The organism is Streptomyces sp. NPDC050617, assembly GCF_040654795.1.
Classification (GTDB): Bacteria; Actinomycetota; Actinomycetes; order Streptomycetales; family Streptomycetaceae; genus Streptomyces.
This window is the reverse complement of the sequence record NZ_JBFAIS010000017.1, coordinates 110,364-166,523: the sequence shown is the minus strand read 5'-3', so window position 1 is coordinate 166,523 and position 56,160 is coordinate 110,364. Positions and strand designations below refer to the sequence as shown.

At 72.9% G+C, this 56,160-nt stretch carries 53 protein-coding genes and 2 tRNA genes (2 of these 55 running past the window's edge); 13 read left to right on the top strand and 42 right to left on the bottom strand.

Annotated features, from left to right (window positions below; all coding sequences use genetic code 11):
• The 4 genes in view from ruvX to AB0I49_RS23105 are tightly spaced (at most 8 nt apart) and all read right to left on the bottom strand, a layout consistent with a single transcriptional unit that may run on beyond the window.
• On the bottom strand, positions 1–194 hold the start of the coding sequence (gene ruvX / locus AB0I49_RS23120; RefSeq protein WP_363228917.1) for a Holliday junction resolvase RuvX. 271 nt of this gene lie to the left of the window's left edge; only the first 194 of its 465 coding nucleotides appear in the window; the start codon lies at positions 192–194; its stop codon lies off the left edge, out of view.
• A 4-nt stretch (positions 195–198) separates the two neighbouring features.
• Positions 199–2,868, bottom strand: a complete 2,670-nt coding sequence (gene alaS / locus AB0I49_RS23115) for an alanine--tRNA ligase (protein ID WP_363228916.1) — start codon at positions 2,866–2,868, stop codon at positions 199–201.
• Entirely contained in the window at positions 2,868–3,197 is a 330-nt protein-coding gene (locus tag AB0I49_RS23110; protein ID WP_363228915.1) for a DUF6167 family protein, read from the bottom strand. Before AB0I49_RS23110 ends, alaS begins: the two co-directional genes overlap by 1 nt.
• A gap of 8 nt (positions 3,198–3,205) precedes the next feature.
• On the bottom strand, positions 3,206–3,643 hold the full coding sequence (locus tag AB0I49_RS23105) for a DUF948 domain-containing protein (RefSeq protein ID WP_078643340.1): 438 nt from the start codon (positions 3,641–3,643) through the stop codon (positions 3,206–3,208).
• A 149-nt stretch (positions 3,644–3,792) separates the two neighbouring features.
• Between AB0I49_RS23105 and AB0I49_RS23100 the strand changes: the two genes are divergently transcribed.
• The gene (locus AB0I49_RS23100) at positions 3,793–6,003 is read left to right on the top strand and encodes an AAA family ATPase (RefSeq protein ID WP_363228914.1); all 2,211 of its coding nucleotides are present in this window, start codon (positions 3,793–3,795) and stop codon (positions 6,001–6,003) included.
• Between the two features lie 48 nt (positions 6,004–6,051).
• Here the strand turns inward: AB0I49_RS23100 and rpsD are convergent, their stop codons facing one another.
• A complete protein-coding gene (gene rpsD, locus AB0I49_RS23095; RefSeq protein ID WP_363129709.1) occupies positions 6,052–6,663 on the bottom strand; it encodes a 30S ribosomal protein S4 in 612 nt (203 codons plus the stop codon).
• Between the two features lie 55 nt (positions 6,664–6,718).
• Between rpsD and AB0I49_RS23090 the strand changes: the two genes are divergently transcribed.
• Complete coding sequence (locus AB0I49_RS23090; RefSeq protein WP_363228913.1) at positions 6,719–7,600, top strand: DUF2470 domain-containing protein; 882 nt, start codon at positions 6,719–6,721, stop codon at positions 7,598–7,600.
• Positions 7,601–7,718: 118 nt separating this feature from the next.
• Here AB0I49_RS23090 and AB0I49_RS23085 read toward each other — a convergent pair whose 3' ends face one another.
• Genes AB0I49_RS23085 through AB0I49_RS23070 form a run of 4 tightly spaced genes read right to left on the bottom strand, consistent with a single transcriptional unit; the run spans position 7,719 to position 11,847 of the window.
• Positions 7,719–9,098: a replication-associated recombination protein A gene (locus tag AB0I49_RS23085; protein ID WP_363228912.1), complete on the bottom strand. Its 1,380-nt coding sequence runs from the start codon at positions 9,096–9,098 to the stop codon at positions 7,719–7,721.
• Positions 9,099–9,153: 55 nt separating this feature from the next.
• On the bottom strand, positions 9,154–9,807 hold the full coding sequence (locus AB0I49_RS23080; protein ID WP_363228910.1) for a vitamin K epoxide reductase family protein: 654 nt from the start codon (positions 9,805–9,807) through the stop codon (positions 9,154–9,156).
• 59 nt (positions 9,808–9,866) lie between these two features.
• A complete protein-coding gene (gene hisS / locus AB0I49_RS23075; RefSeq protein WP_363228909.1) occupies positions 9,867–11,126 on the bottom strand; it encodes a histidine--tRNA ligase in 1,260 nt (419 codons plus the stop codon).
• Positions 11,127–11,136: 10 nt separating this feature from the next.
• Positions 11,137–11,847, bottom strand: coding sequence for an MBL fold metallo-hydrolase (locus tag AB0I49_RS23070; protein WP_363228908.1), 711 nt, complete (start codon positions 11,845–11,847; stop codon positions 11,137–11,139).
• 150 nt (positions 11,848–11,997) lie between these two features.
• Between AB0I49_RS23070 and AB0I49_RS23065 the strand changes: the two genes are divergently transcribed.
• Positions 11,998–12,825, top strand: a complete 828-nt coding sequence (locus AB0I49_RS23065) for a peptidylprolyl isomerase (RefSeq protein WP_363228907.1) — start codon at positions 11,998–12,000, stop codon at positions 12,823–12,825.
• Positions 12,826–13,066: 241 nt separating this feature from the next.
• The gene (locus AB0I49_RS23060; RefSeq protein WP_363228906.1) at positions 13,067–14,296 is read left to right on the top strand and encodes a DUF349 domain-containing protein; all 1,230 of its coding nucleotides are present in this window, start codon (positions 13,067–13,069) and stop codon (positions 14,294–14,296) included.
• A gap of 76 nt (positions 14,297–14,372) precedes the next feature.
• On the opposite strand, the gene AB0I49_RS23055 is transcribed toward AB0I49_RS23060, so the two are convergent.
• The 12 genes from AB0I49_RS23055 to AB0I49_RS23000 all read right to left on the bottom strand — a co-directional run bounded on the left by AB0I49_RS23055 (position 14,373) and on the right by AB0I49_RS23000 (position 27,209).
• Positions 14,373–16,949, bottom strand: coding sequence for a RelA/SpoT family protein (locus tag AB0I49_RS23055; protein ID WP_363228905.1), 2,577 nt, complete (start codon positions 16,947–16,949; stop codon positions 14,373–14,375).
• A 170-nt stretch (positions 16,950–17,119) separates the two neighbouring features.
• Entirely contained in the window at positions 17,120–17,668 is a 549-nt protein-coding gene (locus AB0I49_RS23050; RefSeq protein ID WP_363228904.1) for an adenine phosphoribosyltransferase, read from the bottom strand.
• Positions 17,665–18,816 carry a protein translocase subunit SecF gene (gene secF / locus AB0I49_RS23045; protein WP_363228903.1) on the bottom strand — a complete coding sequence of 384 codons (1,152 nt, stop codon included), beginning with the start codon at positions 18,814–18,816 and terminating at the stop codon, positions 17,665–17,667. The genes AB0I49_RS23050 and secF overlap by 4 nt, the downstream gene beginning before the upstream one ends.
• A gap of 1 nt (position 18,817) precedes the next feature.
• Positions 18,818–20,617 (bottom strand): protein translocase subunit SecD, encoded by a 1,800-nt coding sequence (gene secD / locus AB0I49_RS23040; protein ID WP_363228902.1) that lies wholly within the window; start codon positions 20,615–20,617, stop codon positions 18,818–18,820.
• 151 nt (positions 20,618–20,768) lie between these two features.
• On the bottom strand, positions 20,769–21,269 hold the full coding sequence (gene yajC / locus AB0I49_RS23035) for a preprotein translocase subunit YajC (RefSeq protein WP_363228901.1): 501 nt from the start codon (positions 21,267–21,269) through the stop codon (positions 20,769–20,771).
• A gap of 163 nt (positions 21,270–21,432) precedes the next feature.
• A complete protein-coding gene (gene ruvB, locus AB0I49_RS23030) occupies positions 21,433–22,548 on the bottom strand; it encodes a Holliday junction branch migration DNA helicase RuvB (protein WP_363228900.1) in 1,116 nt (371 codons plus the stop codon).
• A 41-nt stretch (positions 22,549–22,589) separates the two neighbouring features.
• The gene (gene ruvA, locus AB0I49_RS23025) at positions 22,590–23,213 is read right to left on the bottom strand and encodes a Holliday junction branch migration protein RuvA (RefSeq protein WP_363228899.1); all 624 of its coding nucleotides are present in this window, start codon (positions 23,211–23,213) and stop codon (positions 22,590–22,592) included.
• Complete coding sequence (gene ruvC / locus AB0I49_RS23020) at positions 23,210–23,761, bottom strand: crossover junction endodeoxyribonuclease RuvC (RefSeq protein WP_363228898.1); 552 nt, start codon at positions 23,759–23,761, stop codon at positions 23,210–23,212. The genes ruvA and ruvC overlap by 4 nt, the downstream gene beginning before the upstream one ends.
• A gap of 219 nt (positions 23,762–23,980) precedes the next feature.
• Positions 23,981–24,733: a YebC/PmpR family DNA-binding transcriptional regulator gene (locus AB0I49_RS23015; RefSeq protein ID WP_363228896.1), complete on the bottom strand. Its 753-nt coding sequence runs from the start codon at positions 24,731–24,733 to the stop codon at positions 23,981–23,983.
• A 62-nt stretch (positions 24,734–24,795) separates the two neighbouring features.
• A complete protein-coding gene (gene pdxT / locus AB0I49_RS23010) occupies positions 24,796–25,398 on the bottom strand; it encodes a pyridoxal 5'-phosphate synthase glutaminase subunit PdxT (protein ID WP_363228895.1) in 603 nt (200 codons plus the stop codon).
• Between the two features lie 190 nt (positions 25,399–25,588).
• A complete protein-coding gene (gene pdxS, locus AB0I49_RS23005) occupies positions 25,589–26,494 on the bottom strand; it encodes a pyridoxal 5'-phosphate synthase lyase subunit PdxS (protein WP_363228894.1) in 906 nt (301 codons plus the stop codon).
• A gap of 166 nt (positions 26,495–26,660) precedes the next feature.
• Positions 26,661–27,209, bottom strand: coding sequence for a hypothetical protein (locus tag AB0I49_RS23000; protein ID WP_363228893.1), 549 nt, complete (start codon positions 27,207–27,209; stop codon positions 26,661–26,663).
• Between the two features lie 205 nt (positions 27,210–27,414).
• Here AB0I49_RS23000 and AB0I49_RS22995 point away from each other — a divergent pair, with 205 nt between their 5' ends.
• Positions 27,415–28,086, top strand: a complete 672-nt coding sequence (locus AB0I49_RS22995) for a VC0807 family protein (RefSeq protein WP_363228892.1) — start codon at positions 27,415–27,417, stop codon at positions 28,084–28,086.
• 91 nt (positions 28,087–28,177) lie between these two features.
• On the opposite strand, the gene AB0I49_RS22990 is transcribed toward AB0I49_RS22995, so the two are convergent.
• The 3 genes from AB0I49_RS22990 to pgsA are packed head-to-tail and all read right to left on the bottom strand — an operon-like array spanning position 28,178 to position 30,953.
• On the bottom strand, positions 28,178–29,338 hold the full coding sequence (locus AB0I49_RS22990; protein WP_363228891.1) for a glycosyltransferase family 4 protein: 1,161 nt from the start codon (positions 29,336–29,338) through the stop codon (positions 28,178–28,180).
• Entirely contained in the window at positions 29,335–30,306 is a 972-nt protein-coding gene (locus tag AB0I49_RS22985) for a phosphatidylinositol mannoside acyltransferase (RefSeq protein ID WP_363228890.1), read from the bottom strand. Before AB0I49_RS22985 ends, AB0I49_RS22990 begins: the two co-directional genes overlap by 4 nt.
• On the bottom strand, positions 30,303–30,953 hold the full coding sequence (gene pgsA, locus AB0I49_RS22980; protein ID WP_363129790.1) for a phosphatidylinositol phosphate synthase: 651 nt from the start codon (positions 30,951–30,953) through the stop codon (positions 30,303–30,305). The genes AB0I49_RS22985 and pgsA overlap by 4 nt, the downstream gene beginning before the upstream one ends.
• Positions 30,954–31,320: 367 nt before the next feature.
• On the opposite strand from pgsA, the gene AB0I49_RS22975 reads away from it, so the two are divergent.
• The 4 genes from AB0I49_RS22975 (at position 31,321) to AB0I49_RS22960 (ending at position 37,431) form a co-directional block, all read left to right on the top strand.
• Positions 31,321–32,535: a histidine kinase gene (locus AB0I49_RS22975; RefSeq protein ID WP_363228889.1), complete on the top strand. Its 1,215-nt coding sequence runs from the start codon at positions 31,321–31,323 to the stop codon at positions 32,533–32,535.
• A gap of 41 nt (positions 32,536–32,576) precedes the next feature.
• Complete coding sequence (locus AB0I49_RS22970; RefSeq protein ID WP_363228938.1) at positions 32,577–33,200, top strand: response regulator transcription factor; 624 nt, start codon at positions 32,577–32,579, stop codon at positions 33,198–33,200.
• Positions 33,201–33,398: 198 nt separating this feature from the next.
• Positions 33,399–35,597 (top strand): elongation factor G-like protein EF-G2, encoded by a 2,199-nt coding sequence (locus AB0I49_RS22965; RefSeq protein ID WP_363228937.1) that lies wholly within the window; start codon positions 33,399–33,401, stop codon positions 35,595–35,597.
• 184 nt (positions 35,598–35,781) lie between these two features.
• Entirely contained in the window at positions 35,782–37,431 is a 1,650-nt protein-coding gene (locus AB0I49_RS22960) for a hypothetical protein (RefSeq protein ID WP_363228936.1), read from the top strand.
• A 28-nt stretch (positions 37,432–37,459) separates the two neighbouring features.
• Here the strand turns inward: AB0I49_RS22960 and AB0I49_RS22955 are convergent, their stop codons facing one another.
• From AB0I49_RS22955 to AB0I49_RS22915, 9 genes are all read right to left on the bottom strand, one after another.
• Complete coding sequence (locus AB0I49_RS22955) at positions 37,460–38,653, bottom strand: YncE family protein (RefSeq protein ID WP_363228888.1); 1,194 nt, start codon at positions 38,651–38,653, stop codon at positions 37,460–37,462.
• The gene (locus AB0I49_RS22950; RefSeq protein ID WP_363228887.1) at positions 38,650–39,450 is read right to left on the bottom strand and encodes a polysaccharide deacetylase family protein; all 801 of its coding nucleotides are present in this window, start codon (positions 39,448–39,450) and stop codon (positions 38,650–38,652) included. Before AB0I49_RS22950 ends, AB0I49_RS22955 begins: the two co-directional genes overlap by 4 nt.
• Positions 39,451–39,654: 204 nt before the next feature.
• On the bottom strand, positions 39,655–40,713 hold the full coding sequence (locus tag AB0I49_RS22945) for an FAD-dependent oxidoreductase (protein ID WP_363228886.1): 1,059 nt from the start codon (positions 40,711–40,713) through the stop codon (positions 39,655–39,657).
• A gap of 31 nt (positions 40,714–40,744) precedes the next feature.
• The gene (locus AB0I49_RS22940; RefSeq protein ID WP_363228885.1) at positions 40,745–42,964 is read right to left on the bottom strand and encodes a LodA/GoxA family CTQ-dependent oxidase; all 2,220 of its coding nucleotides are present in this window, start codon (positions 42,962–42,964) and stop codon (positions 40,745–40,747) included.
• Positions 42,965–43,168: 204 nt separating this feature from the next.
• A complete protein-coding gene (locus AB0I49_RS22935; protein ID WP_363228884.1) occupies positions 43,169–44,206 on the bottom strand; it encodes a ferritin-like protein in 1,038 nt (345 codons plus the stop codon).
• 467 nt (positions 44,207–44,673) lie between these two features.
• On the bottom strand, positions 44,674–45,234 hold the full coding sequence (locus AB0I49_RS22930; RefSeq protein WP_363228883.1) for an HIT domain-containing protein: 561 nt from the start codon (positions 45,232–45,234) through the stop codon (positions 44,674–44,676).
• Positions 45,235–45,313: 79 nt separating this feature from the next.
• Positions 45,314–47,299, bottom strand: coding sequence for a threonine--tRNA ligase (gene thrS, locus AB0I49_RS22925; RefSeq protein WP_363228882.1), 1,986 nt, complete (start codon positions 47,297–47,299; stop codon positions 45,314–45,316).
• A gap of 124 nt (positions 47,300–47,423) precedes the next feature.
• Positions 47,424–48,608, bottom strand: a complete 1,185-nt coding sequence (locus AB0I49_RS22920) for a hypothetical protein (RefSeq protein ID WP_363228881.1) — start codon at positions 48,606–48,608, stop codon at positions 47,424–47,426.
• Positions 48,608–49,174, bottom strand: a complete 567-nt coding sequence (locus AB0I49_RS22915) for a DUF4365 domain-containing protein (RefSeq protein WP_363228880.1) — start codon at positions 49,172–49,174, stop codon at positions 48,608–48,610. The genes AB0I49_RS22920 and AB0I49_RS22915 overlap by 1 nt, the downstream gene beginning before the upstream one ends.
• Positions 49,175–49,324: 150 nt before the next feature.
• Here AB0I49_RS22915 and AB0I49_RS22910 point away from each other — a divergent pair, with 150 nt between their 5' ends.
• Positions 49,325–50,068 carry an exonuclease domain-containing protein gene (locus AB0I49_RS22910; protein ID WP_363228879.1) on the top strand — a complete coding sequence of 248 codons (744 nt, stop codon included), beginning with the start codon at positions 49,325–49,327 and terminating at the stop codon, positions 50,066–50,068.
• Positions 50,069–50,076: 8 nt separating this feature from the next.
• On the opposite strand, the gene AB0I49_RS22905 is transcribed toward AB0I49_RS22910, so the two are convergent.
• The 4 genes from AB0I49_RS22905 to AB0I49_RS22890 form a co-directional block, all read right to left on the bottom strand.
• Positions 50,077–50,253, bottom strand: a complete 177-nt coding sequence (locus AB0I49_RS22905) for a hypothetical protein (protein ID WP_363228878.1) — start codon at positions 50,251–50,253, stop codon at positions 50,077–50,079.
• Between the two features lie 183 nt (positions 50,254–50,436).
• Positions 50,437–50,508, bottom strand: a tRNA-Val gene (locus AB0I49_RS22900).
• A gap of 63 nt (positions 50,509–50,571) precedes the next feature.
• Positions 50,572–51,066 carry an SRPBCC family protein gene (locus AB0I49_RS22895; RefSeq protein WP_363228877.1) on the bottom strand — a complete coding sequence of 165 codons (495 nt, stop codon included), beginning with the start codon at positions 51,064–51,066 and terminating at the stop codon, positions 50,572–50,574.
• 67 nt (positions 51,067–51,133) lie between these two features.
• A tRNA-Val gene (locus tag AB0I49_RS22890) sits at positions 51,134–51,205 on the bottom strand.
• 293 nt (positions 51,206–51,498) lie between these two features.
• On the opposite strand from AB0I49_RS22890, the gene AB0I49_RS22885 reads away from it, so the two are divergent.
• On the top strand, positions 51,499–51,912 hold the full coding sequence (locus AB0I49_RS22885; protein ID WP_003959770.1) for an SsgA family sporulation/cell division regulator: 414 nt from the start codon (positions 51,499–51,501) through the stop codon (positions 51,910–51,912).
• A 198-nt stretch (positions 51,913–52,110) separates the two neighbouring features.
• Positions 52,111–52,668, top strand: a complete 558-nt coding sequence (locus AB0I49_RS22880) for a CGNR zinc finger domain-containing protein (protein ID WP_363228876.1) — start codon at positions 52,111–52,113, stop codon at positions 52,666–52,668.
• Between the two features lie 30 nt (positions 52,669–52,698).
• On the opposite strand, the gene AB0I49_RS22875 is transcribed toward AB0I49_RS22880, so the two are convergent.
• Both AB0I49_RS22875 and AB0I49_RS22870 read right to left on the bottom strand, forming a co-directional pair.
• Positions 52,699–52,839 carry a hypothetical protein gene (locus tag AB0I49_RS22875; RefSeq protein ID WP_363228875.1) on the bottom strand — a complete coding sequence of 47 codons (141 nt, stop codon included), beginning with the start codon at positions 52,837–52,839 and terminating at the stop codon, positions 52,699–52,701.
• Positions 52,840–52,907: 68 nt separating this feature from the next.
• Entirely contained in the window at positions 52,908–53,360 is a 453-nt protein-coding gene (locus AB0I49_RS22870; RefSeq protein ID WP_363228874.1) for a hypothetical protein, read from the bottom strand.
• Between the two features lie 163 nt (positions 53,361–53,523).
• Between AB0I49_RS22870 and AB0I49_RS22865 the strand changes: the two genes are divergently transcribed.
• Positions 53,524–54,060 carry a DsbA family protein gene (locus AB0I49_RS22865; RefSeq protein ID WP_363228873.1) on the top strand — a complete coding sequence of 179 codons (537 nt, stop codon included), beginning with the start codon at positions 53,524–53,526 and terminating at the stop codon, positions 54,058–54,060.
• 21 nt (positions 54,061–54,081) lie between these two features.
• On the opposite strand, the gene AB0I49_RS22860 is transcribed toward AB0I49_RS22865, so the two are convergent.
• The 3 genes in view from AB0I49_RS22860 to AB0I49_RS22850 are tightly spaced (at most 41 nt apart) and all read right to left on the bottom strand, a layout consistent with a single transcriptional unit that may run on beyond the window.
• Positions 54,082–54,912: a GNAT family N-acetyltransferase gene (locus AB0I49_RS22860; protein WP_363228872.1), complete on the bottom strand. Its 831-nt coding sequence runs from the start codon at positions 54,910–54,912 to the stop codon at positions 54,082–54,084.
• Positions 54,913–54,953: 41 nt separating this feature from the next.
• Positions 54,954–55,820: an aminodeoxychorismate lyase gene (locus tag AB0I49_RS22855; protein ID WP_363228935.1), complete on the bottom strand. Its 867-nt coding sequence runs from the start codon at positions 55,818–55,820 to the stop codon at positions 54,954–54,956.
• On the bottom strand, positions 55,820–56,160 hold the end of the coding sequence (locus AB0I49_RS22850) for a chorismate-binding protein (protein ID WP_363228871.1). 712 nt of this gene lie beyond the right edge of the window; 341 of the gene's 1,053 nt are visible here — the last part of the coding sequence; the start codon falls outside the window, past its right edge; it ends in the stop codon at positions 55,820–55,822. The genes AB0I49_RS22855 and AB0I49_RS22850 overlap by 1 nt, the downstream gene beginning before the upstream one ends.

Sequence of the window (56,160 nt, the reverse complement as noted above, 5' to 3'; positions counted from 1 at the left end):
GAGCGGGGCAGGCCGGCGATGACCTCGATCGGCTCGTATTCGCCCACGATGGCCGCGAGCCGCCGGTACGCGGCCGGGAGGTCGCGCCCCGGCACGGTCTCCACGGGCGTGGCCAGGACCCCGTCGGGGTCGCACGAGGCGACCCCGATCCGGGCGTCCCCGACGTCGACGGCGATGCGTCTGCCGCGTCGCACGGCGCTAGGCCGCTTCGGCGACGAGGCGTTCGACGGCGGCGATGGCCTCGTCGACCGCTTCGGGGTTCTGGCCGCCGCCCTGGGCGACGTCCGGCTTGCCGCCGCCGCCCCCGCCGAGCGTCTTGGCGGCCGTACGGACCAGGTCGCCGGCCTTGAGGCCGCGGTCGCGGGCGGCGTCGTTGGTGGCGATGACGGTCAGCGGCCGGCCGTTCGCGACGGTGAACAGGGCCACGACGGCCGCCCGGCCGCCCTGGATGCGGCCGCGCACGTCGAGGACGAGCTTGCGCAGGTCGTCCGCGGAGGTGCCGTCGGGCACGCGGCCGGCGGCCAGCGCCACCCCGCGTACGTCCTTGGCGCCCTCGGCCAGCCCGGCGGCGGCCTGGAGGACCTTCTCGGCGCGGTACCGCTCGATCTCCTTCTCGGCGTCCTTGAGCTTGGCGAGCATGCCGGAGATCTTCTCCGGCAGCTCCTCCGGCCGCCCCTTGACCAGGTCGGTCAGCTGGGCGACGACGGTGTGCTCCTTGGCCAGGAAGTTGTAGGCGTCCGCGCCGACCAGCGCCTCGACGCGGCGCACGCCGGAGCCGATGGAGGACTCGCCGAGCAGCTTGACCAGGCCGAGCTGGGCGGTGTTGTGGACGTGGGTGCCGCCGCACAGCTCCTTGGAGAAGTCGCCGATGGTCACCACCCGCACCCGCTCGCCGTACTTCTCGCCGAACTCGGCGATGGCGCCCTGCTTCTTGGCGTCGTCGATGCTCATGACCTCGGCCTGGACGTCGAGTTCGCGGGAGAGCACGTCGTTGATGCGCTGCTCGACGTCGGTGAGGACCGTGCCGGGCACGGCGTTGGGCGAGCCGAAGTCGAAGCGGAAGCGGCCGGGCGAGTTCTCGGAGCCGGCCTGGGCGGCGGTCGGGCCGAGCGCGTCGCGCAGCGCCTGGTGGGTCAGGTGGGTGGCGCTGTGGGCGCGTGCGATGGCGCGGCGGCGCTTGACGTCGATGGCGGCGTGCGCGGCGGTGCCGACCACGACCTCGCCGACCTGGACGACGCCCTTGTGGACGTGGACGCCGGGCACCGGCTTCTGGACGTCGCGGACCTCGATCACGGCGCCGGTCTCCAGCCGGATGCGGCCGGTGTCGGCGAGCTGGCCGCCGCCCTCGGCGTAGAACGGGGAGCGGTCGAGGATGACCTCGACCTCGTCGCCCTCGGCGGCGGCGGGCGAGGGCACGCCGTCGACGAGCAGGCCGACGACGGTCGACTCGTTCTCGGTGAGGGTGTAGCCGGTGAAGTCGGTCGCGCCCGAGTTGTCGGCGATCTCGCGGTACGCGGAGAGGTCGGCGTGGCCGGTCTTCTTGGCCTTGGCGTCGGCCTTGGCCCGCTCCCGCTGCTCCTTCATCAGGCGGCGGAAGCCGTCCTCGTCCACGGACAGGCCCTGTTCGGCGGCCATCTCCAGGGTGAGGTCGATGGGGAAGCCCCACGTGTCGTGGAGCAGGAACGCTTTTTCGCCGGCCAGCACCCGGCCGCCGGCAGCCTTGGTCTCGGTGACGGCGGTGTCGAGGATGTTGGTGCCGCCCTTGAGCGCCTTGAGGAAGGCGGCCTCTTCGGCGAGGGCCACGGTCTCGATGCGCTTACGGTCCGTCAGGAGCTCGGGGTACTGCTGACCCATCGTCTTGAGGACGGTGTCCACCAGCTCCGCGACGACCGGCTCGGTGGCGCCGAGGAGGCGCATGTTGCGGATGGCGCGGCGCATGATGCGGCGCAGCACATAGCCGCGGCCCTCGTTGCCGGGGGTGACGCCGTCGCCGATGAGCATGACGGACGTACGGAGGTGGTCGGCGACCACGCGCAGCGAGACGTCCGAGGCCGCGTCGGCGCCGTAGGCCACGCCGGTCAGGTCGGTGGCCTTGTCCATGACGACGCGCAGGGTGTCGGTCTCGTACATGTTCCGGACGCCCTGGAGGATCATCGCGAGGCGTTCGAGGCCGAGGCCGGTGTCGATGTTCTGGCTGGGGAGGTCCCCGAGGATCGGGAAGTCCTCCTTGCCGTCGCCCGCACCGCGCTCGTACTGCATGAAGACCAGGTTCCAGATCTCCACGTAGCGCTCGTCGTTGACGGCCGGGCCGCCCTCGACGCCGAACTCGGGGCCGCGGTCGTAGTTGATCTCGGAGCAGGGGCCGCAGGGTCCGGGGACGCCCATGGACCAGTAGTTCTCCGACTTGCCGAGGCGCTGGATGCGCTCGGCGGGGACGCCCACGACCTCGCGCCAGATCCGCTCGGCCTCGTCGTCGTCGAGGTAGACGGTGATCCAGAGCTTCTCGGGGTCCAGGCCGTAGCCGCCGTCCGCCACGGAGCTGGTCAGCAGCTCCCAGGCGAACGTGATGGCGCCTTCCTTGAAGTAGTCCCCGAAGGAGAAGTTGCCGCACATCTGGAAGAAGGTGCCGTGCCGGGTGGTCTTGCCGACCTCTTCGATGTCCGGGGTGCGGACGCACTTCTGGACGCTGGTGGCGCGCTGCCAGGGGGCCTTGACCTCGCCGAGGAAGTACGGCTTGAAGGGGACCATGCCCGCGGGGACCAGGAGCAGCGTCGGGTCGTCCGCGATCAGCGACGCCGACGGCACGACATGGTGCCCACGCTCCTCGAAGAAGCGCAGCCAGCGGCGGCGGATTTCAGCCGACTCCATCAGTGGTCCTCATTCCGGTTGTACGGGTACTTCGTCTGCTGCGGGTCGAGGGCGGCGAACTCGCGCTGCGCGGGCAGCGCCTGCCGCTCGGGGCCGCCCGCCGGCGCGGTCAGGCCGAGCGCGTCCTTGAGGGCCGCTTCCCGGTCCGCCATGCCGTCGCGCACGTCGAGGGCGAAGAGCTTGACCTTCCGGCCCGCGATGACGGCGCGGTCGGCGGCCTGCATGGCCAGGCTCTCCGGGGTGAGCTGGTTCAGCTTGCGGTTGACCTTGGTGGTGGCCCAGACGCCGGCGGCGACACCGGTCGTGAACCAGAAGGTGCGGCGGAACATTCCTCGGGTCAGCCCTTCCCACGGGTGCGGCGGCTGCCGCGCCGGGCGGACGGCAGGCTCTTTCCGATGACGACGGTGCGCTCGGGCGCGGGCGCCGCGGCCGGCTTGCGGCCGATGGCGCGGCGGACGCCGTAGCCGAACGCGGCGACCTTGACCAGGGGTCCGCCGAAGGCGGAGGAGACGGTCGAGGAGAGCGCGGAGGCGTTCGCGGTGACTTCCTGGACGTCCGCCGCGATCGAGTCGACGCGGGCGAGCTGGCTGTTGGCGGACCGTACGGTCGCGGACGCCTCGGAGAGCAGCGGCACGGCCTGCTCGGAGACGTCCGAGACGAGCTTGGTGGTCGCCTTCAGGGTCTGCGCGAGCCTCACCAGCACCAGGGCGATGAAGGACACGAGGATCGCCCAGAAGACGGCCACGAGGATCCCGGCCACCTCTCCACCGGACACGTTGCACCGCTCCCTGCTGGTCGTAAACGTCGGGTACCGACCTTATCGCGCCGGGGCGAAGGGCCCGTACCGCATTGCCGCCCGGCGTCAACGGCCGCCGCGGAACGGGTGTTTACGGTCCGCTTACTTATGAGTACGCTACGTGTCTCATGCGACGCTCTCCGCGCCCCGGGCTCTTCTCCGGCTCCAGTTCCGCGCCCCCCGGCAGGCCGGGCAATCTGCCCGCGGAGCTCAATCGTTTCATCGGGCGGGACGGTGAGCTGGCCGCGCTGGCGCGGCAGTTGGACGACGCCGACGCGCGGCTGGTGACCGTGACCGGCGTCGGCGGCGTCGGCAAGACGCGCTTCGCGACGCACGCCGCGGCGCGAGTGCAGGATCGCTTCTGCGACGGTGTGTGGCTGGTCGAGCTGTCCGCCGTGCACGACCCGGCGCTGGTGGACCACACGGTCGCGGAGGCCCTGGGAATCCCCGACGCCACGGACCGCGCGCCGCGCGCCGCACTCGCCGGCCATCTCGCCGACCGTCAGCTGCTGCTGGTGCTCGACGGCTGCGAGCAGTTCGTCGAGGAGTGCGCGGCGCTCGCCCGCGAACTGCTGCGGCGCGCGCCGGGGCTGCGGGTGCTGGCGGCGGGCCGGCGGCCGCTGGACGTCGCGGGCGAGCGGCGCTTCCCGCTGGGGCCGATGCCGGAGCCCGCCGCGGTCGCGCTGTTCGAGGACCGGGCGGCGGCCGTCGTCCCCGGCTTCGCGACCCGGCCGGGCACCGCGGCCCGCGCCACCGTCGCCGAGCTGTGCCGCCGGCTCGACGGCATTCCGCTCGCGCTGGAGCTGGCGGCCGGCCGGCTCGGCGCGCTCTCCGTGGAGCAGGTGCTGCACCGCCTGGACGACCGCTTCGAGCTGCTGACCGGCGGGGCCCGCGGCGAGCTGCCGCGCCACCAGGCGCTGCGTACGGCCATCGGCTGGAGCCATGAGCTGTGCACGCCCCGCGAGCGGCTGCTGTGGGCGCGGCTCACGGTCTTCGCGGCCCATTTCGACCTGGAGGCGGCCGAATACATCTGCTCGGGGCCGGATCTGCCGGAGCACGAGGTGCTCGACGTGCTGACCGGGCTGGTGGCGCAGTCCGTGCTCAGCCGGGAGGAGCACCCGACGGGGGTCCGCTACCGGCTGCTGGACACCGTGCGGATGTACGGCGCGGGGTGGCTGGATTCGCTCGGCGACGCGGAGCGGATGCGCCGCCGGCACCGCGACTGGTTCATGGGGCTGGCGACGTGGTGCGAGCTGGAGTGGTTCAGCCCGCGGCAGGCGGAGGTCGCCGCGCGGATCGACGTGGAGCTGCCGAATCTGCGGGCGGCCCTGGAGTGCGGCCTGACGCAGGAGGACGCCCATCTCGGCCAGTATCTGGCGGGCACGCTGTGGTTCTTCTGGGTCGGCTGCGGCCGGCTGACGGAGGGGCGGCTCTGGCTGGACCGCGCGCTGGAGCTGGACACCGGCCATGACGAGGCGCGGCTGAAGGCGCTGTGGGTGGCGGGCTATGTCGCGCTGCTCCAGGGCGACACGGTCGCGGCCCTCGGGGCGCTCCAGGAGTGCGGCGACGAGGCGGAGCGTACGGGCAGCGAGTCGGCCGGCGCGTACGCGCTGCACCGCATGGGGTGTCTCGCGCTGGTCTCCGACGACATGGCGCGCGCCGAGGAGCTGCTGCGGGCGGCGCTGGCGCGCTACCGCGAGATCGGCGAGCTGAACAGCAATGTGCTGATGGGCCAGGTGGAGCTGGCAATGGCGGTCGCCTTCCAGGGCGATGTCGCGGGCGCGGTGGACCTGTGCCAGGAGGTCCGGGAGATCTGCGAGGACCACGGCGAGCGGTGGACCCTGGCGTACGCGCTGTACGTGCTGGGGTTCGCCGCCTGGACCCGCGGCGAGCCGGCGCGGGCGCGGGCGTTCCTGGAGGAGTGCCTGGTCATCGACCACGCCTTCCACGACCTGGTGGGCACGGTGCTGGCGGTCGAGCTGCTGGCGCTGCTCACCGCGGAGGGCGGCGACCCTGCGGAGGCCGCGGTGCTGCAGGGGGCGGCGGGGCGGATCTGGCGGTCGGTGGGGCTGCCGCTGTTCGGCTCGCGGTTCTTCAACGCGCCGCACGCGCTGTGCGAGGAGGCGGTGCGGGGGCGGATCGGCGCGGAGCGGTACGCGCGGCTGGTGCGCGAGGGGGCGGCGATGGAGGAGGGCGCGGCGGTGGCGCGGGCGCTGCGCGGCTGCCGGGCGCGGCCGGCGGCGGTGCCGGGCGCGCGGAGCGCGGTGGAGGCGAGGCCCGCGCCCACGCAGCAGCCCGCCGCCTCCCCCTCCGCGAGCGGCGGGGAGACGGCGGGCTGAGGAGCCGGTGTCGGGACACCGGCTCCGGGAGTGCTGCGGACCGCTGGATCAGCGGGCGTAGTACTCGACGACGAGCTGCTCGTCGCAGATCACCGGGATCTCCTTGCGGTTGGGGTCCCGGTCCAGGCGGAAGGCCAGCGCCGGCAGGTTGACCTGCAGGTAGCGCGGGGTCTCGCCGTCGGTGTCGTAGCCGCCTTCGCGCGCGACCTGGAAGGGGTGCTTCTCGCGGCTGCGCTCGCGGACCATCACGACGTCGTCGGGACGGACGCGGAAGGAGGGCTTGTCGACCTTGCGGCCGTTGACCTCGATGTGGCCGTGGACCACCATCTGGCGGGCCTGGTAGATCGTGCGGGCGATTCCCGACCGCAGGACGAGCGCGTCCAGACGGCGCTCAAGCTCGACGATCAGGGCCTCGCCCGTCTTGCCTTCGACCTTCCGAGCGCGGTCGTAGGCACGGGCCATCTGACGCTCGCTGATGTCGTACTGCGCGCGCAGACGCTGCTTCTCGAGCAGACGGACCTTGTAGTCGCTGTTCTGCTTGCGACCGCGGCCGTGCTCGCCGGGCGGGTAGGGACGGGCCTCGAAGTACTTGACGGCCTTGGGCGTCAGCGCGATGCCGAGCGCGCGCGACTTCTTGACCTTGGGACGCGACTGGTTCACGTGGAACGGACCTCCATGTAAGTTAGGTTAGGCTTACCTTAGCGGAGGAGATCGCATGTTTCGACCTGGGAGCCCCCTGCCCAGCACCGACAGCACCGAGTCGAGTCAGCCGCGCCCCGTGGAAGACGCCCAGCGGCCCGATGCCGCCGAGCGCGTACGAACCCTCGCCGAATCCAACGCTACGGCCTCTCTCTCGATTCCGGGAATCGAGGAGGGCCCGGAGCCCACTCTCGGGTCCCCCGCGGCGCGAACCGTCACCCCCGAGGGTGACGTGCTACTGCTGCTTCCTGGCGACTCTCCGGCGGCCCGAGCCGCCGCGCACGCCCAGGACGACGACCTCGCCGCCGTGATGGAGATCACCGACGTGGCCCCCGTCTCCGTGCCGCACCGCATCCGCGGGCGCGCCTGGATCGCGGGCTGGCTCACGCCCGTACGCGGCGAGCAGCGGGCCGGGTACGCGATGCTCCTCGCCGAGCGCCACCCGGTCGGCGAGCTGCTCGGCATCGGCGAGGCGCTCCAGCCGGACCCCGTGCCGGGGCAGTACGGCCGGCCGGCCTGGATGCTGCTGCGCCTGGAGGTCGGCGAGGCGTGCGTGGACGACCTGTGGGGCGCGCAGAACGTCGAGCCCGAGGAGTTCGCCGCGGCCGTCGCCGACCCGCTGGTGGCCCACGAGGCGGACCTGCTCCAGCATCTGCACTCCGCCCACGGCGACCAGGTGCGCGCGCTGTGCGGACTGCTCGGCGAGCGCGCCGCCGGACTCTGCGGCACGCGCGACCGCGCCGTGCCGGTGGCCCTGGACCGCTTCGGGCTCCGGGTGCGCTTCACCGACCCGGCGGACCGCTCCTTCGACGCGCGGTTCGACTTCCCGGAACCGGTCCGGGACATCGCCGAACTGCGGCGCGCCATGCACACGCTCTTCGACGCCGCGGCCGGGTAAACCGGGTAAAAGGCGACACGGCCGAAGCGGAAGCAGGGGCCATGGCCGCGCACGACGCGACCCGGCCCGGCGGACGGCCCGCGGGCGGCCGCAGCCGCCCCAGCTGCCCCAGCCGCCCTTAGGACGCTCCGTCCCCGGCCGACGGCGGCTGCTCCCCGCGCAGCCGCGCGCGGACCCGCTCCACCACATCCGCGTACCGGGCCTCGGCGCCGTAGCGCGTCGGCTCGTAATAGCGCTTGCCGTGCACCGCGTCCGGCGCGTACTGCTGGGCGGCGATCCCGCCCGGAAGGTCGTGCGGGTAGAGATAGCCCTGCCCGTGGCCGAGCTTCTGAGCCCCCTTGTAGTGCCCGTCGCGCAGATGCGGCGGCACGGGGCCGGCCAGCCCGGCCCGTACGTCCGTGAGCGCCGCGTCGATCGCCAGATAGGCCGCGTTGGACTTGGGCGCGAGGGCGAGCGCGACGGTCGCCTGGCCGAGGATGATCCGGGCCTCGGGGAAGCCGATCAGGGCGACGGCCTGCGCGGCGGCGACGGTGGTCTGCAAGGCGCCGGGGTCCGCGAGGCCCACGTCCTCGCTGGCCGAGATCATCAGCCGCCGTGCGATGAACCGCGGGTCCTCCCCCGCCTCGATCATGCGCGCCAGATAGTGCAGCGCCGCGTCCACGTCCGAGCCGCGGATGGACTTGATCAGCGCGCTGGCGACGTCGTAGTGCTGGTCGCCGTCGCGGTCGTACTTCACCGCCGCCTGGTTGACGGCGTCCGACAGGGTCTCCAGCGTGATCTCGCCCTCGCCGTTGGCGATGGCCGAGCCCGCGCCCGCCTCCAGCGCGGTCAGCGCCCGGCGCGCGTCGCCGCCCGCGATGCGCAGCAGGTGCGCCTCGGAGTCGGCGGGCAGCGCGACGGCGCCGCCCAGCCCCCGCTCGTCCGCGAGCGCCCGGTGCAGCAGGCCGCGCAGGTCGTCGTCGGTCAGCGGCTCCAGGGTCAGCAGCAGCGACCGGGAGAGCAGCGGGGAGATGATCGAGAAGTAGGGGTTCTCGGTGGTGGCCGCGACGAGGGTCACCCAGCGGTTCTCGACGGCGGGCAGCAGCGAGTCCTGCTGGGCCTTGCTGAAGCGGTGGATCTCGTCGAGGAAGAGCACGGTCTCCTTGCCGTACCCCCCGGAGGCGCGGCGCGCGCCGTCGATGACGGCCCGCACCTCCTTGACGCCCGCGGTGATCGCGGACAGCTCCACGAACCGCTTGTTGGTGGCCTGGCTGACGACGTAGGCGAGCGTCGTCTTGCCGATGCCGGGCGGGCCCCAGAGGATCACCGAGGACGGCCCGGCCGGGCCGCCGCTCCCCTCGCCGACCAGGCGGCGCAGCGGCGAGCCCGGCTTCAGGAGATGCTGCTGGCCCACGACTTCGTCGAGGGTGCGCGGGCGCATCCGGACGGCCAGCGGACTGCTGGAGGGCTCCCTCTCCTGGCGGTCCTCGGCGGCGGCGGTGAACAGGTCTGGTTCCACACCGAAACCCTATGCCACCCCGCTGACAACGCCGTCATACGGCGTTGACCTGCGATCAGGCGCTGCCGCCGGTCCAGAACGACCACCAGCGGGTGAGGATCAGCATGCCGATCACGCCGACCCAGAGCACCGGGACGACCCAGTGGAACTCCAGCAGGCCGCGGCGCAGCCCGGCCGGGAGCGGGATGAAGCCGTGCCGGATGTTGTTCAGGGTGACGTACCAGAACATGAAGATCGTGGCGACCCAGGCCAGGCAGCACCACAGGCAGAGCGAGCCGATGACGTACAGCGACTGGTACTGGAGCCAGGTCACGAAGCCGACGCCGAAGAGGCAGCCGGCCTCGAAACCGAGCCAGTACCAGCGGCGGTAGCGGGCGCCGGCCAGCAGCCCCAGCCCGATCGAGATCACGATGCCGTACGCGACCAGGCCCAGCATCGGGTTGGAGAACCCGAACGCCTTGGCCTGCGCGCTCTCCATGATGTTGCCGCAGGAGACGATGGGGTTGAGGCTGCAGCCGGGGGTGAACGTCCGGCCGTCGACCTTGGCTTCGAGGATCTTGGTCTTGTCCAGCGTAATGACCCAGGCGGCCAGCAGCCCCATGGCGCCGGTGATCACGAGCGTGAGGGCGAACGCGCGGCTGCCGCCCACGGCGCCCGTGCCCGCCTCCTCCTCGTCCGCTTCCGTGCGGTCAAGTGCCTCAGTCGTCATAGCGCCGTTCGTCCCGTCAGTCGGTCGTGGGCCGCCCATTCTGCCCCAGCCTCGGGCAATCAGCCCCGCTTGGCCAGCAGTTCACTCACAACGGTTTCGAACGCGACCGGCGCCTGTTCGCCGCTCTCCAGGTCCTTGACCTGTACGACGCCCTCGGCGAGGTCCCGTTCGCCCGCCACCACGGCGTACCGGGCGCCGGAACGGTTCGCCGACTTCATGGCGTTCTTCAGGCCCTTGCCGCCGTAGGCGAAGTCCGCGGCGACCCCGGCCCGGCGCAACTCGGTGACCACCCCGAAGAGCGCCCGCCGGGCCTCCTCGCCGAGCGGCACCGCGAAGACCTCGGTGGCCGCGGGCAGTTCGAGCTCGACGCCCTCCGCCTGCAGCGCCAGGACCGTGCGGTCCACGCCGAGCGCCCAGCCGACCGACGGCAGCTCCGGCCCGCCGATCATCTCGGAGAGGCCGTCGTAGCGGCCGCCGCCGCCGACCGCGGACTGCGAGCCGAGGCCGTCGTGGACGAATTCGAACGTGGTGCGGGTGTAGTAGTCCAGCCCGCGCACCAGCTTCTCGTCGTCCTCGAAGGCCACGCCCGCCGCCGTCAGCAGCTCGCGCACCTGCTCGTGGTACTCCTTGCACGCCTCGCACAGGTGGTCGCGGAGCATCGGCGCGCCCACGAGCTGCTGCTGCACCGCGTCGCGCTTGTCGTCGAGGACCCGCAGCGGGTTGATGTCGATGCGGCGGCGGGTCTCGTCGTCGAGGTCGAGGCCGCGCAGGAAGTCCTGGAGGGCCGCGCGGTAGGCCGGGCGGCACTCCTTGTCGCCCAGCGAGTTGAGCAGGATGCGGAAGTTCCGCAGCCCGAGCGAGCGGTACGCGTCATCGGCCAGGATGATCAGCTCGGCGTCGAGCGCCGGGTCCTCGGCGCCCAGCGCCTCCGCGCCGACCTGCGAGAAGTGGCGGTAGCGCCCCTTCTGCGGCCGCTCGTAGCGGTAGTACGAGCCGGAGTACCAGAGCTTCACGGGCAGGCCGCCGCGGTGCAGGTTGGCCTCCAGCGCCGCGCGCAGCACGGACGCGGTGCCCTCGGGGCGCAGCGCCAGTTCGCTGCCGCCCTTCGTGGTGAGGGTGTACATCTCCTTGGTCACGATGTCGGTGGACTCGCCGACGCCGCGCGAGAAGAGCTCGACGCTCTCGAAGCCGGGCGTTTCGATATAGCCGTAGCCGGAGCGCTTGAGCGGCGCGGAGATCGCCTCGCGGACCGCGAGGAACGCCGCGGAGTCCGGCGGGATCAGGTCGTACGTGCCCTTGGGGGCCTTGAAGGTGCTCACGGGAGAAGCTTCACATTCCTCGTCGTGGAGCCGGGGTGTCGGCTCCGAGGCCGGCGGCCACGTCCCGCAGGAACGGGTTGGCGGCGCGCTCGCGGCCGATGGTCGTCTGGGGGCCGTGGCCGGACAGCACCACGGTCGAGTCGTCGAGCGGCAGGCACACACGGGCCAGCGACTCAAGCATCTCGGCGTGGTCGCCGCCGGGCAGGTCGGTGCGTCCGATGGAGCCGGCGAACAGGAAGTCGCCCGCGAAGAACACCGACGGCACGTCGGCGGTCTCGGGCGTCCTGAAGGTCACCGACCCCTTGGTATGGCCCGGCGCGTGCACGACGGAGAACTCCAGCCCGGCGAGGCGCAGCGTCGCGCCGTCCGTCAGCTCCTCGACGTCGTCCGGCTCCCCCATGGTCAGCTCGCCCATGAGCGGCTGCCCGATGGAGCGGCCGAGCGCCTTCTCCGGGTCGCTCAGCATGTAGCGGTCCGCGGGGTGGATCCAGGCCGGGACGTCATGGGCGCCGCAGACGGGGACGACCGAGGCGACGTGGTCGATGTGCCCGTGCGTGAGGACGACGGCCACGGGCTTGAGCCGATGCTTGGCGAGCGTCTCCTCGACCCCGGGGGCCGCCTGGTGGCCCGGATCGATGATCACGCACTCCTCGCCGGCGGCGGGGGCGACCAGATAGCAATTGGTCCCCCAGGCCCCGGCGGGGAACCCGGCAATGAGCACGTTCGTCCTTAAATCGTCCGGAGGCAGATCACGAGGGAAGATCTCGGCTGCCCAAAGCCTACCGGCGGCACTCCTGCCGCCGCGAACCCATATACCGTACGGCCAGGCTCAGGTCATGGCTGGTACGCGACGGCAGGAGGAGATGGCCCGGTGGTCAACAACGAGCAGCGGCGGCGGCAGCTCGCCCGGGAGAAGTTCGAGCGGCAGCAGCAGCGACGCGAGGCGGCCCGGCGCAAGGCGCGCCGCCGCAATGTGGTGATCGCCTCGGGCCTCGCCGTGGTGCTGGCGGCGGGCGTCGCCGCGTACGCCTCGACGTCACTGACGGACGACTCCAGTTCCGATAAATCCGACAACGCCGAAAAGGCCGCCGCCACCGGCTCCCCCAGCGCCGCCGCCGACCCCTGCACGGCGAAGCCCGCGCCGGGTTCGCCCGCCACGGCGACGTGGAAGAAGGAGCCGGACATGTCCATCGACGCGTCCGCCTCGTACACGATGAAGCTCGACACGACCTGCGGCTCCATCGGGCTGAAGCTCGACGCGAAGGACGCCCCGCACACGGTCAACTCCTTCAAGTTCCTCGCGGACAAGGGGTTCTTCGACCACACCAAGTGCCACCGGCTGACCACGAGCGGTATCTACGTGCTCCAGTGCGGCGACCCGAAGGGCACCGGCAGCGGCGGCCCCGGCTACACGCTGCCGGACGAGAACCTCAAGTCCCCCTCGCTCAAGGGCAACGTCTATCCGGCCGGGACGGTGGCGATGGCCAACACCGGCAAGGCGCACACCGGCGGCAGCCAGTTCTTCCTCGTCTACCAGAACAGCCAGTTGCCGCCCCAGTACACCCCGTTCGGGACGATCGACGCCGACGGCATGAAGGTCCTCAAGAAGATCGCCGCCGCGGGCGAGAGTTCCGGCCAGGGAGACGGCGCCCCGAACGCCTCGGTGGTGATCGACAAGGCGACGGTGACCAGCTCCTGACCCCCGCCCGACTGCCCGTACCGCGAAATTTCGGTCGCGCGAGCTACGGACAGCCGGGCCGCCGGTCGCCTATGTTGGCCTTGTGCAGGGTGCCTGCTCCGACGGCCGTCACCCTGCGAGGCGCATACGAGAGCCGGCAACTTCAAGCCGTCGGACCGGTCAGGGCGCTGCCCGGCCGGAAGAAACTGTGGACGATGCCCGCGGGCCGCACGCCCGCCCGGCATCATGTGGAGGAGGCGCTGTGAGCAGCGACCCATGGGGCCGCGTCGACGAGACGGGGACCGTGTACGTGCGTACCGCCGACGGCGAGCAGGTCGTCGGGTCATGGCAGGCGGGAACCCCCGAGGAGGCTCTCGCTTACTTCGAGCGCAAGTACGAGGGCCTGGTCGTCGAGATCGGCCTCCTCGAACGCCGGGTGCGGACCACGGACCTGTCGGCGAAGGACGCGACGACCGCCATCGACCATCTGCGCACGCAGCTCGACGAGCACCACGTCGTCGGCGACCTGGACGCGCTGCGCCAGCGGCTCGACAAGCTCGTCGCCGACGTCGACGCGCGGCGCGAGGAGCGCAAGGCCGCCAAGGCCCGCCAGTCCGACGAGGCGCGCGGCGCCAAGGAGGCGCTGGTCGCCGAGGCCGAGGAGCTGGCCGAGAGCGAGCAGTGGCGGTCGGCGGGCGAGCGGCTGCGGGCCCTGGTCGACACCTGGAAGGGGCTGCCGCGCCTCGACCGCAAGACGGACGACGAGCTGTGGCACCGTTTCTCGCACGCCCGCTCGGCGTTCTCGAAGCGACGCAAGGCGCACTTCGCCTCGCTGGACGCGCAGCGCGAGGAGGCCCGCAAGGCGAAGGAGAAGCTGGTCTCGGAGGCCGAGTCGCTCTCCCACTCCACCGACTGGGGCCCGACGGCCGCCCGGTACCGCGAGCTGATGGCGGACTGGAAGGCGGCGGGGCGCGCCCAGCGGGAGGCCGAGGACGACCTGTGGAACCGCTTCCGCGGGGCGCAGGACATCTTCTTCCACGCCCGCAGCGAGGTGTTCGCGGAGCGCGACGCCGAGCAGCAGGGCAACCTCACGCGCAAGGAGGAGCTGGTCACCGAGGCCGAGAAGCTCCTGCCGGTCTCGGACCTGAAGTCCGCCCGCGCCGCCTTCCGCTCGATCAACGAGCGCTGGGAGGCCATCGGCCATGTGCCGCGGGACGCCCGGCCCAAGATCGAGGGCCGGATGCACGCGGTGGAGCGCGCCATCCAGGAGGCCGAGTCCACGGAGTGGCGTCGTACGAACCCCGAGGCGCGGGCCCGCGCGGCGGGGCTCACCGGCCAGTTGCAGGCGGCCGTGGACAAGCTCCAGGACCAGATCGACAAGGCGCGCGCGGCGGGCAACACCGCCAAGGCCGACAAGCTCGCGAAGGAGCTCGACGGCCGTCAGGCGCTGCTGGACCAGGCCCTCAAGGGCCTTGAGGAGTTCGGCGGCTGACGTCCGGCACCGGCTCGTGGAGCGGCCCGGCGGGATCTCCCGCCGGGCCTTCGCCGTTCTCGACGCCTCTACCCGCTCAGGGCCTGCGCGCCGAGGTCACGCGGTAGACGTCGTAGACGCCCTCCACCGTACGGACCGCCTTGAGCACATGGCCGAGGTGCTTGGGGTCGCCCATTTCGAAGGTGAAGCGCGAGGTGGCGACCCGGTCGCGGGAGGTCTGGACGGCGGCGGAGAGGATGTTGACGTGCTGGTCGGAGAGGACCCGCGTGACGTCCGAGAGGAGCCGGGACCGGTCGAGGGCCTCGACCTGGATGGCGACGAGGAAGACCGATGACTGGGTGGGCGCCCACTCGACCTCGATGATCCGCTCCGGCTGCTGCGAGAGCGAGTCCACGTTGACGCAGTCCGCGCGGTGCACCGAGATGCCGTTGCCGCGGGTGACGAAGCCGATGATGGGGTCGCCGGGCACGGGCGTACAGCAGCGCGCGAGCTTGACCCACACGTCGTCGACGCCCTTGACGACGACGCCGGGGTCGGCGCTGGAGCGCCGCTTGGAGCGGCCGCGGATCGGGGTGGACTCGACGATGTCCTCGTTGGCCGCCTCCTCGCCGCCGAGCGCCTGGACGAGCTTCTGCACGACGCCCTGCGCGGCGACGTGCCCCTCGCCGATGGCCGCGTAGAGGGAGGAGATGTCGGGGTAGCGCATCTCGTGGGCGAGGGTGACGAGCGAGTCGCCGGTCAGGATGCGCTGGATCGGCAGGTTCTGCTTGCGCATCGCCCGCGCTATCGCGTCCTTGCCCTGCTCGATCGCCTCCTCCCGGCGCTCCTTGGAGAACCAGGCGCGGATCTTGTTGCGGGCCCGCGGGGACTTGACGAAGCCGAGCCAGTCGCGGGACGGCGCGGCGCCGGCCGCCTTGGAGGTGAAGACCTCCACCAGATCGCCGTTGTCCAGGGTCGATTCGAGCGGTACGAGCCGTCCGTTGACGCGGGCGCCTATCGTGCGGTGGCCGACCTCGGTATGGACCGCGTACGCGAAGTCGACGGGGGTGGCGCCGGCCGGGAGCGCTATGACGTCGCCCTTGGGCGTGAAGACGAAGACCTCGTTGCGGGAGAGGTCGAAGCGCAGCGATTCGAGGAACTCGCCGGGGTCCTCGGTCTCCTTCTGCCAGTCGAGCAGCTGGCGCAGCCACGCCATGTCGTTGACGGTGTCCTGGCCCTTGCCCGCGTTCTTGGGCACGTCGGTGCGGACCTTGGAGGCGCCGGCGACTGCCTCCTGCTTGTACTTCCAGTGCGCGGCGATGCCGTACTCGGCGCGGCGGTGCATGTCGAACGTGCGGATCTGGAGTTCGACCGGCTTGCCGCTGGGCCCGATGACCGTCGTGTGCAGCGACTGGTACATGTTGAACTTGGGCATCGCGATGTAGTCCTTGAACCGCCCCGGCACCGGATTCCACCGGGCGTGCACGGTGCCGAGCGCCGCGTAGCAGTCGCGGACGGTGTCGACGAGGACGCGGATGCCCACCAGGTCGTAGATCTCGGCGAAGTCGCGGCCGCGCACGATCATCTTCTGGTAGACGCTGTAGTAGTGCTTGGGCCGTCCGGTGACGGTGGCCTTGATCCGGGCGGCGCGCAGGTCGGTCTGGACCTCGTCGGTGACGATCGCCAGATACTCGTCGCGCTTGGGGGCCCGCTCGGCGACGAGCCGCACGATCTCGTCGTACATCTTGGGGTAGAGGATCGCGAAGGCGAGGTCCTCCAGCTCCCATTTGATGGTGTTCATGCCCAGCCGGTGCGCCAGCGGGGCGTAGATCTCCAGGGTCTCGCGGGCCTTCTTCTCCTGCTTCTCCCGCTTGAGGTAGCGCATCGTGCGCATGTTGTGCAGCCGGTCGGCGAGCTTGATGACCAGGACGCGCGGGTCCTTGGCCATGGCGACGACCATCTTGCGCACGGTCTCGGCCTGGGCGGCCTCGCCGAACTTGACCTTGTCGAGCTTGGTGACGCCGTCGACGAGCAGGGCGACCTGATCGCCGAAGTCGCGGCGCAAGGTGTCGAGCCCGTACTCGGTGTCCTCGACGGTGTCGTGCAGCAGGCCCGCCATCAGGGTGGCCGGATCCATGCCCAGCTCGGCGAGGATCGTGGTGACGGCGAGCGGGTGGGTGATGTAGGGGTCGCCGCTCTTGCGCTTCTGGCCGCGATGCCAGCGCTCGGCGACCTGGTACGCCTTCTCGATCTGGCGCAGCGTCGAGGCGTCGGCCTTGGGGTCGTTGCCGCGGACGATGCGCAGCAGCGGTTCGAGGACCGGGTTGTACGGGCTGGAGCGCTGGACGCCCAGCCGGGCGAGGCGGGCCCGGACCCGGTTGGAGGAGCCGGAGCGGGCGGTGGGGCCGGGGGCCGGGCGGGCGGAGGTCGCGCCGGGGGCGGGGCGGTCCGCCGGGGCCGTGGGCACGGCTTCGGCCGCCGTCTTCGGGGCGGTCGTCGGCAGGGGCTGCGGTGCGGGCGCGGGCCCGGCCTTCGCCTCGGGCTCGCCCGCGGGCTCCGCCGTGGCCTGGGCCGTGGCGTCGTCGCGGTTCCGGGGCGTGTTCGCGGCCGCCGCGGCCTCGGGCTTGGGCTGCTGCGGCTGCGCGGCGGTGAGCGGCTGGGCCTCGTCTGGCAAGAGCACTCTCCTCATGCGGGTCCGGCCCCCCGGTCAGGTCCGGACTGCCATGGTAACGATCCCGGCCACCGCGCTCTCCCGCAGGCGGCCGGCCTGTGGATAACGGAAGGCGGGCACCGGGATCTTCCCGGTGCCCGCCTCCGTTTCGCGCGGTGGGGCCGCGTCGCTGATCAGACCGTGATCAGGGTCTCCAGCGGGGCGCCCGCCAGAGCCTCCTCCAGCCGCCCGCGGCCGGCCAGGAAACCCAGTTCCAGCAGTACGGCCACCCCCGCGACCTCCGCGCCCGTTCGGCGGATGAGCTGGACGGACGCCTCGGCGGTGCCGCCGGTGGCCAGGACGTCGTCGATGACCAGGACCCGCTCCCCCGGCTTCAGCGCGTCGGCGTGTATCTCGATCTCGGCGCTGCCGTACTCCAGGTCGTACGTCTGGGCGAGCGTCGCTCCGGGGAGCTTGCCGGCCTTGCGTACGGGCACGAAGCCGAGCCCCGCGCGGACGGCGACCGGGGCCGCCAGGATGAAGCCGCGCGCCTCCAGGCCGACGACCTTGTCCGCGCCGTAGCGCTCGCAGAGCTCGACGAGCGCGTCGGTGAGCGCGCCGAACGCCTTGGCGTCGGCGAGCAGCGGGGTGATGTCCTTGAACACCACGCCAGGCTTCGGGTAGTCCAGTACGTCCGCGATGCGGCTGAGCAGCAGGGAGCGCAGTCCCTCGGCGCCGTTCACCGGCGCTTGCCCGACGGACGGCCGCGACCGCGGTTGCGGGCGGCGGGCTGGCGGCGCGGGCCGACGACGCCGGCCGCGGCCGTGTCGTCGCCCTCACCGTCGTCGGGATCGTCCTCGGCGTCGTCGGCCGCGTCATCGGCGTCCCGCTCGTCCGTCCCCGCGCCCGATTCGGCCTTGGCGGCGGCCGAGGCGCGCTTCGCGCGCACCCGCTTGGCCAGGGCCTTCATCTGCGGGTCGCGTTCCTTGAGGTCGGCGACGAGCGGGGTGGCGATGAAGATCGAGGAGTACGCGCCGGCGGCGAGGCCGACGAACAGGGCGAGCGAGATGTCGTTGAGCATGCCCGCGCCGAGGAAGCCGCCGCCGATGAAGAGCAGGGCGGCGACCGGCAGCAGCGCCACGACCGTGGTGTTGATGGAGCGCACCAGGGTGCCGTTGAGGCTGCGGTTGGCGATCTCGCTGTAGGTGTGGCGGCTCTGCTTGGTGATGCCCCGGGCGCTCTCCTTGAGCCCGTCGAAGACGACGACGGTGTCGTAGAGGGAGTAACCGAGAATCGTCAGCAGACCGATCACGGTGCCCGGCGTGACCTCGAACCCGACGAGCGCATAGACGCCGACGGTGATGGAGAGGTCGTGGACCAGCGCGATCAGGGCGGCGATGGCCATCCGCCACTCGAAGGCGATGGCGAGGTAGATCACCACCAGGACCATGAAGATCCCCAGGCCCATCCACGCCTTGTTGGCGATCTGGTCGCCCCAGCTCGGGCCGATGATGTCCGTGTTGATCTTGTCGGTCGGGACGTCCAGCTTCTTGGCGAGCGCCTCCTGCGTCTGGCGGGAGTCGCTCGTGCTGAGCTCGCTGACCTGGATGCGCAGGGACTTGTTGCCGAGCTTCTGGACGATCGCGGTGTGGCCGGACGCCTCCTTGGCGGTCTCCTCGGCCTGTTCGGCCGAGACGGAGGTCGTCGGGGTGGTGAAGACGGCTCCGCCGGAGAAGTCGATGCCCATGTTCAGGCCGCGCACCGCCAGGCCCACGATGGCCGTGATGGTGATGAGGATCGAGATGCCGTACCAGATCTTCCGCTTGGCCACGAAGTCATAGCCGACCTCGCCGCGGTAGAGCCGGGCGCCGATGCTGCCGAGTTTCGACATCTCACGCCTCCTTGGGGTCGACGGGGGCGGAGGAGCGACGGCGGGCGGCCCGCAGCGGCGGTTTCACTCCGAGGCGCTTGGGGTCCAGCCCCGACCACGGATGCCCGCCGGCGAAGAACTTGCGCCGGGCCAGGAGTGTCATCAGCGGCTTCGTGAAGAGGAAGACCACCACGACGTCGAGGAGCGTGGTCAGGCCGAGCGTGAACGCGAAGCCCTGCACCTTGCCGACGGTCACGATGAAGAGCACCGCGGCGGCGAGGAAGGACACGAAGTCGGAGACCAGGATGGTGCGCCGGGCGCGCGGCCAGCCGCGCTCGACCGCCGGGCGCAGGGACCGGCCGTCGCGGATCTCGTCCCGGATGCGTTCGAAGTACACGATGAAGGAGTCGGCGGTGATGCCGATCGCCACGATGGCGCCGCAGACGGCCGGCAGGTTCAGCGCGAAGCCGATGGCCGGGCCGAGCAGAGTCATGATCGTGTAGGTGAGGACCGCGGAGACCGCGAGGCTGGCCAGGGCGACGAGCGCGAGACCGCGGTAGTAGGCCACCAGGTAGATGATCACCAGCACGAGGCCGATGGCGCCCGCGAGCAGACCGGCGTGCAACTGCTCGCCGCCGAGCGCCGCGGTCACGGTGGTCTCGGTGACGACGTCGAAGGAGAGCGGCAGCGCGCCGAAGGACAGCACGTTGGCGAGGTCCTGGGCGCTCTGCTGGGTGAAGCTGCCGGAGATCTCGGCCTCGCCGCCCGCGATGGACTGGCTGACCGACGGGTCGGAGACGACCTCGCCGTCGAGGACGATCGCGAACTGGTTCTGCGGCGGCTGCTGGCCCGCCAGCTTGCCGGTGACGGCCGCGAACTTCTTGGAGCCGCCGGAGGTGAACTTCAGCTGGACGATCCAGCCCTGGCCGCGCTGGCTGTCGAAGACGGCGGAGGCGCCGTTGACGTCGGTGCCCTCGACGGCGACCGGGCCCAGGATCTCCTTGGCGGTGCCGTCCTTCTTGCACGCGACGACGGTGTCCTTGGGGGCGGCGCCCGCGGCCTTCTCGCGCGCCTTGGCCATGCCCTCCTTGGTGGTGCAGTCCAGTTCGGCGAGCTGCTTCTGGAGGGCGGCGGCGTCCGGGGAGCCGGACGGCGTCTCGGACGGCTTCGGGTCCTTGCCGTCCTTGCCCTTGCCCGTGGCCTTGGGGTCGGGGGTCGAGTCGGCCTTCAGGGCGTCGGTGACGGCCCGGCCCTGCGGCTTGGACGTCGGGGTGCCGGTGGGCGTGGCGCTGCCGGACGGGTTCGCCTTGTCGCCGCCCTTGTCCTTGTCACCCTTTCCGTCCTTGTCACCCTTGTCGCCCTTGCCCTTCGCGCTGGGGGAAGGGCTGGTGGACGGCTGGGGGGACTTGTCGACGGGCGTGGTGCTCAGCACCGGGCGGAAGCCGAGCTGGGCGGTGGTGCCGACCTGCTGGCGGGCCTGTTTCGCGTTCGTCCCCTTGGGGATGTTCACGATGATGTGATTGGCGCCCTGCGTCTGGACCTCGGCCTCGGTGACGCCCAGACCATTGACACGCCGGTTGATGATGCCCACGGCGGTGTTCATATTGGTCGTGTTGATGGCGTTGGGCTTGCCCGGCTGGTTCTTGGCCTCCAGCGTGAAGCTCGTACCACCGGCGAGGTCGATGCCCAACCGCGGCGTGGTGTTCCCGGAGGCGAACATCCCGCCCACGAGCGCCACCATGGCGATCAGGATCAGGGCGAGAATCCGCCCCGGCCTGCCCTGGCCGCCCGGGGACCTACGGCCCTTCTTCGGTGCTGCCACCTTGTCGTATCTCCCTGTCCAACCGCCCGGCGTCGGGTGTGCGCCGGGCGGCCACGAAGTGTTGTGGGGACGTGCCCCCGCCGGAGCCTAGACCGTCAGGGAACCGCGGCGCACCGCTCAATGGGCGCTCCGCGGTTCGTCGTACGGGGCCTTACTTCGCGTCGGTGTCGCCGTCGCGCTTGCCGTCCTTCTTGGCGTCCTCGGCCTTGGCGTCACTCGTCTGCTCGGGCTTCGCGTCCGCGGCCGAGGCGCCGGCCTCGTCCGTCGTGCCCTTGCCGAGGTCGATCTTCTTCTCCTCGGCCGGCTCGATGTCCTCGGTCAGCGAGGAGGCGTCGTCCGGTACGACCGGGGCCTCGGCGGCGTCGGGCTCGATCCCGTGCACGATGCGGTTGTACTCCGCGTCCTCGAGGACGGCGCCGATGGCGTTCTTCGCGTAGATCGCGTGCACGCCGGGGGCGACCTCAAGGCTGACCGCGTCGTCGTGGACCTCCTTGACGGTGGCGTACATGCCCCCGATCGTGCGCACGCCGGAGCCTGGCTGCATCTGGTTCCGCATCGTGGCGGCCTGGCGCTGCTTGTTCTTCGCCGACCGGGTCATCAGGAACATGGCCCCGATGAGCACGATGAACGGGAGGAGAGTCACGAGATTCACGGGACGGGTTTCCTTCACACGACCGCCGGGGAGCGGCCTGGACTACGGGGGGTGGTATGCCGCACCGAGACGGACGGCATCGGCGGAGTCTAAGCGAGTCCGCACCTATGGAACAACGCCCAGCATGGCACCGGGGTTCCTGAGCCGACCAGTCCCCGCGCCGTCAGCCGTCGAAGAGGCCGCCCTGTCCCGGCTGCCCGGCGCCGCCCGCGCCCTGCCGCGGCGGCAGCAGCCCGAGGTGCGCCCAGGCGGCGGGGGTCGCGACCCGGCCGCGGGGCGTACGGGCCAGCAGCCCCTCCCTGACCAGGAACGGTTCGGCGACCTCCTCGACCGTCTCGCGCTCCTCCCCCACCGCCACGGCGAGGGTCGAGAGCCCGACCGGTCCGCCGGAGAACAGCTTGAGGAGGGCGGTGAGCACGGCGCGGTCGAGCCGGTCCAGGCCGCGGGCGTCCACCTCGTACACATCGAGGGCCTGCGAGGCGATCCCGGCGGTGATCAGTCCGTCCGCCTTGACCTGCGCGTAGTCCCGGACGCGGCGCAGCAGCCGGTTGGCGATGCGGGGCGTGCCGCGGGAGCGGCCGGCGATCTCGGCGGCCCCGTCCCGCTCGATCTCGACGTCGAGGAGGCGGGCCGAGCGGTGTATGACGCGCTCCAGCTCGGCGGGCGCGTAGAACTCCATGTGGCCGGTGAAGCCGAAGCGGTCGCGGAGCGGCGGCGGCAGGAGCCCGGCGCGGGTGGTGGCGCCGACCAGGGTGAAGGGCGGCAGTTCGAGGGGGATGGCGGTGGCGCCGGGGCCCTTGCCGACGATGACGTCGACCCGGAAGTCCTCCATGGCCATGTACAGCATCTCCTCGGCGGGCCGCGACATGCGGTGGATCTCGTCGAGGAAGAGGACCTCCCCCTCGGCGAGGGAGGAGAGGATCGCGGCGAGGTCGCCGGCGTGCTGGATGGCGGGGCCGGAGGTGATCCGGATGGGGGCGCCCATCTCGGCGGCGATGATCATCGAGAGGGTGGTCTTGCCGAGGCCGGGGGCGCCGGAGAGCAGGACGTGGTCGGCGGTGGCGCCGCGCTGCCGGGCCGCGCGCAGCACCAGGTCGAGCTGTTCGCGGACGCGCTCCTGTCCGACGAACTCGTCGAGGTCCTTGGGGCGCAGGGCGGCCTCGACGGCCTGGTCGTCGCCGTCGGCTCCGGCGGCGGCGTCCACCAGCCGCCCGCCGGGCCCCGCGGAGGGCTCCAGGTCGGCGTCGGCTGCTGCCGCTGCGGGCTCGTCCCAGTTCATGGTCGGTCTCTCGGGTAGGCGGTGGCGTGCGGGTACGGCCGTCAGCGGGCCCGGTTGAGGGTCTGCAGCGCGGCGCGCAGCAGCTGCGGTACGGCCGGCCGGCCGCCCTCGGCCATGGCCGCCTCCGCCTGCGGGGCGACGGCCACGACCGCCTCGTCGGCCTCCCGCGTGGCGTAGCCGAGGCCGATCAGGGCGGCGGTCAGCTGCTCGCGCCAGCCGGGGCCGGCGGCGCTGCCGACGCCCGCGCCCGCGCCGGGCCCGACCGGGTCGCCGAGGCGGTCCTTCAGTTCGAGCAGCAGCCGCTGGGCGCCCTTCTTCCCGATGCCGGGCACGGCGGTCAGGGCCTTCTCGTCGCCGCCGGCGACGGCGCGCCGCAGGGCGTCGGGGGCGTGCACGGCGAGCATGGCCTGGGCGAGGCGCGGGCCGACGCCGCTGGCGGTCTGGAGGAGCTCGAAGACCTGGCGCTCGTCGTCGTCGGCGAAGCCGTAGAGGGTCAGCGAGTCCTCGCGGACGACGAGGGAGGTGGCGAGCTTGGCGGGCTGGCCGACGCGCAGCGCGGCGAGCGTGCCGGGGGTGCACTGGAGCGCCATGCCGACGCCGCCGACCTCGACGACTGCGGTGTCCGGGGCGAGGGCCGCGACCCGGCCGGAGACGAAGGCGATCATCGGGTGCCTTTCGGGAGACGTGCGGGGGCGAGGGTGCGGCGGTGGGTGGCGACGGCTTGCTGGAGGCGGTTGGTCGCCGGGGCGCGCCAGATGTGGCAGATGGCGAGGGCCAGGGCGTCGGCGGCGTCCGCCGGCTTCGGCGGCGCGTCCAGCCGCAGCAGCCGGGTGACCATGGCGCCGACCTGGGCCTTGTCGGCCCGCCCGGAGCCGGTGACGGCGGCCTTGACCTCGCTCGGGGTGTGCAGCGCGACGGGCAGTCCGCGGCGGGCGGCGCAGAGCATGGCGACGGCGCTGGCCTGGGCGGTGCCCATGACCGTGCTGACGTTGTGCTGGCTGAAGACGCGCTCCACGGCGACGCATTCGGGCCGGTGCTCCTCCAGCCACTCCTCTATGCCGCGCTCGATGAGGACGAGCCGCTCGGCGACGGGGGCGTCGGCGGCCGTCCGGACGACTCCGACCCCGGCCATCCGCAGGGGGCGGCCCGCCACGCCGTCCACCACGCCGATACCGCACCGGGTCAGCCCCGGGTCCACGCCGAGTACGCGCACCGTGCCCCCCTTCCTTGACCGACCGGCCGACTGTTCACGCAGGTTACCGGCTGCCACTGACAACGGCCGGGCACGGGCACGCCCGCGGCCCCGACCGGAGGTGACGCCGCGTCGGATCCGGCCGCCCTCCCGGCCGGAGGCCGGGGCGCCGACATGACGAACGGGCCGACGGATACTTCCCGTCGACCCGCCCGTACCCGCCGGTACTCGGTCAGCGGCTCAGGCGTCCACCTTGGCCATGACGTCGTCGGAGACGTCGAAGTTGGCGAAGACGTTCTGCACGTCGTCGCTGTCCTCCAGCGCGTCGATCAGCTTGAAGATCTTGCGCGCGCCCTCCTCCTCCAGCTCCACCTGCATGGTGGGGACGAAGTTGGCGTCGGCCGAGTCGTAGTCGATGCCGGCCTCCTGGAGGGCGGTGCGGACCGCGACCAGGTCGGTGGCCTCGCTGAGCACCTCGAAGGAGTCGCCGAGGTCGTTGACCTCCTCGGCGCCCGCGTCCAGGACCGCGCCGAGCACGTCGTCCTCGGTCAGCTCGGCCTTGGGGACGATGACGACGCCCTTGCGGTTGAAGAGGTACGACACCGAGCCGGGGTCGGCCATCGAGCCGCCGTTGCGGGTCATCGCCACGCGGACGTCCGAGGCGGCGCGGTTGCGGTTGTCGGTGAGGCACTCGATGAGCACCGCGACGCCGTTGGGGCCGTACCCCTCGTACATGATCGTCTCGTAGTCGGCGCCGCCGGCCTCGAGACCGGCGCCGCGCTTGACCGCGGAGTCGATGTTCTTGTTCGGCACCGAGCTCTTCTTCGCCTTCTGGATGGCGTCGAAAAGGGTCGGGTTACCGTCGACATCGGCGCCGCCCGTCCGGGCCGCGACCTCGATGTTCTTGATCAGCTTCGCGAAGAGTTTGCCGCGCTTGGCATCGATCACGGCCTTCTTGTGCTTCGTCGTAGCCCATTTAGAGTGGCCGGACATCCGCGTGTCTCCTTCGCGTAACCAATTCTTGAATGAACGCCTGAGATCCTACCGGGGTGAGCTCACAGCGTGGCGCGCACCATGTCGACGAAGAGCGCGTGCACCCGGTGATCGCCAGTGAGTTCGGGGTGGAAGGACGTGGCCAGCACGGGCCCCTGCCGGACGGCGACCGTGTGGCCGTCGTGGACGGCCAGCACCTCGACGCCGGCGCCCGTGGACTCGACCCAGGGCGCGCGGATGAAGACGCCCTCGACCGGCCCGCCGGCCACCCCGGCGACCTCGACGGCCGCCTCGAACGACTCGTTCTGCCGGCCGAACGCGTTGCGGCGCACGATCATGTCGATCCCGCCGAGCGTCTCCTGGTCCTCCCGGCCGTCGAGCAGCTTCTCGGCGACCATGATCATGCCGGCGCAGGACCCGTATACGGGCATCCCGGCCCGTATCCGCGCGCGCAGCGGTTCGAGCATCCCGAAGGCGACGGCGAGCTTGGAGATGGTGGTGGACTCGCCGCCGGGGATCACGAGGCCGTCGGCCTCGGCCAGTTCCTGCGGGCGGCGGACCGGGCGGGCGGCGGCGCCGGCCTCGGCGAGGGCGGCGAGGTGCTCGCGGACGTCGCCCTGGAGGGCGAGCACCCCGATCACGGGGGCGGGCGCGGGGTGGGGCACGGGATGGGACCTCTCAGCGTGTCGCTCGGCGTGTTGACGCCCGGTGGACGGCCCGGACCGTACGGGGCGCGGGGCCCGGACCGTTGGTACGGTCGCGGGTCGCGGGGCACAGGTCACGAGGGCCGCGGGCCCGGACCGTACGGCCGCGGGGCGGCCCTGGTCGCGCGGGCCGCCCACCGGTCGGCGCGGACTACCAGCCGCGGTTGGCGTACCGCTCGGACTCGGGGAGGGTGTCGCAGTTGATGCCGACCATGGCCTCGCCGAGGTTGCGGGACGCGTCCGCGATGATCTTCGGGTCGTCGTAGAAGGTGGTGGCCTTCACGATCGCCGCGGCGCGCTTGGCCGGGTCGCCCGACTTGAAGATCCCGGAGCCCACGAAGACCCCCTCGGCGCCGAGCTGGCGCATCAGCGCCGCGTCGGCCGGGGTGGCGACGCCGCCCGCGGAGAACAGCACGACCGGCAGCTTGCCCAGCTCGGCGACCTCCTTGACCAGCTCATACGGGGCGCGCAGCTCCTTGGCCGCGGCGAACAGCTCATGCGAGTCGAGGGCGCGCAGCCGGCCGATCTCGCCCTTGATCTGCCGCATGTGGCGGACGGCCTCGACCACGTTGCCGGTGCCGGCCTCGCCCTTGGAGCGGATCATGGCCGCGCCCTCGGCGATCCGCCGCAGCGCCTCGCCGAGGTTGGTGGCGCCGCAGACGAAGGGGGTGGTGAACGCCCACTTGTCGCTGTGGTTGACCTCGTCGGCCGGGGTGAGCACCTCGGACTCGTCGATGTAGTCGACGCCGAGCGACTGGAGGACCTGCGCCTCGACGAGGTGGCCGATGCGGGACTTGGCCATGACGGGGATGGAGACGGCCGAGATGATGCCGTCGATCATGTCCGGGTCGGACATCCGGGCCACGCCGCCGTCCTTGCGGATGTCGGCCGGGACCCGCTCCAGGGCCATGACCGCGACGGCGCCCGCGTCCTCGGCGATCTTGGCTTCCTCGGGCGTGACCACATCCATGATCACGCCGCCCTTCAGCTGCTCGGCCATGCCGCGCTTGACGCGCGCAGTACCGGTCTCGGGGCTTCCCACAGGGGTGGTGGACACGTGATGACCTCGCTATCAAGGGCTGAGACGCTGCGGGAACCACCGAACCTCATGCGTACGACCTGCGGAAAGAGCCAATCCGAGGCCGGTGGCTCGTACGGGCGCCGCACGCCGGCGGCGACCGCGCGTGCTCAGCGGCCGTACGGGCATCCGTTCCCCGCCGGCGTCAGTGGCCCGTGTGCGTGTGCTCGGCCAGCGCGGGCGGCGGCTCGTCGTCCATCTCGAAGGCCAGCGGGAACGGCGCGTGCCCGGCCAGCCGGAACCACCGCACCACCCGGTGCTCGCGCACCGCCCGCGCCGCCCGCACCGAGTCGTTGTGGAAGCGCCGCGCCATCGGCGCCCGGCGTACGGCCTCCATCAGCTCCCGCACCGATTCCTCGCCCCCCGGCGCCTCCCGCACCGCCTCGACCTGCGCGGGTTCGGCGAACACCGCGCGCAGCGCCTGGCTGAGCTCGCTCTCGGCGACCTCCCGGTGCTCCTCCTCGGCCTGCCGGGCGGCGTGCGCCGCCTGGTAGAGCACGATGGACGCCGCCGGGTCCAGGACCCCCGAGGTGCCGAGCTCCTGCGCCACCGACGCGCGCCGCAGGAGCTGCGCGTCGAGCGCGGCCTTCGCCGCGTCGATACGGCTGTGCAGCCGGTCCAGGCGGCCGGCGGTCCAGCTCAGGTAGACGCCGATGACGACCAGGGCCGCCGCGATCCAGATGAAAGTGGTCACGCCGGGTCACAGTACCGGCCGCTCCGGTCCACCCCCCGGTGGAGAGGCGGGTGGAGGCGCAAGGGAGCACAGGGGTGGAGAGGCGCCGCCGAGGACCGACCCTGGCTCCGATCCGCGCGGCCGCCCCGCTCCCTAGCGTGTCGGGAAAGGACAACGGACCTACCGGACCGGCCCGACCAGCCGGTCCGCCACCAAGGGGGCTCCCATGGACCGGCAGACACGGCGCACGCTGGCCGCCTCGATCGCCGTCAACATCGTCTTCCCGCTCGGCGCCTACTACCTGCTCCGCGCCCAGGGCGCCGCGCAGTGGCTGGCGTTGCTGCTCAGCGGCGCGGCCCCGGCGGTGCGCGCCGCGTACACGCTGGCGGTCCGCCGCCGCGCCGACGGCTTCGACCTGTTCGTCGTCAGCATGCTCGCCCTCTCCGCGGGCACCTCGCTGATCAGCGGCGAACCGCGGGTCATGCTGCTCAAGAACGTGGCGCTGTCGCTCGGGCTGGCCGTATGGATCCTGGGCACGCTGTACGCGCCGCGGCCGTTCGTCTTCCAGTTCTCGCGCCGGTGGCACGGCGAGGCCGCCAGGGCGGAGCGCGACCGGCTGTGGGCGGAGTCGGCCGAATTCCGGCGCGCCCTGCGGCGGGTGACGATGCTCTGGGGCGGCGCCCAGCTCGTCGACGCGGCCCTCAGCACGCTCACCGCGCTGACGCTGCCGGTGGACGCCGTGCCGGCGATCGAAAAGGTGCAGAGTTACGGGCTGCTCGGTCTGCTGGCGGCCGCGACCCTGCTCTACGGGCGCCGATTCCGCGCCCGCCACGGCGTCTCCCTGATCGGCTATCGCCGGGGCGCCGCCGCGCCGGAACCGGCCGTGAGCGGCGCCTGAGGAGTCAGCGGGTACGGTACGGCCCGGCCGCCGACGGACACCCGCGGCCGGGCCGTCGGCCGCGCCCGTGCCCCGAAAGGCCGTCAGGCCGTCAGTCCCGCGCCAGCCCGAACCGCGCCCGCAGGCCCGCCCGTTCGTCCGCCGCCACCGAGGCCGCGCCCGCCGTGACCATCTCGTACACGGCGAGGATCTCCGCGCCGACCGTCGACCAGTCGAAGCGGCGTACGTGCCGGCTGCCGTGTTCGCTCAGTTCGGCGCGCCGCCCGGGGTCGCCGAGCAGCCGGACGGCCGCGGCGGCGAGCGCGTCGGCGTCCTCGTTGGCGAAGATCTCGCCCGCCGTGCCCTGATCGAGGACCTGGACGAACGCGTCGAGGTCGCTGGCGAGCACCGGCGCGCCCGCCGACATCGCCTCGACCAGGATGATCCCGAAGGACTCGCCGCCGGTGTTGGGGGCGACGTACACGTCGACGCTGCGCAGCAGCCGCGCCTTGTCCTCGTCGCTGACCATGCCGAGGAACTCGACGCGCCCGCGCATCTCCTCGGGCAGGGTCGCCACCGCCTCCTCCTCGTCGCCGCGCCCGGCGACCAGCAGCCTGGCCTCGGGGCGCTCCGCGAGGATCGCGGGCAGCGCGCGCATCAGGACCGGCAGCCCCTTGCGCGGCTCGTCGATGCGGCCGATGAAGCCGATGGTGGAGCCCTGCCACTCCGCCTTGGGCTCGGCGTCGGCGAAGAAGCCGACGTCCACGCCGTTGGGGATGACGACCGCGTCCCCGCCGAGGTGCTCGACCAGGGTCCGGCGCGCGTACTCGCTCACCGCGATGCGCGCGCTGATCTTCTCCAGCGCGGGCTGGAGGATCGGATACGCGGCGATCATGAAGCGGGAGCGCGGGTTGGAGGTGTGGAAGGTCGCCACGATCGGGCCCTGCGCCGCCCAGCAGGCGAGCAGGCCGACGGACGGCGTGCCGGGCTCATGGATGTGGATCACGTCGAAGGCCCCGTCGTGCAGCCACCGGCGCACGCGCGCGGCCGACAGGAAGCCGAAATTGAGCCGCGCGACCGAACCGTTGTAGGGCACCGGTACGGCACGTCCGGCGGAGACCACATACGGCGGCAGCGGTGTTTCGTCGTCCGCCGGGGCCAGTACGGACACCTCGTGGCCCAGCCGGATCAGATGCTCGGCGAGGTCGCGGATGTGGAACTGGACGCCGCCGGGGACGTCCCACGAGTACGGGCAGACGATCCCGATCCTCAAGGCTTCTCCGTTCCGGAGCTGTCATCGGAGTGGGGCTCAGGTCTGGGGCCGGCGCCGGACCGGGGCCCGGCCCCGTCCGCCCGCGGTTCGAGGTCGGCGAGCCACAGGCGCTGGAGCATGTGCCAGTCCTCCGGGTGCTCGGCGATGCCCGAGGCGAACGCGTCGGCCAGCTGCTGGGTCATGGCGGCGGCCTGCTCGGCGCGGGTCCCGGTCTCCGGAACCTCGACCTCCGGATGCACCCGGCCGCGCATGACCGGTGTCCCGTCGTACCAGAGCGTGACCGGCAACAGCAGGGCGCCGGTCTGCCGCGCCAGCATGGCAGGGCCCGCGGGCATCCGCGCGGTCTCGCCGAAGAACTTCACCTCGACGCCGGAGGCCGACAGGTCCCGGTCGGCCACCAGGCAGACCAGGCCGCCCGCGCGCAGCCGCCGGGCGAGCGTGCCGAAGGCGCTGCCGCCGGTGTGCGGCAGGACCTCCATGCCCAGTCCCTCGCGGTAGGCGACGAACCGGTCGTACAGCGACTCGGGCTTGAGCCGCTCGGCGACCGTGGTGAACGGCACGCCCAGCTTCGTGGTGACCCAGGCCCCCGCGAGGTCCCAGTTGCCCAGGTGCGGCAGCGCGAGTATCACGCCCCGGCCGCTGGCCAGGCCGTTCTCCAGGTGGTGCACGTCCTGCGGGTCGAAGCCGCTCCGGATGCGGTCCTCGCTCCAGGCCGGCAGCCGGAAGGACTCCATCCAGTAGCGCAGGTACGAGCGCATGCCCGCCCTCGACAGCTCGGCGAGGCGCGCCGGGGTGGCGTCGGGGACGACGCGCGCCAGGTTCGACTCCAGGCGCAGCACGCTCTTGCCGCGCCGCTTCCAGGCGGTGTCGGCGATCTGCTGTCCGAGCCGTGCGGCGACGGGTTCGGGCAGCTTCTTCACGGTGCTCCAGCCGAGCCCGTACAGTGCGTCGGTCAGCTGGTCCTTCATGCGGTCCCGCTCCCCTGCGCGTCCGCCTCGGCGGCCTCGCGGCGCACGGTCACCACCCGCTGCACCAGCGTGACGAGGCTGCCGGCGGCCACGGCCCACAGGGCGATCGGCAGCAGCACCTGGATGCCGGGCACGCCGAACTTGTGCAGCCCGGAGAAGCCGCAGGCCACCAGCGAGATGACCAGCCGCTCGGCGCGCTCGACGAGCCCGTTGACGTTCACCGGCAGGCCGATCGCCTCGCCGCGCGCCTTGGTGTACGAGACCACCTGGCCGCTGGCGAGGCAGAAGATCGTCACCGCGCAGAGGGTGAGGCTGTCGCCGCCGCCCGCGTACCAGAGCGCGAGGCCGCCGAAGATCGCGGCGTCGGCGACCCGGTCCAGCGTGGAGTCGAGGAACGCGCCCCAGCGGCTGGAGCGGCCGAGCTGGCGCGCCATGTTGCCGTCGACCAGGTCCGAGAAGACGAACAGGGTGATGACGACGGTGCCCCAGAAGAACTCGCCCTGGGGGTAGAAGACCAGCGCGCCCGCCATGACACCGCCGGTCCCGATGAGGGTCACCGCGTCGGGGCTGACACCGAGCCGGATGAGCAGAGCGGCGAACGGCGTGAGAACACGCGTGAAGAAAGCACGCGCGTACTTGTTCAGCATGGCCTTCCCGGAGGTCGAATCGGGCCGGATGGCCAAGGGGCCACCGGCTGGCCCATCGTAGTCACGCGGCGCGCGCACACCGCGAACGCATCGCGTCCGGCGACCATGGCGCTCGTCACGCCCCGTACGCGCCCGCCGCACCGGCCCCGCCGCGGCCCGTACGGACCGCCGCCGCCCCCGCGCTCGCGCCGTCGCCCCCGCCGCGGCCCATACGGACCGCCGCCGCCCCGCGCTCCCGTCGTCGCCCCGGCCCCGGCCCGTACGCGCCCGCCGCCGCCGAAGACCGGCCGAGCGGTCGAGTGCCCCGAGCCCGTATCGGCCGATCGGCCGACCCCGCGGCCCGCACCCGCTCCGTAGCCTGGGAGCCGTGGAAGATCGCGCACCGCTCCCCCGTCTCCGCGCCCAGCACCTGGCCGTCTGCGCGCTGTACGCGGCCCTCGTCCTGCTGTGGGTCGCCGACCTGGCCTCCGCCACGGCCGGCCACCCGGGCGCAGGCCCGCGGGCCTGGCTGCTCCCCGTGGTCGGGCCGCTGATCGCCGCGCTGGTGCTGCTGCCCGCGGCCCGCCCGCGCCGTCTGACCTGGCGGACCGCCGCCGCGGTCGGCCTCTCCTGGCTGCTGACCGGCTTCCTGCTCATGCCCGGCGAGCGCATCGTGGACGGCGCGTGGGGGCTCCTGGAGACCGCCTGCCTGCTGCTGGCCCTCACGCGCGTCGCGCGGAGGGAGGGGCCGCCGGGCACGACTGCCGTGCTGAGCGCGGCCCTGGGCCTCGCGGTCATCGTGGTGCCGCTGCGCATGGCCGAGCTGAACCTGATGGTCGCCTTCTCCTTCCTCCTCACCTTCTTCGTCGGCGCCGCCGTCGGGCTCGGCAGCTATCTGCGCGTACTCGACGGCCGCCGGGTCCGCGCGATCTCCGCCGTGCGCGACGGCGAGCGGCGCGAACTCGCCCGCGATCTGCACGACTTCGTCGCCCACCACGTCACCGGGATCGTCATCCAGGCGCAGGCCGCCCGTACCGTCCGGGAGACCGCGCCCGAGCAGGTGGATCCGCTGCTGGAGAGCATCGAGCGGGCGGGGACGGAGACGCTGGACTCGATGCGACGGCTGGTGCGCGTGCTGCGCGAGGAGGAGGGCGAACCCCTGCGGCCGGGCGACACGCTCAATGAACTCCCGTCCCTCGTGGCCGAGTTCACCCGCAACGGCGGCCCGCCGGTCGCCCTGGAGGTCACCGACGCGGCGCGGCGGGCCCGGCTGGGACCCGAGGTGGAGACGTCCGTGCAGCGCGTGGTGCGGGAGGCGCTGACCAATGTGCGCCGCCACGCGCCCGCCGCCGCCACGGCCGACGTCCGTATCGACGCGGACCGGGAGCGGCTGACCGTCCAGATCCGCAACGCCCCCTCCGCCGAACGGCGGTTCACGCCGCTCGGCGGGCGCGGCGGCTTCGGGCTGCTCGGACTGCGGGAGCGGGTGGAGGCCGTCGAGGGCGAGCTGCGGGCCGAGCCGACGGCGGACGGCGGCTGGCTGGTCGCCGCCGCCTTCCCCGCGCCGGCCGGTGCGGGGCCCATGGCAGGATCTCCCGGGTGAGCAGCTCCACGACGACCGTACTCATCGCCGACGACCAGGAGATGGTCCGTACCGGCTTCCGGCTGATCCTCGACGCGCAGCCCGGCATCACGGTGATCGGCGAGGCCGCGGACGGCGCCGAGTGCGTCGAGGCCGCCCGCCGGCTGCGCCCCGACGTCTGCCTGGTGGACGTGCGGATGCCGAGACTCGACGGCCTGGAGGTGACCCGCGTGCTCGCGGGCCCGGACGCCGCCGATCCGCTGCGGGTGGTCATCGTCACCACCTTCGACCAGGACGACTACCTCTACACCGCGATGCGGCACGGGGCGTGCGGCTTCCTCCTCAAGGACGCGGGGCCGGGGCTGCTCGTCGAGGCGGTACGGGCGGCGGCGCGCGGCGACGCGCTGGTCTCCCCGGCCGTGACCGTACGGCTGCTGGCGCGCCTCGGCGAGCAGCGGCGGAAGCCGGCCGCGCAGGCGGGACCCGCGCCGCTCACCGGGCGGGAGTCGGAGGTGGTGCGGCTGGTCGCGGTCGGGCGGACCAACCAGGAGATCTGCCAGGAGCTGTTCCTGTCCCTGTCCACGGTCAAGACGCATCTGGCGAGCGTCCAGACGAAGCTCGGGGTGCGCAACCGCGTCGAGATCGCGGCCTGGGCCTGGGACACGGGCGCGGTCAGCTCGCGCTGACAGGCCGAGAGAGCCGAAAGAGCTGAAAGGCCGCAAGGCTGAAAGAGCCGAAGGCCCGTCTCCCGAAGGTCCATTTCCGGCCGATGAGTCGATCTTCGTCCGGCCGGTCCCGTTACGGCCGCGTGTGCGATGTATGGACGCACCATGGCCCCGGTGGAAAGCTCGACCTACCGCAGTGTCGACCGGGAGGCGAGACACATGGGCGACAAGACGAGTACGCACCCAGGGGCCGCCGGCAGGGCAGTGACGGCCGACCAACCCAGCTCCGTACGGAATGTGGTGCTGGTCGGCCACAGCGGGTCCGGGAAGACGACCCTGGTGGAGGCCCTCGCGCTGGCGACCGGCGCGGTGAACCGGGCCGGACGGGTCGAGGACGGCGGCTGTGCCTCCGACTACGACGAGATCGAGCACCGCCAGCAGCGCTCGGTGCAGCTGTCGCTGCTCCCCGTGGAGTGGGGCGGCATAAAGATCAACCTGTTGGACACCCCCGGCTACGCCGATTTCGTCGGGGAGTTGAGGGCCGGTCTGCGGGCAGCGGACGCGGCCCTCTTCATCGTTTCGGCGGCCGACGGCGTGGACGGCGCTACCCGCATGGTGTGGGACGAGTGCGCCGCGGTGAGCATGCCGCGCGCCCTGGTCATCACCCATCTCGAAGCCGCGCGCGCCGACTTCGAGGAGATGACGGCGGTCTGCCGGCGGGCCCTCGGCGGCGACTCCCCCGACTCCGTGCTGCCCCTGTACCTGCCGCTGCGCGGCGCCGAGGGCGCCGACGGCCACGCGGCCGTCACGGGTCTCGTCGGGCTGCTCTCCCAGCGGGTCTTCGACTACTCCACGGGCGTGCGGACCGAGACCGCGCCGGACGCGGAGCAGCTGCCGCTGATCCAGGAGGCGCGCGACCGGCTCATCGAGGGGATCATCGCCGAGAGCGAGGACGAGACCCTCATGGACCGCTATCTCAGCGGCGCGGAGCTCGACGCCAAGACGCTCGTCGAGGATCTCGAACGGGCCGTGGCGCGCGGCAGGTTCCACCCCGTCCTGGCCGCGGCCCCCGCCGCCGAGGGCGCCCGGCAGGGCCTGGGCACCGTGGAGCTGCTGGAGCTGATCACCGGCGGGTTCCCCACCCCGCTGGAGCGCGAGGCGCCCGCCGTCACTCATCCCGGCGGCGCCCGGCGGGCCCCGCTGGTCTGCGATCCGGCGGGCCCGCTGGCCGCGGAGGTCGTCAAGACCTCCTCCGACCCGTACGTCGGCCGGATCTCCCTGGTCCGGGTGTTCTCGGGGACGCTGCGCCCGGACGAGACCGTGCACGTCTCGGGCCACGGCCTCCAGGACCGCGGCCATGAGGACCACGATGTCGACGAGCGGGTCGGCGCCCTGTCCTCGCCGTTCGGGAAGGTGCAGCGCTCGGTCCCGGAGGCCATCGCGGGCGACCTGGCCTGTGTGGCGAAGCTGAGCCGCGCGGAGACCGGCGACACGCTCTCCGCCAAGGACGCGCCGCTCCTCATGGAGCCGTGGGTGATGCCGGACCCGCTGCTGCCGGTCGCCATCGAGGCGCACAGCAAGGCCGACGAGGACAAGCTCTCGCAGGGGCTCGGCCGCCTCGTCGCCGAGGACCCCACGATGCGGCTGGAACAGAACCCCGACACCCATCAGGTGGTCCTGTGGTGCCTGGGCGAGGCCCATATGGACGTGGCCCTGGAGCGGCTGCGCACCCGGTACGGCGTGCAGGTCGACACGGTGCCGCACAAGGTCTCGCTGCGCGAGACGTTCGGCGGGAAGGCCGCGGGGCGCGGGCGGCATGTGAAGCAGTCGGGCGGCCACGGCCAGTACGCGATCTGCGAGATCGAGGTGGAGCCGCTGCCGCCCGGCTCCGGCATCGACTTCGTCGACAAGGTGGTGGGCGGCGCCGTGCCCCGGCAGTTCATCCCCTCCGTGGAGAAGGGCGTGCGCGCCCAGGCCGCGCGTGGCATCGCCGCCGGGTATCCCCTCGTCGACGTGCGGGTCACCCTGCTCGACGGCAAGGCGCACTCGGTGGACTCCTCGGACGCGGCCTTCCAGACCGCGGGCGCGCTCGCGCTGCGCGAGGCCGCGGCCGACGCCCGTATCCATCTGCTGGAGCCGGTCGCCGAGGTCCAGGTGCTGGTCTCGGACGAATACGTCGGGGCGGTGATGAGCGACCTCTCCGGGCGGCGCGGCCGGGTGGTGGGCACCGAGCAGTCGGGGGCGGAGCGCACGCTCGTACGGGCCGAGATCCCGGAGATCGAGATCGGCCGGTACGCGGTGGACCTGCGGTCGCTGTCGCACGGCACCGGGCGGTTCAGCCGTTCGTACGCGCGTCACGAGCCGATGCCGGCGCAGCTCTCCGACCGCATCCGGGAACAGGCCGAGAACGGTCGATAGTTCGCAAGCCGCCCGCCGCAACTCGCTTGCGGCGGGCGGGTTCCCGACCCGCTTCCCGATCTCCGGCGACATGGGGTGGACAGCGCCGATACGCTGGATCGGCAGCTCACAAGGTGTGGCGTGAGCGGGAGTCGGGAACAGACCGCATCACCAGGTGTGCGCGGCGTTGGGGGCGGTAGTGACAATAGGGGACGCGTTCGACTTCAGTCCGGGAGCGCAGGTTCCGCTTTCGGGCGCGGCCGGACAGACGGCGGCGACGCAGGCGATCGCCTCCGCGGCGTACCGGGACGGCCCGATGGACGAGCTGCTCAAGGCCAACTCGGACACGGCCACCTCGGAGGTGCAGAAGCCCCGGTTCGCGCTGCTCGAACCCAACCTGGGCGAGGCGTTCTCCCGGGCCGTGCAGAAGCGCATGATCGACGCCGGGCGCAAGCCGCTCATCCAGTCCTTCGGCATCGAGCCGCAGACCGTCGTCGAGCACTGCCTGGCCGCGCTGCGCATCCGCAAGCAGCGCGACACCCAGCTGACCGTGATCATGGTCGTCTTCGGGGTGCTCTTCCTGCCCGGCGTGCTGCTGTGGCTCGGCGCCTTCCAGCTCCGCCGGCTGATCGCCGGCGCCCAGAACAAGCGGGCCGGCTTCCTCGGCACGGCGCTGCTCCTCGCCCTCGGCATCCTCGGCGTGATCTTCATGATCCGGCTGCCGTTCGACGGGTTCTGGGGCGTCTACCTGCGCGCGATGCTCGTCGCGCCGCTCATCGGCGGCTACTGGGCGAAGATCGTCTGCGAGCGCACCGCGAAGGACCTCCGCGACCGCTGGACCGGCCTCCTCGCGGGCGGCGGAGTGGGCGCGAAGATCCCCGAGGCGGTGCCGAAGAACCCCGGCGAGAGCGCGGCCGAGCGGCTGCGCCAGAGCCTGGCCCACCTCAGCGCGGAGCAGCGCAGCAACGTCGTCTACTACGCCGGGCCCAAGGGCATACTCGGCATGGGCACCCGCTGGGGCAGCTGGCAGCTGGCCGAGGACCTGATCCCGAGCGACCCGGACAAGGAGATCCACCCCTTCCGCAGCTGGGACGTGGTGCGGGCGGTGCACGACCAGCTCCAGCTCCTGGAGCGCAGCCCGCTGCACACCGGCGGCTTCACCCCGCCGTTCGTGGAGCACTGGGTGGTCTCCCCCATCGGGGAGGGCGCCTCGGAGGTCTCGCGCCCCGGCGGCGGCGAGAAGGGCTCGTACGAAATACGCGGCTCGGAGCTCCAGAAGATCTGCAACGAGCAGCAGTTCGGCAGCGGCAACCGCCACTACCTGGGCGTGCAGTTCGTGCTCTGGGACGGCCAGCTGGTGATCACCCTGCTGATCACGGTCACGGTGCTGCACAAGACCCTGCGCATCGAGATCACCGGGCACGCGCTGGGCCCCGTGCACCCGATGTTCTCGAACAAGCCGAAGGCCCGCACGAAGGAGATCAAGGGGCTGAAGTTCTGGGCGCCGACCCAGAAGACCCTGCCGATCGTGCACGCCCGCGAGATCGCCCGGCTGACCGCGCGCGCCCCCCTGACCTGGTACCCGCCGCTGCTGGAGTACTGGGGCGGCAAGCTCAAGCTGCCCGAGCCCTTCGGCCTGCGGCACGCCTGGGCGGACAAGCCCTGGCGGCACCGGTTCATGGCGGACGACGCGATGCGCGCGGCCACGCCCGTACTGCGGGTGGTGCACGAGGCCGCGCTGCGCGTGCTGGAGGAGAACGGCGTGGACGTCACGAAGTTCGGCAACCGCGCGGCGTTCCTCAGCGGCGCGATCCAGGACCCGTCGCCGCGCAAGGCGGACGACTACGCGGGCTGACGGGCCTCCTCGCGCGTCCCTCACATCGTCAGCGGAAGATCCCCGTGTGCCCGAGCGAGTAGCGGCCGGGCTGCGGGTAGACCGCCAGTCCGTGCGGGCCGCTGCCGACGGGGATACGGGCGAGCTGCCGGCCGCTGCCGGTGTCGATCGCGTAGACCTCGGCGTCGTACCGGCCGGAGAGCCAGAGCACCTTGCCGTCCGCGGAGACCCCGCCCATGTCGGGGCTGCCGCCGTCCGGCAGCTTCCACTTCTTCACCAGTTTGCGGCTGGGGAGGTCCAGGACCGAGATCGTGCCCTCGCCGCGGTTGGAGATGTACATCGACTTCGAGTCGCGGGAGACGTAGAGGCCGTGCGCGCCCTTGCCGGTGCGCATCAGGCGCGGCTCGGTGAATTCGTCGCCGTCCAGGACCCACACCCCGTCGGCCGTCATGTCGGCCACGTACCAGGTCCTGCCGTCCGAGGAGATCTTCACGTCCTGCGGCATCGCGCCCTTGAACGGCAGTTTCTGCTTGCCGGTCACCTTCATGGCCGCGGTGTCGACCTTCAGCAGCTCGCCGGAGAACTCGCAGGAGACGATGAAGTACCGCCCGTCGGGTGAGAAGTCGGCGTGGTTGACGCCCTGGCAGCTGACCGGGACGGTCTTCTTCACCGCCATGGTGTGCGGGTCGCGGAAGACCAGTTCGCGGTCCATGGAGGCCATCACGACGGCGTACTTGCCGTCCGGCGTGAAGTAGAGGTTGTACGGGTCGTGCACGTCGACGGGCTTGCCGGTCTTCCCGGTGGCGGGGTTCAGGGGCGTGAGCGAGTGCCCGAGGTCGTTGTTGACCCACAGCGTCTTCAGGTCCCAGGACGGCACGACGTGCTGCGGCTGCCGCCCCACCGGGATCGTCCTGACGACCTTGTACGTCTTCGGGTCGATGACGCTGACCGTGTCGGAGTTGGTGTTCGGCACGTACACGCGGGAGGGGAAGTCCTTCACCACCGGGGAGAGGGCGTTCGGCCGGTCCGCCGCGTAGAGGTCGTGCGGGTCCAGCAGCGGCGGCATGCCCGGCAGCCCGTCGTCGGGGGTGTGGGAGGAGGCGTGCGGCCGCGGGGTGCGGTCGGCGGCCTCGTTCCGGTGGCCGCCGCCCCCGCAGCCCGTCGCGAGCAGGACGCCGGCGACGGCGAGCAGGGCGGTGCGGCGGACGGTGCGAGGAGTGGGCCCGGTCATGAGGGCAGTCATGAGGTCAGCAGCTCCGTAGTGGTCACGGCGCGCAGTCCGCGCCGGTGCAGGCCGTCGAGGATGCCGGGCAGCGCGGTGAGCGTGCCGGCGTGCCCGAAGTGCAGGGACACCACCGAGCCGGGCCGCACGGCGGCCAGGACGGTCCGGCGCACGGCCTCGCCGCCCGGGTCGGTGAAATCGAGGGAGTCCACGTCGTACGAGAGGACGTGCGGGTAGCCGGCCCTGGCGGCCAGCCGGGTGACGCGCTCGGTGGCGTACTGCGTACGGGACGGCCGGAACCAGCGGCCGATGGAACCGGTGAGCCGCCGCAGCCGGTCGGCGCACTCGGTGATCTCCGCGTACGCGGCGGCACCGGACATCGTGGAGATGTCGAGGTGGCGCATCGTGTGGTTGCCCAGCTCGTGGCCGCCGTCGAGCACCCGGCGGGCCATCCGCGGCGCCTCGTCGAGCCAGGCGCCGACGGCCAGCACGGTCAGCCGGGCCCCGGCCCGCTCGGCCTCGGCGAGCAAGGCGGTCGCGAGCTTCGGGTCGCCGCGGCCGTGGAAGGTGAGGGCCACCGCGGTGCCGCCGCGCGGCCCGTGCGCGATCTGCGCCGGGAGCCCCGCGGGCAGCGCGCGCGGCGCCGCCGGCCTCGCCGGTACGGGCGTGGTCGCCGCGTCCCAGGCGGCCGACGGCGCGTGCCGGGCGTCGGCCGCGGTGCGGTGGTGCGCGCAGCCCGGCAGCAGCGCCGCGGCGGCCCCGGCGGCTGTGGTCCCCGCGGCGGCGCGCAGCACCCCGCGGCGGTGGAGGAAGGTCACCGAACCATCAGAACGCCTTTGCCCGCGATGCGCGCGCCAACCCGGTTTTCGGGTGAAACCCGGCTGGATCTCATCTCTCCGGGCCCGCTCAGGCAGGTACGGCCGGTGCGGCGGGTCGGCTGCGGGCCGGTGCCGCGGACCGCCGCCGGCTGAAGCGGAGCCGGGGCGGGGCAGGGCCGGCACGGACGCCTCGGAAGGCGGCGCCTATCCGCCGGCCGCCCGGCGCCGCCAGAAGGGCTCGGCGGTGTACCGGGGCGCGGCGGCGGCGTGGACGGTGCGCCGGACGGTCAGGTGCCGGGCGAGCGCCTCCCCGACGAGGCGGCCGTAGGCGGCGGCGGTGCGCGGGTCGCGACGCAGGAGGCCGAGGGCGGCGGCGGCCGCGGGCCGGGCGAGGCCGAGGGCGTGGTGGAGGCCGGCGGAGGAGAGCGGGTCGAGCGCCAGCGCGGCGTCGCCCGCCGCGACCAGGCCGTCGGCCCAGGGCGGGTCCGCGCAGCCGACGGGGACGGCCCGGACGGCGGCCGGGGTCGGCAGCGGGAGGTCCGCCAGGCGCTGGGCGGTGCGGGGCGGCGGCGTCGAGGCGGCGTGCACGGCGGTGCGGTCCTGGACGCGCATCAGCGTCAGGCCGCCGCCGGGCGTCGGCGCGCTGTACCACCAGCCGTCGGCCACCGCCTCGACCAGGGACCACGACTGGCGTCCGACGTCGGCGGGGCGGGCGCGCCAGACGGTGCAGCGCAGCCGGTCCGCCGAGTGCCAGGGCAGCCGCCGGGCGCGGGCCCGGGCCGCGCCGGTGGCGTCGACCAGTACGGCCGCGGGGCCCGCCACCGGCTCCGGACGTCCGGCCGGCGACACGGCCGTCAGGTGCCATCCGCCGGGCCCGCGCGCCGCCTTCACGTGGGCCCGCAGCGTTCGGACGCCCGCTCGACGGGCGGCGTCGCGCAGGAGGGCGTCCAGTGCGGCGCGGTCGACGGCCAGCGGCGGGCCGTACGCGCTGAACAGGGCCGGCCGCAGATCCACGGCGCTCTCGTGGGACCAGACGCTGCGGGCCTCGTGGACGGGGGCGGCGGCCGGGGCCGTCAGCCGGTCGGCGACGCCGAGGTCCCGCAGCAGGGGCAGGGCGGCCGGGGACAACTGCTGTCCCACCGGGCGCCATGGGCCCCGGGCGTCGTCGACGAGGACGACGGAGGCGCCCGCGGCGGCGAGGTGCCAGGCCACCGCGGACCCGGCCGGGCCGCCGCCGACCACGGCCACGTCCGCCGGGGTCATCCGCGCCGCCGGGGCCGGCCGGCGGGCGGGCTCATCGCCCGTCGCCGACGGCCAGGAAGCGGTCGCGGGCGTAGGGGTGGCCCAGGCGGGAGCTTCCGGTGACCCGCAGGCGCAGGGGGCCGGCCCCGCCCGCGGCGGTGTGCGCGCCCGGCTCGCGGGCCCCCGCCGCCGGCTGCCCGTCGCCGCCCGCCAGGGTGTACGCGCCGGGGGCGCCGCCCTCCGCCAGCGGCAGCTCGTCCCCCTCGGCCGTCACGAGGGCCGCCTCACGCGGCGGACGCTCGTCCAGGCCGGTGGTGACGGTGAGCGCGCCGTCCGGGGCCCGGGTGGCGGCGGCCCCGCCCAGGTGGACGCGGGAGTCGACGGCGACGGCGACCTGGTAGGCCATCGCGCCGCCGCGCGGCGCGCTGACGCTCAGGCTCCACAGGCCGGCGCCGGCGTAGCGCTGGGGCAGGGCTTCGACAGGCAGCGCGACGCGCAGGACGAGGGCGTCGTCGTAGCGGATTCCGGTGCGGCGGGGGTCGTCGTCGGCGAGGGGGCCGAGGGGGCTCGCGAGGCGTACGTCGAGGTCCTGCGGGACGGGCGCGCGCACGGTGATCTCGATGGCGCGGTCCTCCTCGGTGAGCCGGAAGCGCCAGGTGTGCTCGGTGTCCGCGGTGAGCTCGCCCCGGCCGTAGAGGGCCAGGTCCTGGCCGGTGAGCCGGTCGGCCGGCTGCCAGGCGGCGGTCGTGGCGGCGGCCGCGGCCAGGGTGCTCCACTGGCCCTCGGGCGGCGGCAGCCGGGTGCTCTCCGTCCAGTCCCCGCGCTCCGTCTCCCGGTACTGCCCCGCCTCGTCGGGCACGACGAAGCCGAGGCGGTGCCAGTTGTCCGCCATGGCGCCCGCGTCCCCGGCCCACTCACGTGCCCAGTCCTTGTAGCCGCTCTGCCCCTTGGGGATCGCCTCGTTCGGCCGGGGGACCGGCCACCACTCGCTGCCGCAGGCATGGAAGTCGGCCTGCCAGGGCAGGGCCATCCGGCTGGTGACGTCGCCCGGCTCCACCGTGTGGGCGAAGCGCAGGCTCGCGATGTCTCCGCCGGACCAGTGGCCGGGTTCGAGGAAGAAAGCCCCCGCCTCGATGCCCGGGAAGAACGCCTTGCCGACGCATGCCTCCAGGGCCGCCCGGTCGAGTCCGCCGGGGGTGACGGCTCGCGGTGCGCCGGCCCGCCAGTCCCGCAGGAAGTTCCCGTCGCGCCATTTCTGCAGCACGGCGAGCTGACGCCTTGTCAACTTCGAGTCGCCGTCGCCGGCGGCGAGGCGGGGCATCGACCCGTCCGGGTTGCCGTCCTTGCTGAGCCAGCTGTCGATCTTGCGGCGGGCGTAGTAGCCGTACAGGGGCTCCGGCCAGGAGATGTGGTGGCCCGCCGCCGCCTCGAAGACCGCCTGCATGTGCCGGGCGCGGGCCAGCACCGGCTGAATGTCGAAGGTATACGAGGGGACCTCGTCATCGGTCGGCGGGCGGAAGAGGTCCTCCAGCCGGTCCCACAGGGTGACGACGGTGTCCAGGTGCGGGGCGTACTTGGGCGGCGTGACGACCGCCCACGCCCGTACGGCCCTGAACTCCCGCGACTCGCCCGCGCAGTCGATGCGCACGACGGCGTCGACCGGGCCGTCGGAGGTGCTGTCCCACCAGCCGTCATTGTCGAAAGGGCTGTCCAGGGGGCGGTGGAGGGGTGAACCGGAGCGTCCGTCGCCGCCCAGTACCAGGAGGCGGCCCTCCTCGTCGGTGCGCAGCTCCCCGAGGGCCACCCGCTCTTTCACGCCTTCCAGCGTGATCTCGCCGACCGCGCTGGGCCCGCGCTGCCCGGGTCCACTGATCCGCATCGGCCCGGGAGCGATCGTCAGGGCCTTGCGGCCCGCCTCGTCGTGCGGCTTCTCGGGCTCCCGCTTCTTGTTGCGGTATGCCTCGCTCCCGAATCCCTGGGCGCACGCCTTCTTGTTCACGAGGTTCACGGTCCACTCGACGCTGACGCCGGCGCGGTGAGTCAGCTCGACCCACTGGTCCCCGGCCTCGTTGAAGCCGTAGCAGCGGAACCGGGCCGCCTGGCGCTTGACGCGGCCTTCGCCGTCCTTGAACAGACCGCCGTCCGGCGCGGGGGCGGCGCCCGGGATCTCGGGCCCGGTGAAATAGCCGTCCGGGCTGTTGCCGACCCGGGCGAAGCCGATGCCCGGGTGGACGCGCACGGAGTGGATGTCCTTGAGGTCGAGACTGGTCATGGCTCTCCCGGTGACGGAGCGGTACGGGCTCGGACGTGCGGCCGGGCGCGCGCCGGACCCGTACCGCCGGACGGTCGGCGCGGCGAGGGGCCGGAGGGCGCGCCGCGTGGGCTGGGGGCGCGGAGTAGGGGCGTACGGGCTCGGGGCTTGAGCGTTCCGGACCGGAGGCCGTATTCGACCAGGGCTCTTGAACGGCGGAGTGGTTCAGGCCCCGCGCACGGGCCGGAACTCCGGTCCGCGGATCTCGCCGGCGGAGTCCTTCTGCAACGCGATGAGGCGGGCCGCGGACTGGGCCATGGCGCCCATCACGCCCATCGCCTCCGCGACGCTCTTCTCCGCGGCCGGGCCGCTCCACAGGGCTTCGAGGCCGCCGAGGAGCCGCCCGTAGGCCGCGTTGCAGTCGTCCAGGGCGGCGCGCAGGTCGCCGGCGGCTTCCCAGCCGCCCGCGGGCACCTCGCCCAACGGGTACAGGGCCGGCCGTTCGACGGCCTCGCCGGTGAAGTCCCACTTGTCCTGGTGGGGCGGGGGCAACTGCTGGAGCCGCCTGCCCTTCCAGTGCTCGGCGAAGCGGTAGTAGTGCGCGCGGTCGGCGGGGTCGGTGCTCCCGTTGGGCGACGCGCTGGTGCCCTCGCCCTGCTCCCTGATGGTGCGCATGGCGGCGAGGGCGCTCTCCTTCGTGTCGGCGCGCCGCAGTATGTCCCCGCCGATGTGTCCGCTGACCTGGACCCCGCCTCCGAAGCCGTACTTGTCGGCGATCGCGGGCAGCTCTTTCTCGATCTCCTTGTAGAACTGGCCGATCGTGGGGCCCTCGGCGAACGGCGTCACGGGCTTCTCCGGCTCCTCGATATCCATGAAGCCCTTCAGCGCGTCCCGAGGGTCGGCGATGCCGCTCGCCACCCCCTTCAGCGGAACGACGAGGCCCGGGCGGACGCCGCCGGGCAGCTCGCTCGGGTAGGCGCGAGCGGCCGCGACGATGGACGGCCGCCCCTCCGCGGCGGTGAGCATGTTGCACGCCAGCCCCATGTGCAGCATCTCCTGCCAGGCGATCCCCAGCAGGGCGTCCGCCAGTTCGGAGGAGGCGTCCCGGACGGACCAGTACGCGTACAGGTACGGCGGGATGGTGGCGAGCTCCAGTGCGACGGCGGCCTGGAGGCACTCCCGCAGCCACTTCTTGTCGCGCTCCGGGGGCGCGACAGCCAGCAGGTCCGCGATCGACGCGCTGGTCACGGCGGTCTCGCTCATGGCGGTGGTCCTCCTTCGGGGCGGCGGTCCGAGGACGACGGGGGCTGCCCGGGGCACGCTCCCGCGCCCCGCCCCTGCCCGGTGACAGGGCGCGGGGCAGGGGGCGCGTACGGGCGGGAGCATGCGCGCAGCCACGTCGACGGCTGACACCAATTACCCACGGCGACGGCGCGGGTGAGCACATCTGCGCTCCGCGTCGGCGGAGTCCATCCGTTCAGCCGCACCCACATGACGCCCCGTCAGCCCGATCGGCCGACGCCGCCCTCACCCCCACGGGCCGGAACCCCGGGGACCGTGCCCGGTCCACCACCGCTCCGGGGACGCGACAGGCGCCCCGCGCCGACCAGGCCGCGGGCGGCGCGGCATCGCGAAACGATTCCTCGACCGTCTCAAGCGGTGTCACGCCACGGCGGACCGCCGAGTGCCGCCGGTCCCGCACCGCCCCTGGTCCGGGGCCGGCGGAGCGGTCAGCTCTGCGGCCAGGCGTCCGCGAGCATCTGGCGGGTGTCCGCGAGGAGTTGGGGCAGCACCTTGGTGCTCCCGACGACCGGCATGAAGTTGGTGTCGCCGCCCCAGCGCGGCACGACGTGCTGGTGCAGATGGGCGGCGATGCCGGCGCCGGCGGTCGCGCCCTGGTTCATGCCGATGTTGAATCCGTGCGCGCCGGAGGCGGCCCGCAGCGCGGTCATCGCCCGCTTGGTGAACTCCGCCAGCTCGGCGGTCTCGGCCGCGTCCAGCTCGGTGTAGTCGGCGACGTGGCGGAACGGGACGACCATGAGGTGGCCGCCGTTGTACGGGTAGAGGTTGAGCACCGCGTAGACATGGGAGCCGCGCGCGATGACGAGCCCGTCCTCATCGGATTTCGAGGGGATGGTACAGAACGGACAGCCGTCCTCGGCTCCGGGCCCGGTCGGCTTGTTCTCGCCCTGGATGTACGCCATCCGGTGGGGCGTCCACAGTCGCTGGAAGGCGTCCTGCGTCCCCACTCCGATCTGCTGTTCCGGCTCGCTCGTCATGGTGTGCAGCATATGGCTTCGCCCGAACGCGACGTCGCCCCGGGGCGGTCGTGGACCACTCCGGGGCGACGGCTGACCGTGACAGCGGGCTTCAGACCTGTACGCGGTCCTGGACGGCCTTGACGATCTCGGCGAGGGCCTCGTCGACGGGCACGCCGTTCTTCTGCGAGCCGTCGCGGTAGCGGAAGGACACCGCGCCGTTCGCGACGTCCTCGTCACCGGCGATGATCATGAACGGCACCTTGCTCTTCTGCGCGTTCCTGATCTTCTTCTGCATCCGGTCCGAGGAGGCGTCCACCTCGACGCGCAGCCCCTCGGCCTTCGCCTTGGCGGCGAACTCCTGGAGGTAGGGCACGTGCGCGTCGCCGATCGGGATGCCGGTGGCCTGCACCGGGGCCAGCCACGCCGGGAACGCGCCCGCGTAGTGCTCCAGGAGCACCGCGAAGAACCGCTCGATCGAGCCGAACAGGGCCCGGTGGATCATGACCGGGCGCTGCTTGGAGCCGTCCGGCGCGGTGTACTCCAGGTCGAAGCGGTCGGGCAGGTTGAAGTCGACCTGGATCGTCGACATCTGCCACGTACGGCCGATGGCGTCGCGCGCCTGGACCGAGATCTTCGGACCGTAGAAGGCCGCGCCGCCCGGGTCCATGACGAGCTCCAGGCCCTGCTTGCCGGCCGCCTTGCGCAGCGTCTCGGTGGCCTCCGCCCAGTTCTCGTCCGAGCCGATGGACTTCTCCGGGTCCTGGGTGGACAGCTCCAGGTAGAAATCCTCCAGGCCGTAGTCGCGCAGCAGGTTCAGCACGAAGGTCAGCAGCGAGTCGAGCTCGTCCGCCATCTGCTCCTTGGTGCAGTAGATGTGCGCGTCGTCCTGGGTGAAGCCGCGGGCGCGGGTCAGGCCGTGCACGACGCCGGACTTCTCGTACCGGTACACGGTCCCGAACTCGAACAGCCGCAGCGGCAGCTCGCGGTACGACCGCCCCCGCGCGTCGAAGATCAGGTTGTGCATCGGGCAGTTCATGGGCTTGAGGTAGTAGTCCGTGCCCTCGTCGAGCTGCATGGGCGGGTACATGCCGTCGGCGTACCAGTCCAGGTGGCCGCTCTTCTCGAAGAGCTTGCCCTTCGTCGCGTGCGGCGTGTAGACGAACTCGTAGTCCGCCTCCTCGTGCCGCTTGCGGCTGTAGTCCTCCATCGCCCGGCGGATGACGCCGCCCTTGGGGTGGAAGACGGCCAGGCCCGAGCCGATCTCGTCCGGGATGGAGAAGAGGTCCAGCTCGGAGCCGAGCTTGCGGTGGTCGCGCTTCTCGGCCTCGGCGAGGAATTCGAGGTACGCCTTCAGCTCGTCCTTCGACGGCCAGGCGGTGCCGTAGATCCGCTGGAGCTGCTTGTTCTTCTCGCTGCCCCGCCAGTACGCGGCCGCGCTGCGCATCAGCTTGAACGCCGGGATGTTCCGGGTCGTCGGCAGGTGCGGGCCGCGGCACAGGTCCTTCCAGCACAGCTCGCCGGTCTTGGCGTCGAGGTTGTCGTAGATGGTCAGCTCGCCGCCGCCGACCTCCACGTTCGCGCCGTCCGCGCTGTCGGCGGCGGCCGAGCCCTTGAGCCCGATGAGCTCCAGCTTGTACGGCTCGTCCGCGAGCTCCGCGCGGGCGTCGTCGTCCGTGGTCACCCGGCGCGCGAAGCGCTGACCGCGCTTCTGGATCTCCTGCATCTTCTTCTCGATGCGCTTGAGGTCGTCCGGGGTGAACGGGGTCTCGACGTCGAAGTCGTAGTAGAAGCCGTCCTTGATGGGCGGGCCGATGCCGAGCTTGGCGTCCGGGAAGAGGTCCTGCACGGCCTGCGCCATGACGTGCGCCGCCGAGTGGCGCAGGATGTTCAGGCCGTCCTCGCTGGCGAGCTCGACGGGCTCGACCTCGTCGCCGTCGGCGAGTGCGTACGCGAGGTCCTTGAGCTCCCCGGCCACGCGGGCGGCGACGATCGCGCGCTCGCCCTCGAAGAGCGCGGCGGCCGTCGTGCCCGTCGTGACCACTCGCTCTTCCGGTTCGGCGGAATCGCGTTTGATGATCACACGGACGTCTGACACCGGTAGCTCCTGACACATGGGTCCTGCGGCAGCGGGCGCTGCGCACGGTGAATCGTACCGATCCGCCGGACCGCACCGCGAAACGGTTTGGCGACCGCCTCCCCGGCCTGATCACGCCGCGCGCCTACTCGCCGCCGCACGCCCCCTCGAAGAAGTCCAGGTTCTCGTGCATCGACTTCAGCAGCCGGTCGCGCTCGGCGTCGTCGACCCGCACCGGGGTGACGCCGCTCGCCCCGGTGACCCGCCGGAAGCCGCCCCGGCTCTCCAGCCGGCCGCTGACCCGGATCGGCAGCCCGACGAGATGGGCGTGGCCCGCGAGGCGGTAGTCGTCCTCGTCGAGCGCGATCCGCACCTGCGCCACGTCGGCCCCGGAGAGCACCCGCAGCCGTACGCTGCCGGGCCCGGCCGGTCCCTCCCGGCGCAGCCGCACCACGGCGCCGGTCAGCCGCACGGGCACCGAGGGCTCGTCGCGTACGTACCGGGCGCCGGCCTCGCGCAGCGCGGGGAGGTCGCCCGGGGAGAACTCCACGGGCTCGGGCCGGGCCGCGAAGCCCTCGTGCGGGCCCAGCGCCGGCGACCAGTCCACGGCGATCCGGACGCCCTCGGAGCCGCGCACGAGCAGCACGAGCGCCTCGGTCAGCTCCTGGCACACCCCGGCCTCGACCGCCGCGTCGAACGCCTCCATGCCGCCGGTGGCGCGCTGGTAGTCGGTGGCGTCGCGGGCGGCGTGCAGGGCGCGCAGCAGCGTCGTGACGGTCGGGCGGCCGTCCGCGACCGGTACGTACACCGTCAGTTCCCGGCCGCCGGGGGCCGGGCCCACCAGGAGCCGGTCGAGGGCAGCCTCTGCGGCCCGCCGGTGCCGCGCGCCGTAGTACCCGGCGCGGCCGCGGGCGGCGAGCGCCCCGGCGAGCAGCATGGCGCGGGCGCCGTCGCGCAGCCGCTCCTGGGCGCTCCAGGCGGCGGCTCCCCCGGCGGGCTCGGGCACCTCGCGCCGCCAGTGGATCTCGTCGCTCGGCGTGGCCAGGGCGACGAGGACCTCCCGCGCGGAGGGCGCGGCGCTGCGCTCCAGCGCGGTGAGCGCCTCGGCGAGCAGGTCGGCGGCGTCCGGGAAGCGCCGGCTGTCGGGGACGAGCAGGCTGGCGCCGCCCGCGGGCCCGCCGGGCGGGGCCCAGTGGGTGTAGCGCCCGGCGGCTCCCCCGCGCCGCCGCCAGCCGTGCCGGGCGAGCAGCGCGCCGAGGACGGCGGGGTCGACGCCCTCGGCGGTCAGGGGGCGTGGGGGGTGGGCGGGCTGGTCGGTCGGCCGGTGCATCAGGGGGTCTCTCCCTCCCCGACCCGCGCCATGATCTCGCAGAGCGCGCGGTCGTCGAAGACGCGCGTGGTCGGAATCCGCACGGTGGTCCTGCGCCTGCCCGTCACCGGGTGTCCGGCCAGGTTGGTCCAGTAGCAGCAGTGCCGCAGTTCGAGTCGGTCGTGCCCGGCCCGCAGCCACGCGTCCTGGGTCCGCGGTACGAGCATCACGACGAGGATCTTGTGGACGGCGACCGGGGTGCGCGCGAGCTTGGCGAGGTGGCCGTTGTCGAGGGTGAAGGAGAAGGCGGGGCCGCTGGGGCGGGGCGCGATCTGGTACGTGCATTTGAGCTGCACCTTGATCGTCACCTCGTCGTCGACGGCGTGGCCGGGCGCGCTGTGGCTGACGTGCCAGTCGATGCCGCTGTCCGGAAAGGGCTGGGCCAGCGAGCACCCCGCGGCGGCCGTGACGGCGTGCAGATAGCCGACTTGCAGGGTCTCCATGCAGGCGGTGGTGGCGAGCGAGCCGCGCGGCGGCGCCGCCCGCCCGGACGACAGCCCGCCCGGGTCGGGCTGCGTGAGCGCCATGGCCGATTCGACCTCCGGGCTTCACCGATCCATCGGGTCCGTACACCTGTGTTGTCTCCCCGCGAACTACCCGCCAAACAGGGGCGGTTCGGACACACCGTTCGCCGGGTATCACCCGGTGGGGCGGGGAACCGGCCAACTACGAGGGGAATGCGAGGAGTTGTGGACAAGCCGTGCTGGTACGAGGGACCGCTCGCCGCCTTCGACACCGAGACCACCGGGGTTGACGTCGAGAACGACCGCATCGTCTCGGCCGCCCTGGTGATGCAGTCCCAACCGGGCACCGCGCCCGCGATCCGGCGGTGGCTCGTCGACCCCGGCGTGCCCGTGCCCGCCGGCGCGACCGAGGTGCACGGCCTGACCTGGGCGTATCTCCAGCATCACGGCCGCTGGCCGGCGCCGGTGCTGGAGGAGGTGGCGCGGGCCCTGGCCGCGGTGTCGGCGCACGGCACGCCGCTGGTGGTGATGAACGCCCCGTTCGACCTGACGCTGCTCGACCGGGAGCTGCGGCGGCACCGCTCCGCGACGCTGCCGGACTATCTGGGCACGTACTCGCTGTGCGTACTGGACCCGCGCGTCCTCGACAAGCACCTCGACCGCTACCGCAAGGGCCGCCGCACGCTGACGGACCTGTGCGAGCTCTACGGGGTGGAGCTGACCGGCGCCCATGAGGCCGCGGCCGACGCCCTCGCCTCACTGGAGGTCGTACGGGCCGTGGGGCGCCGCTTCGCGGCCCGGCTCGGGCGGCTGAACCCGGCCGAGCTCCACGCCCGCCAGGCGCTGTGGCACGCGGCCCAGGCGCGCGGCCTCCAGGCGTGGTTCGCGACGCAGGGCACGCAGGAGACCTGCGACCCGGCGTGGCCCCTGCGCCCCGAACTCCCGGCCGCCGCCTGAGCGCGCGCTCAGCGGATCCGGCGGGTGGTCCACAGCCCGACGCCGGCCCCGAGCGCGCAGGCGCCCGCCATCACGCTCAGCACCAGTTGCAGGGCGCTCTCGCCCATGAGCAGGCTCGCCGCCACATTGACGGCGAGGCAGGCGGTGAACACCGTCCAGAGCGTGGCCCTCATCGCTGCGTTCATGTCGTTCGCCCTCCGGGGTCAGACGGCCGGACGGCCGTTCGCGGACTCCTCGAACGCTAGGCGGGCACGGTGCGCCCGCACGATGGGGAACGCACCCGTCCCATGGTGTACCTCGGTACACCCCTGTGCCCATGGCCAACGACGAAGGCCGGTCCGTCTGTTGACGGACCGGCCTGTTCGGGGTGGGCGATACTGGGTTCGAACCAGTGACCTCTTCGGTGTGAACGAAGCGCTCTCCCACTGAGCTAATCGCCCGATTCTCCGGCGGGGTCTCCCCCGCGGGACGCCCCGAACAATACAGGCCGCGGCCGCCGTACTTCAAATTCCCGGACGCCCGTCCGGGCCGCCCTCCGAGGCGGCCAGCCGCGCCCGCAGCCCGCGCCGGCCGCACCGCATCATCCAGGCGTGGTTGGCGCGGAAGACGGGGCGGCCGGGGATGGCGAGCCGGCGCATCAGCGGCTTGGACACCCGGACCTCCTGTTCGAAGCGGACGCGCGAGCCGGCGCCGCGCGCGGTCACCGTCCAGCGCGCCCAGCCGCACAGGTCGCCGCTCATCGCGATCTCCAGCACCCGGCCGGCGGGGTCGCGCCGCCGCTCGCGGGCGGTGATGACGAGGTCGTACGGGAGGAGGGACCGGAAGCGGGCGGTGCCGCTGCGCTCGTCGAGGGGCCGGACCTCCCGGACCTGGGGCCACCAGCTCGGGTACTCCTCGGCGCGGGCCAGCAGCGCGTAGACGGCGTCGGGGGGCGCGGCCACGAGCCAGTCGCTGCGGAACCGGTAGCGGTGCAGGGCGGCGGTCCGGGGTCGGATCATGCCCGTCAGCGCACACAAAAAGCCGGAAGTCCGCAAGGGCTGTGCCTCACGGACTTCCGGTCGGGGGTGGGCGATACTGGGTTCGAACCAGTGACCTCTTCGGTGTGAACGAAGCGCTCTCCCACTGAGCTAATCGCCCCCTGCGCAGCGCAAACATTACCCCATGCCGGACGGTGGCCGTGACCACGGCGGGGGCGCCCGGCGGACGGTCCAGTTCACCGTCGCGTCAACGCGATGTGGACGCCGCGTCAACGCGACGCACCGCGATGTTCACTGGAACGGCGGTATACAAGCGGGGTGAGTACGGCCATCCGAGCTACCCGAAGACCCGCAAAGCGGGCAGAGGGGTTTACAACGGCACCGTAGGTGGCATGTCGATTTCGCCGACGTGCGAATCCCCGAGCGCACACTGAGCGAAAGGCCCTGGCGCTTATGAACACCACGGTCAGCTGCGAGCTGCACCTGCGCCTCGTCGTGTCGAGCGAGTCCTCACTCCCCGTACCCGCAGGTCTGCGGTACGACACGGCCGATCCGTATGCCGTGCACGCCACCTTCCACACCGGAGCCGAAGAGACGGTCGAGTGGGTCTTCGCCCGCGACCTGCTCGCCGAGGGCCTGCACCGGCCCACGGGCACCGGCGACGTCCGTGTCTGGCCGTCCCGCAGCCACGGTCAGGGCGTCGTCTGCATCGCGCTGAGCTCTCCGGAGGGCGAAGCCCTGCTGGAGGCCCCGGCGCGGGCCCTGGAGTCGTTCCTGAAGCGGACCGACGCCGCGGTGCCGCCAGGCACCGAACACCGTCACTTCGACCTCGACACCGAGCTCTCCCACATCCTGGCCGAGAGCTGAGGCCGGACCGGAGCCGGCGAGAGCACCAGCAGCGGCCGTCCTAACTCGGGGGGACGGCCGACCCGACCAGCGCACATGACGGACAACGGCGCCGTCGCCGCGGAACCGCCGCGCGCGACGGCGCCGTCGTGTCGCGGAGCCGCTAGAGTCTGCTCCCTCGAAAGCCAGCCGCCCGTCCCGCCGGCCAGGGAGCGAACCGTGCTGATCGACCACGACACCCGGTGCGCGCTCGACGCCGTCGTCAGCCTGGTGAACACCGCCGGGCACGGCGACGGCCCGGACGGCCTCGCCGATCCGGCCGGCCTCCGCCGCTACGCGGCCGGCTGCGGCCTCGGCGACGTCGGCCCGCTCGGCGCCGCGGACGTGGCGGCCGTACGGTCCGTACGGGAGCGGTTCGAGCGGGTCTTCGCCGCGCCGGACGCCGCGAGCGCGGCCGCGCTGCTCAACGCGATGGTCGCCGAGGCGGGCACCACGCCCCGGCTGAGCGACCACGACGGCTACGACTGGCATGTGCACTACTTCGCGCCCGGCGCCTCGCTCGCCGACCATCTGGCGGCCGACGGCGGCATGGCCCTCGCGTTCCTGGTGGTGGCCGGCGAGCGGGAGCGGCTGCGTCGGTGCGAGGCCCCGGGCTGCGGGCGCGCCTTCGTCGACATCTCGCGCAACCGCTCCCGCCGGTACTGCTCCAGCCGCACCTGCGGGAACCGGCTGCACGTCGCCGCCTACCGCGCGCGCCGCAGGGAGACCGCCGGATGAGCGCGCGTCCCCGGCGGCCGGCGTCGACCGTCACCACGGGTAGAGGTCATGCACCGCCGTCAGCAGGATCAGCGTGGCGATGAATGCCAGGAAGAACATCAGCGGCGGCTGGGAAAGGGCGAAGAGGCAACCGCGCGGTTCCTCGGTCATCTCGGCCTGTTCGTCGTTCATCTAGGCCAGATGATGGCGCAGCGCCGCCCCGAGCGGTGATCAACACGCCCGTTCCGTCCGCGAGTTCGTCAGATCCCGTGCTTTTTCAGGATCGCCTCGATGTCGGAGAAGTCCTCCCCGCCGCCGGCCGCCTTGCCCTTCGGCTTGGCCGCCGTCGCGGCGGGCCGGACCGCGGGGGCCTGGCCGAGGGAGGGGGCCGAGGCCGCCGGGGCCATCGCCTCGCGCTGCTGCGCGGCCGCCGCCCGCCGCTCCTTGCGGGTGCCGCCGCCGCGCCGCTCGACGGCCCTGGTCACCATGAAGAGCACGGCCGAGAGCGCGAGCACGCCGAAGCCCACCCAGACGCTCGGCTTGAACACCAGGTCCTTGACCCAGTCGATGACGCCGGTCATCACCAGCCCGATGGGGACCAGGGCATAGGCCGCTATCCGGGCCGCGGCGAGGAAGCGCTTGCGGTACGCCGTCAGCAGGGCGATGCCCAGGCCCGCCGCGGACACCGCCGCGCAAATGGTCGAGGTCAGCATCCGGTCCTCCTGCCGATGGGGTCTCCTGACCATCCTGCACCGGACGCCCCCCGGAGTGCCACGATCCGAGGCGGACGGGGACATATCTCGGGGTGATCTAAGGGCAGGGCTCCTCCCCAGGTCCTGGTTCCCGGCGGGCCGCATCGGCTGGGAGACTGGCCTCATGAGCCACGCCACCCCCAGCAGCCCTGACAGCCCCGCCCGCCCCGTTCTCGATGTGTGGTGCGAGCTGCAGTGCCCCGACTGCCACCGGGCCCTCGACGACCTCCACGCGCTGCGCGCCCGCTACGGCGACCGGCTGGAGATCCGGCTGCGCCACTTCCCGCTGGAGAAGCACCAGCACGCCTACGAGGCCGCGCAGGCCGCCGAGGAGGCCGCCGGGCAGGGGCAGGGCTGGCCGTACGTGGAGGCCGTGCTCGCCAGGACCGAGGAGCTCGGCGCGAAGGGGCGGCCGGTTCTGCTGGACGCGGCCGCCGGGCTCGGCCTGGACGCCGAGGAGCTCGACACCGCGCTCGTCGACGGCCGGCACCTGCTGATCGTCGACGCCGACCAGGCCGAGGGCAAGGCCATCGGCGTGACGGGCACCCCGACCTATGTGATCGGCGGGGAGCGGCTCGACGGGGGCAAGAGCCAGGAGGGGCTGCGGGAGCGGATCGAGGAGATCGCCGACCGCCTGCTCGCCGACGGCGGCCGGGGCTGAGCCCGTGGGGCCCGCCCCCGGCTACAGCAGCGGCTTGTAGAAGTGGCTGTCGGTCGCCTCGTAGCCGAGTGACGCGTAGAGCCGCACCGCCGGGGTGTTGTCCGCGAACACGCTGAGCCCGATCCGGTCCGCCCCGGCCGCCAGGCACTCGCGCTCGGCCGCCAGCATCAGGGTGCGGCCGTGCCCGCGGCCGCGGTGGCCGGGATCGATCTCGATGTCGTAGACGAAGCCGCCGGGCCCCTTCGGGCCGCGCAGCCGCACCCACAGGGCGCCGACGTCCACGCCGTCGTGGACCAGGAAGCGCAGCGCCGTGTCGGCGCTCTCCGCGCCGTCCGGGAGCAGCGCGACGTGGTCGGCCGCGGACTTGGCCATGGCCTCCGCGCGGCCCAGCCCCCGCTCCGCGAGTTCCTGGACGTAGCCCTCCCTGGACGCCGCCTGCCAGGCCGGGAACTCGGCGGCCCCGATCGGGCGGACGGCGCTGCCCGCGGGCAGCTCGGGGACGGTGGTGAGCGCCTTGGTCATGCTGCGGCTGCGCTCGGTGTAGCCGAGCGCGGCGGCGAGCGAGAGGGCGGGCAGCGCGGCGGCCGGGACGCTCAGCTCCGCGCGGCCGCACCCCCAGCCGCGCAGCACCTCCTCCGCGGCGAGCGCGGCGACCGTGCCCCGGCCGCGGTGCCGGTCGGCCTCATCGATGCGGAGCCGCACGATCCGCCCCACACAGGCGCCGAAGCGTTCGTCCGTCGCCAGCTCGATCCCGCCCACGGGGCGGCTGTTGACGCAGACCTCGTACGGACGGGACCGCCCGCCGTGCTCGGTGCGCCCTTCTGCTGCGGTCGGCCGCAGGGTGGTGGTCACGTTGGTGTTGTACCCGCCCCCACGGCCGTACGTCACGGGGTTTACGGATTCGGCTCGGCCGTCGACCGCTCCTCGAAGACGCGCATCGCCTTCGCGGTCACCGGGCCCGGCGCGCCCGGCAGCAGCCGCTCGCCGGCGTCGCCGCCGATCCGGTTCACGGCCTGCACGTCGCGGAGGCTGGAGGTCAGGAAGACCTCGTCGGCACGGTCCAGCACGTCAAACGGAAGCTCGGTCTCCGTGGCGCCCGTCCACTCGATCGTCAGCGCGCGGGTGATGCCCGCGAGGCAGCCGGAGGCGAGGGGCGGGGTGTGCACTTCGCCGTCGAGGACGACGAAGACATTGGAACCGGTGCCCTCGCAGAGCGCGCCGACAGTGTTGGCGAACAGCGCCTCGGTCGCGTCGTGTTCGTGCGCGCGGGAGAGGGCGAGCACGTTCTCCGCGTACGAGGTGGTCTTGAGCCCCGCGAGGGCGCCGCGCTCGTTGCGGGTCCAGGGGACCGTGATGACGGCGGTGGTGTCGGGCCGCCGCTTGGCCGCGCCGAGGGCGACGACCAGGGTGGGGCCCGCGTCGCCGCGGTCGGAGCTGAGCGGGGAGAGCCCCCCGGTGTACGTGATCCGGAGCCGGCCGTGCTCCATCGGGTTGGCCGCCAGCACCGCCGCGCACGCCTCGCGCGCCTCGTCGAGGTCGGGTTCGGGCAGCCCGAGGCCGCGCGCGGAGACCGCCAGCCTGCGCAGATGGCGGTCGAGCGCGAAAGCGCCGCCGGCCGTGGCCTTGAGCGTCTCGAAGACGCCGTCGCCGGCGGTCAGCCCGTGGTCGAAGACCGAGACGCGCGCGCTGTCGGCGTCCCTCAGCGCCCCGTCGATCCAGATCCGGGATGTCGGGGCCGGTACCCCGCTGGACTGTCCTATCACCGTGGAATCCCTCCGGTCGCCTCGTCTGCTCCCGACGCTACCCCGAGCAGCCGGGCCGCCTTCAGTTCGGTCTCCTCCCACTCCCGCAGCGGATCGGAGCCCCAGGTGATGCCGGCGCCGGTGCCGAACCTCAGCACGGGTCCGCGGGCCGCCGTCCGGTCGATCCAGAAGGTCCGGATGCCGACGGCCAGCTCGGCCGTGCCCCGGTCGGCGTCCACCCAGCCGACGCCGCCGCAGTACGGGCCGCGCGGCGCGGTCTCCAGCTCCTCGATGATCCGCAGCGCGCTGGACTTGGGGGCGCCGGTGACCGAGCCGGGCGGGAAGGTCGCGCCGAGCA

Coding starts and splice junctions, on each gene's coding strand:
- alaS (WP_363228916.1), bottom strand. CDS start 2,868: ATGGAGTCGGCTGAAATCCGCCGCCGCTGGCTGCGCTTCTTCGAGGAG.
- AB0I49_RS23110 (WP_363228915.1), bottom strand. CDS start 3,197: ATGTTCCGCCGCACCTTCTGGTTCACGACCGGTGTCGCCGCCGGCGTC.
- AB0I49_RS23100 (WP_363228914.1), top strand. CDS start 3,793: ATGCGACGCTCTCCGCGCCCCGGGCTCTTCTCCGGCTCCAGTTCCGCG.
- AB0I49_RS23090 (WP_363228913.1), top strand. CDS start 6,719: ATGTTTCGACCTGGGAGCCCCCTGCCCAGCACCGACAGCACCGAGTCG.
- AB0I49_RS23080 (WP_363228910.1), bottom strand. CDS start 9,807: ATGACGACTGAGGCACTTGACCGCACGGAAGCGGACGAGGAGGAGGCG.
- secF (WP_363228903.1), bottom strand. CDS start 18,816: ATGTCGAAACTCGGCAGCATCGGCGCCCGGCTCTACCGCGGCGAGGTC.
- ruvB (WP_363228900.1), bottom strand. CDS start 22,548: ATGAACTGGGACGAGCCCGCAGCGGCAGCAGCCGACGCCGACCTGGAG.
- ruvA (WP_363228899.1), bottom strand. CDS start 23,213: ATGATCGCCTTCGTCTCCGGCCGGGTCGCGGCCCTCGCCCCGGACACC.
- AB0I49_RS23015 (WP_363228896.1), bottom strand. CDS start 24,733: ATGTCCGGCCACTCTAAATGGGCTACGACGAAGCACAAGAAGGCCGTG.
- AB0I49_RS22995 (WP_363228892.1), top strand. CDS start 27,415: ATGGACCGGCAGACACGGCGCACGCTGGCCGCCTCGATCGCCGTCAAC.
- AB0I49_RS22985 (WP_363228890.1), bottom strand. CDS start 30,306: ATGAAGGACCAGCTGACCGACGCACTGTACGGGCTCGGCTGGAGCACC.
- pgsA (WP_363129790.1), bottom strand. CDS start 30,953: ATGCTGAACAAGTACGCGCGTGCTTTCTTCACGCGTGTTCTCACGCCG.
- AB0I49_RS22970 (WP_363228938.1), top strand. CDS start 32,577: ATGGTCCGTACCGGCTTCCGGCTGATCCTCGACGCGCAGCCCGGCATC.
- AB0I49_RS22965 (WP_363228937.1), top strand. CDS start 33,399: ATGGGCGACAAGACGAGTACGCACCCAGGGGCCGCCGGCAGGGCAGTG.
- AB0I49_RS22955 (WP_363228888.1), bottom strand. CDS start 38,653: ATGACTGCCCTCATGACCGGGCCCACTCCTCGCACCGTCCGCCGCACC.
- AB0I49_RS22945 (WP_363228886.1), bottom strand. CDS start 40,713: ATGACCCCGGCGGACGTGGCCGTGGTCGGCGGCGGCCCGGCCGGGTCC.
- AB0I49_RS22940 (WP_363228885.1), bottom strand. CDS start 42,964: ATGACCAGTCTCGACCTCAAGGACATCCACTCCGTGCGCGTCCACCCG.
- AB0I49_RS22935 (WP_363228884.1), bottom strand. CDS start 44,206: ATGAGCGAGACCGCCGTGACCAGCGCGTCGATCGCGGACCTGCTGGCT.
- AB0I49_RS22930 (WP_363228883.1), bottom strand. CDS start 45,234: ATGCTGCACACCATGACGAGCGAGCCGGAACAGCAGATCGGAGTGGGG.
- AB0I49_RS22920 (WP_363228881.1), bottom strand. CDS start 48,608: ATGCACCGGCCGACCGACCAGCCCGCCCACCCCCCACGCCCCCTGACC.
- AB0I49_RS22915 (WP_363228880.1), bottom strand. CDS start 49,174: ATGGCGCTCACGCAGCCCGACCCGGGCGGGCTGTCGTCCGGGCGGGCG.
- AB0I49_RS22910 (WP_363228879.1), top strand. CDS start 49,325: ATGCGAGGAGTTGTGGACAAGCCGTGCTGGTACGAGGGACCGCTCGCC.
- AB0I49_RS22905 (WP_363228878.1), bottom strand. CDS start 50,253: ATGAACGCAGCGATGAGGGCCACGCTCTGGACGGTGTTCACCGCCTGC.
- AB0I49_RS22895 (WP_363228877.1), bottom strand. CDS start 51,066: ATGATCCGACCCCGGACCGCCGCCCTGCACCGCTACCGGTTCCGCAGC.
- AB0I49_RS22885 (WP_003959770.1), top strand. CDS start 51,499: ATGAACACCACGGTCAGCTGCGAGCTGCACCTGCGCCTCGTCGTGTCG.
- AB0I49_RS22875 (WP_363228875.1), bottom strand. CDS start 52,839: ATGAACGACGAACAGGCCGAGATGACCGAGGAACCGCGCGGTTGCCTC.
- AB0I49_RS22870 (WP_363228874.1), bottom strand. CDS start 53,360: ATGCTGACCTCGACCATTTGCGCGGCGGTGTCCGCGGCGGGCCTGGGC.
- AB0I49_RS22865 (WP_363228873.1), top strand. CDS start 53,524: ATGAGCCACGCCACCCCCAGCAGCCCTGACAGCCCCGCCCGCCCCGTT.